Source organism: Aeromonas sp. SER, from assembly GCF_038739615.1.
Taxonomy (GTDB): Bacteria; Pseudomonadota; Gammaproteobacteria; order Enterobacterales; family Aeromonadaceae; genus Aeromonas; species Aeromonas jandaei.
Map to the genome: position 1 here is coordinate 396,823 of NZ_JBCGFC010000001.1, position 57,531 is coordinate 454,353.

Genomic DNA, 57,531 nt, shown 5'->3' on the forward strand with positions numbered 1-57,531 from the left:
GGCGAGCGACAGTTCGCGCAACCTCTCCAGATCCGTCATCCCTTGTTCCTCACTCACATAAAATTGTTAGCCTGCTAACTATTATCATTTATTTAGCAGGCTAAGTAAATAGTGTGATGCAGCTCTCTTTTTCAGCTGATGACAGCAAATCGTGAACGAGTGGGGCTTGATTGGAACTTCTTGGCTGTGGCGTGACCGGAGCCGGGGGAAAAAGGGGAAGAGCGAAAATATGTGACGAAATACCGTAATAATTTCGAGGCTATTTTCAGAAAATATCTGTATCGCTCGCGCAGCGTATTTTTTATCCGCTAATATTGATGAGGTTATAAAACAGGGAGAGACGGGTTGTGGATGGCTATGACAGTGGATGTGTATATCTGGCAATAGAAGCTCTGCTGAGTGATGGAGAATATGGTGCAGAGTCCCATTATGGTGTGAGTCGGGAGGGGCCCAATAAGGGCGCCAGCAAGCATGCCGATATCTGCCATGATTTTGACCCTGCCAATATTCCATTGCTGCTGATGGAATAGATCTGACCACGTGTAGTCCTTGTGAGTTCAAGCCGGTGCCGATGTATGCACTGGCTTGGCTCATCGCTCTATATTGATATTCCCCTTTCCTGATGTTGGCCAAGCCGCCAGTTTTTTGCGATGCCTTGCTCTTGCTGCGTCTCTGTGGCCATAGCCACGGATGGCTGCAGCGCGGCTGGTCGACAGGCACCGACCCCGACCATATGTTTCGCTGCCAGCGTAGATTATTTGCCACAGGGTTTGTCATCCGGTTCTGCTATTTTCACCGACGCCTCTGCTTATCCCGATCCACAAGCCGGGATTGGCTGGAAAATAATTATCCGGTTTGTTCGCTTGAGCTTCATATAACGCCCGCTTGCCATACCGGATGTATGACATTTGTTCGAGGCGTGACGTTTAAGTTTTTAATGTTTTTATATGGCTTTGCAGTCTGGCTAACCGACAGGGGCGAGGGGGATCAATAAAGTAGCGGCCACAATCACACGCAGAGTCCATAACAATGAAAAACCTCTCTACCCTACCAACCACACAAGAAAAGGCCGCTTTTATGGGTGGCCACCAAATTGCCGGTATGCCGCTCTTTATATTTCTCGGGCTGGCGACCTGCGTTCTCTTTTCCGGCTGGAACGGCTCGCTGCCGCTCGGCATGGTCGGTGCACTGGCGCTGATGTTTGTGCTTGGCACCCTGCTGACCGAGTTGGGCGAGCGGATCATGCCGATCCGCGAATATCTGGGTGGCGGCACTATCCTCGCCATCTTCGGCGGTGCTGCCCTGTTTGAATATCAGTTGCTGCCGGTACAGGCGGGACAGGTCATCACCAACTTCATGAAGGAGGGGGGCTTTCTCAACTTCTTCATCGCCAGTCTGGTGACTGGTTCGGTGTTTGGCATGAGCGGCGCTTTGCTGAAAAATGCCGCCATGCGCTACCTGCCGGTCATTCTTGGTGGCGTCGCACTGGCGCTGCTGAGCGTGGGGCTGGTCGGCTCCCTGATGGGATATGGCTTCAAGAATGCGGTGCTGCTGATTGGCCTGCCCATCATGGGCGGTGGCATGGGCGCTGGCGCGGTGCCTCTGGTGGAGATCCTCTCCGGCCCGATGCAGATGTCCAGTGCGGATCTCTTGTCACGCATGGTACCGGCGGTCGTGATCGCCAATACCCTGGCCATTCTGGTGGGCTCCCTGCTGGCGCGCCTTGGTCGCCGTTACCCCTCCCTGACCGGCAACGGCAAGCTGATGGTCAAAGAGAATAGCCAGAGCATTGCTGACGAGCAGGCCGAAGCGCCGACCCTGCAGAGCCTGGGCATGGGCCTTTTCATCAGCTCCAGCATGTTTGTGCTGGGCTCCCTGCTTGGCAACTTTATCCCCATGCACCCCTTCGCCCTGATGATTTTGGCAGTCGCCTTTATCAAGGTGAGTGGTCTGCTGCCGCGCCGTTATGAGCAGGCGGCAGCCGACTGGTATCAGTTTGTGGTGAGTAACCTCACCCCCTCCCTGCTGGTGGGGATCGGCGTTGCCTATACCAGTATTCCGGAGCTCATCAGCGCCTTCTCCATCAGCTACTTCGTGCTGGTCATGGTCACCGTAATTGGCGGGGCTCTCGGTGCGGCGCTGGTCGGCAAGCTGATCGGCTTCTATCCCATCGAGGCGGCCATCACCGGCGGGCTCTGCATGGCCAACATGGGGGGGACCGGCGATGTGGCTGTGCTCTCGGCGGCCCAGCGCATGAAGCTGATGCCCTTTGCCCAGATCTCCTCCCGTCTCGGCGGTGCCGTGATGCTGATTTTGGCGACCGCGCTTATCTCCCTGCTTGCCTGATACCGGATTGAGGAACAAACAAGATGAACGACATCATGATGGGCACCAGCCTGCCCTATGCAGAACGCAAGCGTCAGGGTGTACGCGGCCGCATGCCGCATAAGGAGGAGTCTCTCTCCCAGCAGCGGCGCCGGATCTACCGATTGGTCAGCGCCATGCAGAGTCCGTTTGACCAGCATCTGCTGCTGCGCCAGCTGCAGGAGGACAACCCGGTACTCTTCTACGATCTGGTGCGCCACCACCTGCCGGAGCTGCTGCCAATCATCTACACCCCGGTGGTGGGGGAGGCGTGCCAGCGCCACAGCGATCTCTATCTGCGCAGCCACGGGCTCTACCTCTCCTGGCACGACAGGGACGACCTCGACGACATCCTCGAGTCGGTGGTGCAGGAGGTGGATGTGATAGTCATCTCCGACGGTGAGCGGGTGCTGGGGCTCGGCGATCTCGGTATCGGCGGCATGGGGATCTGTATCGGCAAGCTGGCGCTCTACTCTGCCGCGGGTGGCATCAACCCGGCACGGACCCTGCCGCTCTGCGTTGATGTGGGCACCAACAACCCAGAGCTGCTGGAGGATGACTCCTACCTCGGCTGGCAATCCCCGCGCATTGACGGCGAGAGCTACTACCACTTCATGGACAAGGTGGTGGCCGCCATTCGCAAGCGCTGGCCGCAGGTGGTGCTGCAGTTTGAAGACTTTGCCGGCAAGCACGCCGCCAACCTGCTGGCCCGCTATCGCGACGAGCTCTGCATGTTCAACGACGACATTCAGGGTACGGCGGCAGTGGCTTCCGCCTGCGTGCTGGCCGGGTTGCAGCAGGCGGGCACGGCCCTGTGCGATGCCCCGGTGCTGATCGTCGGGGCGGGCTCGGCCGGTTGTGGCATTGCCGCCATGCTGGCCCAGCTGGCGGGGAGTCACGACGGGGTCTGGCTGTTTGATCAGGATGGGGTGGTTTGCTGCGATCGCCCTGCGTTGACCCGCGCCCAGCAGCCCTTTGCCCGCGCCGTAGAGGAAGGTAACAGCTCGCTGCTGGAGACCATCCGCCAGGTGCGACCGGCGGTCTTGATTGGCGTGAGTGGTCAGGGTGGCCTCTTTACCCGCGAGGTGTTGCAGGCGATGGGGGAGGTGTGCGATCAGCCGGTGATCCTGCCGCTCTCCAACCCGACCCGCAGCGCCGAGGCTATCCCCGAGCAGGTGTGGGCCGCCACAGATGGCCGTGCGCTGCTGGCGACCGGTAGCCCTTTTGCGCCGGTGACGGTGGCGGGCGAGCGGCGGGTGGTCTCCCAGTGCAACAACGTCTATGTATTCCCGGGGATTGGTCTCGGGGCCTGCGCCGTCAAGGCGCGCCGTATCAATGATGGCATGTTGCTGGCCGCGGTACGGGCGGTCGGTGCCTATCCGCTGTTGGCGGGTCGGCTGCTGCCTCCCATCGAACAGGTGGGGGAGGTGGCTCGCGCCGTCGCCAGAGCGGTGGCGCTCTGCGCCCGTGAGGAGGGTTTGGCCGATTTTGCCGGTGATCCGGCACCTTTGATTGACCAGACCTGGTGGCATCCGCACTATTGGGTGGCTTCCTGACGTTGCAAGGTCCGTGCATGAAACTTCGCCACCAGCTGGTTACCCTCTCCCTTGGGCTCTCCCTGCTGCTCATCATCATTCTGGGCAGCCTGCTCGCGCTCTTTATCCGCCACCTGCTGGAGAGCAATCTGGAGGAGAAGGGGGGCGATCTGGCCCGTATCATGGCGGCTGACAGCCGGGTGGTGGCGGCGCTGCATCAGGGGAGCGAGCCTGCGCTGCGCGATTACATGGAGGAGGTGTGCCGCCGTACCGATGCCGCCTATATGGTGGTGACCGACGAGCATGGCCGTCGCCTCAGCCACCCCAACTCTGCTCTGGTGGGGGGACAGTTTCGTGGTGAGGATCTCTGGCCCGCGATCCACGAGCGGCGCAGCTACTGCTCGCGCGACATGGGAACCATGGGGCCGGCGATCCGCTGCTTCTCTCCGGTGGTGGGGGCTGACGGGCGCGCCATGGGGGCCGTGGTGGTGGGCTACCTGATGCAGCAGGTGGAGGGCATCTACATGGAGCGGATCGCCCTGCTCATCAGCGCCATCGGCGCCGTCTTTGGTTGCGGCCTGCTGCTGGCGCTCTGGGTGCAATATCTGCTGCGCAAGACTCTGCTCGATCTGGAGCCGGAGGCGATCGTCCGCCGCTTCACCCTGCAGGATCTGGTGCTCGAGCAGATCGCCGAAGGGGTGATCGCGCTGGATGGCCGCGGCCACATCGCCATGATCAACAGCACCGCCATCTATCAGCTGCGGCTGCCTGCCACCGGTCGCCACGCCCTGCAGGGGCTGGCGCTGGCCGAGCTGGTGCCACCGCTCGCGCCCGTACTCGAGCAGGAGGGCGAGGTTGCCTTCACCATTCAGGGCGAATCGTTCGTCGGTCGCTGGCAGGTGGTGCATGGCAAGGAGCCAGGGCGCCTCCTGATCTTCAGTCGTCCCGAAGTGGCAACCAGTCTGGGGGTGCAGGTCACCCACTTGCGCCAGTACGCCGAGATGCTGCGGATGCAGAGCCACGAGTTTGCCAACAAGCTGAGCAGTCTCTCCGGCCTGTTGCAACTGGGCCATGTGGATCAGGCGGTGGAGCTTATCCAGCAGGAGAACGAGGCGTGCCAGACCCTGCTGCAGGAGCTGCTGGAACTTATCGACAACAAGCCGGTGGCCGGCCTTATCCTCGGCAAGTTCAGTCGGGCCCGCGAACTGGGGGTCACGCTTGAGCTCGATCCCGATTCGGCGCTCGGCGAGTATCCGGCCGCCGTCTCGGCCGATCTCATCACCCTCATCGGCAACCTGCTGGACAATGGTCTGCAGGCGGCCTGGCGCAATCGTCAGCAGTGTCCGCCGCGGGTGTTGCTTTCTCTCTGCGATGTGGGGCGCCGCTTGGTGATCGAGGTAGAGGATAGCGGCGAGGGGGTGGACGAGGATCTGGCCGATCACCTGTTCGATTACGGAGTGAGCCGCCAGAGCGGCGATCATGGCGTAGGACTCTTTCTGGTCAAGGAAACCGTGGGGCGCTACGAGGGTGTGATAGAATGGCGCCGAACTGTCGAGCAGACCACCTTGTTTGGCATCTACCTGAATAAAAACAAATTAATGTGAGCCATGGATCCAATACTCACCCTTGTTATTGAAGATGACGATCGGATTGGTGCCATCTTGTCCGAGCTGGTGGCCTCCACCTCCGGTTTCTCCCTGCTGGGGCGGGCCGGTACGCTGGCCCAGGCCGATGCCATGATGGCCGGTGTGGTGCCGCAGCTGTTGCTGGTGGATATCTCCCTGCCTGACGGCTCCGGCCTTGAGTGGGTGAGCCGCCTGCGCAGCTACAACCGCGAGGCTTATGTGATCATGGTGACCGCCTCGCGTGATGTGGAGACCATCCAGCAGGCGCTCAATCTCGGGGTGCATGACTACATCATCAAGCCGCTACGGCTGTTTCGCATCCAGCAGAGTCTCGACGAAATCCTGCAACTTCATCAGAAGCTCTCCGAGCCGGGACGGCTGGAGCAGGAGGATCTCGATCGCCTGCTCGGCAAGGGCCGTGCCCAACCCAAGGAGGTGCGTACCACTCCCAAGGGGATCGACAGCATTACCCTGCGTCAGGTGCTTGACCTGCTTGCCGCCGAGCCCGAGAGCGTCTTCTCGACCGATACGGTGGCGCAGCGGTTGTCGCTGAGTCGCACCACGGCACGCCGTTATCTGGAGTATCTGGAGTCGGAAGATCGGGTGGATGTGGATCTCAACTACGGCCAGCGCGGACGACCGGAGCGGCGCTACCGCTGGCGCCGGGCGGGGTGAAGCCGGTTGACAGTCGCTCAAACACGATAGAAATGAACAAGGGAGCCAGCGGCTCCCTTGTTGTTTTTGGCATGTTGCCCGTCAGGCCGCATTGCGCTCCGGCAGTGGGACACGCTTTTTCAGCTGGGAGATCATCACGCCCCCCAGAATAAGGCCGCCGCCCAGCAGGTGGTAGCCGTGGATCGGCTCGCCCAGACCGACGACAGCGATAAGCGCCGTACAGAGTGGCATCAGGTTCATAAAGACCGATGTGCGCTCGGCGCCCATGCAGGCGAGGCCGCGCATCCAGCAGTAGGCCGCCAGCAGGGAGGAGGCGAGCCCGGCGAAGAGCACCAGTCCCCACCCTTCGGCCGGCACCGCCATCGAGTCGGCACTGAGAGCGAGCGGCACCAGCAGCAGTACGGCCAGCAGGATCTGCATGTAGAGGTTGAGCCAGGGGCCAAAGGGGGGTTGCCAGCGGCGGATCAGCAGGCCGTAGAGGGCATAGCTGGCGGAGCCGAGCAGCATCATGCCATCCCCCGGGTTGATGCCGTTGTGCAGCAGAGCCAGCGGCTCGCCCTTGCCCAGCAGCCAGAGCACCCCGAACAGGGAGAGGCTCATGCCGAGCAGCGCCTGTTTGCCGGGACGCTGGCCGAAGAAGAGTGCTCCTTGCAGCAGGGTGAGCAGCGGAATGAGAGAGCCGATCACCCCCATGTTGGTGGCGGAGGTGCTGTGAGCGGCGTAGTAGGCCAGACACTGGTAGAGCACCATCCCGAGCGCCGCCAGCACCAGCAGCTTGCCGAGCCAGGGGCGAACCTCGCTGCGTCGCCGCCAGAGGGTGGGCAGGCAGAAGGGGGTCAGCGCCAGGGCGGCGATCACCCAGCGATAGAAGGAGATGGCTGCGGGGTCGAGCACGCTGGCCGCCGCTTTGGAGACCACGGTATTGGTGGCCCAGATCAGCACCGCCATCAGCGGAAACAGGAGGGGGGAGAAGAGTCGCATCAAAGGCTCCTTGGAGTAGATGCGACAAGTTTAACCTTGTCTGTATGTTGTCAAGTAGCGTAAAACTGACAAACTATCCCGCAGAAAAGACAACTCCCCGTTATCTGTTGCAAGGCTACCGCCACCGGTTAGGGTATGGCGCTTGCCTTGTACGGGCCGAGATTGAACATCAGGCGGCTATAGAGGCGGGCATCGAGAGGAGAGTGAAGAGACCATGACCAACCGGCACTACCATCCGGCAGACAGCGAGCTGCCAGCGCCCAATCCCCTCTACTTTCGCTACCAGCAGCTGCAGGCGGAGAACGTCATGGCGATGCACTCCCACCCCTGGGGGCAGCTCAGCATGATCAGTCTGGGGGTGATGGAGATGGGGCTGACCAACCAGCGCTTGCAGGTGCCCGCCGACTACCTGATCTGGGTGCCGGCGGATCTGGAGCACGCCGCCTACAACGAGCAGGCCCTCGACTACACCTCCATCTATGTCAGTCACGAGCTGGCCGCCCGCTTGCCGGCCGAGCCACGCCTGCTGCTGATGACGCCGCTCATCCGCGCCCTGCTCGCCGATTTTTGCGAGCGCAAGGTGGGCCATATGGTGGATGAGTGGGATCAGCGTCAGGCCGAGCTGCTGGTGGCCAAGCTGACCCGTACCCGCTGTCAGGAGAGCTACCTGCCGATGAGTCAGGACAAACTGCTGGCCCCCATGCTGGCCGTACTGCACAACGATCCGGCCGATCCCCGCACCCTGACCCAGTGGGCGCAGCAGCTGCACACCACAGAGCGCACTCTGGCGCGCCGTTGTCTGCGCGAGCTCGGGATGAACTTCGGCCAGTGGCGGGCGCGGCTGCGGCTTATCAAGGCGCTGGCCTGGCTCAAGGGGGAGTTGCCCATTCAGGAGATCAGCTGGCGGCTCGGCTATGGCTCCACCTCCGCGTTCATTGCCATGTTCAACCGGGAACTGGGCTGCTCGCCCCAGCGCTATCGGCAGCAATCGCGAGGCAGTTCGCTGGCGGGAGTGCCGGACAAAGAGTCGCGAACATCTTGATAAGCTACATGTTTATTGTCGTTATCGAGGGTATCATAGTGGCTTGTTTCGAGATTCCACGATGAGGTGCGGGCTATGTTGCCCGGCTTGATCCTGAGGTTTGTGTATCCATCCTGATGCCATGGGGTAAGCATGCTCGCTTCCGGTTCCCGTTTTGCCGAGTCCGTTTTCTGGTATCTGCTGGCATTGACAGGTTGTTCCATTCTGCTGTTCGAATTCGGCCCCGAGCGGGTACTGGATATCAAAAACTGGCCCCACACCGTCGAGGTGACGCGGGCTCCCGGTGCGAGCGAAGCATCGGCCCGCTATGCCCCCTCGCTGGAAGGGGCGCCCGGCGTGAGCTGTATCCGTTCCGGCGAGCACAATACCTATCCCGGCTGCGGTTTGAGTCTGACGCTTTCTGCCCCCGAGCAGGGGCTCAACCTCGGGCGTTTCAAGACGCTCCATGTGCGCCTGAGCGTGACCGGCAATGGTCAGCAGGATTGGCGCTTCTATCTGCGCAACTACAACCAGGCATTCAATATCCCTGGCGATCCCATGTCGCCCAAGTTCAACGAGATCATCTTCCGCCCAGCCGACTACGGCAGAAGCCATGAGGTGCCGCTCGACGTGTTTACCCCGGCCACCTGGTGGATCAAGCGCTACAAGGTGCCCTTGCAATTGCAGGGGCCTGATTTGAGCCGGGTCTACGCCATCGAGATTGCGGCGGGGTCCGACATGTCGGCGGGCGAGCACGGCGTGGTGATCGAAGAGCTGCAGTTTCATGGTGACTGGCTGGATGCCACCCTCTTCTACCGCCTGATCCTGCTGGTCTGGTTTCTCTATGGCTGCGCCACCTTTATGGTCAATCACCTGCATATGAAGCAGCGGCTGCGCCACGCCAATCGCGCCAAAGAGGAGGTGGAGGCGCTCAACCGCAGCCTGAGCGAAGAGAGTCGCCGCTCCCGCGAGCTGGCCTGTTACGATCCGCTCACCGGCGCCCTTAACCGTCTGGGCGGGGAGCGGCTGCTGGCCGATATCGGCGATCTGCCGTTTGCCTTCATCTATGTCGACGTGGATCACTTCAAGCAGATCAACGACACCCACGGTCATCCGGTGGGGGACGAAGTGCTCAAACATCTGGTCAGCGAAATCCAGCTAAACAGCGATGCGCTCTGCCATCTGGTGCGCTGGGGGGGCGAGGAGTTCGTGCTGCTCTGCCTCCATTACGACCTGCTGCGGGCCTGTGCATTGGCCGAGCGGCTTCGTTCCCGGCTGGAAGAGTATCCCCACTGGCCCGCCTCCCTGCAGGTGACCGCCTCGTTCGGGGTGGCCGAACGAGCGGGAGATAGCCCGGAGCGGGTGCTCAAGCGGGCCGATGAGGCGCTCTATCAGGCCAAGAAGCGTGGCCGCAATCGGGTGGAAGCGCAGTGAGAGCGGGCAGTACGCCGTGTAGACCACCATTCGACAACTTCTTATAAAACGGGCAGAACCCTATGACAGGACAAACCATCGGGGCCTTGACCCTGCTGGTGGCCGATTACGACGAGGCCATCGCCTTTTTCACCGAGGGACTGGGGTTTGCGCTGCTGGAAGATACCCGGCTCGACGAGCCGGGCAAACCGGGCAAGCGCTGGGTGCGGGTCGCGCCGGCGGGCAGCACGGGTTCCGCGCTGCTGTTGGCACGTGCCGCCAGCGAAGAGCAGCGTGCCGCCATCGGCAAGCAGGGCGGCGGGCGGGTATTTCTGTTTCTCGAGACCGATGACTTCTGGCGGGATTACCGGCGGATGCAGCAGTATGGTGTCCATTTTTGTGAACAGCCCCGTGACGAGCCTTACGGCACCGTAGTGGTATTTGAAGATATCAGTGGCAACCGCTGGGATCTGCTGCAACGGATATCTGCCAGTGGCATTTGAAAACGTTTATCATCCCGTCTGTCACAAAGTCATAAAAGTGTCACAGAAAATTCTAATAATTGGCGCACCCATCTTCACAGAGGAGAGAGAAGGGAATGGCTAAGCGAATTCTGGTGGTCGAGGACGAAGCACCGATCCGCGAAATGCTCTGTTTCGTGCTGGAACAGAAGGGATATGAGACGATTGAAGCGGAAGATTTTGCCGATGGACTGGCGAAGGTGCGCGAACCCTACCCGGAACTCATCGTGCTCGACTGGATGATGCCCGGTGGCAGCGGCATCCAGTTCATCAAGCAGCTCAAGCAGGATGAAGTGACCCGCCAGATCCCGGTGGTGATGCTGACCGCCCGCGGCGAGGAGGAGGACAAGGTCCGCGGCCTCGAAGCGGGGGCCGATGACTACATCACCAAGCCGTTCTCTCCCAAGGAGCTGACTGCCCGCCTCCATGCGGTGATGCGCCGCGTCTCTCCCACCTCGGTGGACGAGGTGATCGAGGTGCAGGGTCTCAAGCTGGATCCTGTTTCGCACCGGGTCAGCGCCGAAGAGAGGGCCCTCGACATGGGGCCAACCGAATTCAAGCTGCTCCACTTCTTCATGACCCACCCGGAGCGGGTCTACAGCCGCGAGCAGCTGCTCAACAATGTCTGGGGTACCAATGTGTACGTCGAGGACAGAACCGTGGATGTCCATATTCGCCGCCTGCGCAAGGCGATCGAAGAGACAGGGCACGATAGATTGATTCAGACGGTGCGTGGAGCCGGATACCGCTTCTCAACCCGTCTCTAGAGGCTGTTATGTTGCAACCCTACGCCTGGCGGCGACAGTTGTGGCGAATGGCATTTTTTTACGCGCCCTTCGCATTGGTTGGCTGGCTGATTGATCACCTCTCGCTCACTCTGCTGGTCGCTGCGTTGCTCCATCTTGGCTGGCACTACCGCTTCCAGAAGCGGCTGTCGGACTGGCTGTGGCACGATCGCAGCCTGGTTCCTCCCAACGGCAAAGGTAGTTGGGAGCACATCTTCAACGGCATTTACAAGTTGCAGCAGCGCCACCGCGCCCGGCGCCGCGAGCTGGCGGGCCTGATCCGCCGCTTTCGGGAAGGGGCCGAGGCATTGCCTGACGCGGCCGTAGTATTGCGCGATGATGGCAGCATCCTCTGGTGCAACCGGTTGGCCGAGCAGCTGCTCGGTTTTCGCTGGCCGGAAGATGCCGGCCAGCATATCGGCAACCTGATCCGCAATCCGGCTTTTACCGCCTATCTGGCTAAACAGGCTTTTGACGAGCCATTGGAGATGCACTCCCCGGTCAACGAGGAGAAGTTTCTCGAGTTTCGCATCATGCCCTACGCCTCCGATCAGGCGATGCTGGTTGTGCGCGATGTCACCCGCTTGCGCAGTCTGGAGAAGACCCGCAAACACTTTGTCTCCAACGTCTCCCACGAGCTGCGCACGCCACTCACGGTGCTCAAGGGCTATCTGGAGATGACCGAGGAGCCGCCGCCGCCCGCCATGTGGGCCAAGGCGCATCGGGTGATGATGGAGCAGACCATCCGGATGGACAATCTGGTCAATCAGCTGCTCACCCTGTCACGCATCGAGGCGGCTCCGAGCGTGGATCTCTCCCATCTGGTGGACATGCCCGCCATGCTGGGGCTGCTGGAGCAGGAGGCGCGGGCGCTCTCGGGCGAGCGGGCCCATCAGATCGAATTTGTGGTGCAGCCCAATCTCTTGGTGCGCGGCGATCAGGAGCAGCTGCGCAGCGCCGTCTCCAATCTGGTCTACAACGCCATTCACTACACGCCGCCGGGGCGCAAGGTGACGGTGGAGTGGCGCAAGCAGGGAGCTATGGCGCTGTTTGCCGTGAGCGATGAAGGGGAGGGGATCCCGCCCGAGCATCTGGCACGGCTCACCGAGCGTTTTTATCGGGTGGACAAGGCGCGCTCGCGCCACACCGGTGGCTCCGGCCTCGGCCTTGCCATCGTCAAGCATGCCTTGAGTCACCACGACTGCCAGCTCGATATCGAGAGCCGGGTCGGCTTTGGCAGCCGTTTCAGCTTTCTCATCCCCGGCCGGATGGTGGTGATAAAATAGTCTTTTATGACAAGGTGTTAGATATAGGGGAAGGGCTGCGTTGGCAGCCCTTTGCCTTTTGGACAAAAGCGCCGCCATGTCATTAAAGTGTCACATTAAATCCATAAATTTGTCACTGCCAGGTCAGATACTGGCGCCGTTTTAAGAACGGACCTTCTGTAACTTTGGAGAGATTGGATGAAACTCAACAAACTGGCTGGTGTAATCGGATTCACCGCAGCAACCCTTTTTTCTGCCAGCACCCTGGCCTATGGTGTCGATAAAAACCTGCCGGAATACACCCCGACCAGCGGCATCTCGGGCAACCTGTCCTCTGTCGGCTCGGATACCCTGGCCAACATGATGACCCTGTGGGCTGAAGAATTTAAGCGCATGTATCCCAACGTCAACGTGCAGATCCAGGCTGCCGGCTCCTCTACTGCGCCGACCGCCCTGACCGAGGGTGTTGCCCAGTTTGGCCCGATGAGCCGCGCCATGAAGGCCGGTGAAGAGGAAGCATTCGAGAAGCGCTACGGCTACAAGCCGACTGCCATCCGCGTCGCAGTCGATGCCCTGGCCGTGTTCGTCAACAAGGACAACCCCATCAAGGGGCTGACCATGCCGCAGATCGACGCCATCTTCTCCAGCACCCTCAAGTGCGGTGAAGCCAAGGCGGCCACCAAGTGGTCTGATCTGGGTCTGACCGGTAACTGGTCCGGCAAGGATCTGCAACTGTTTGGTCGCAACTCCGTATCCGGTACTTACGGTTACTTCAAGGAGCACGCCCTGTGTAACGGCGACTTCAAGAGCGGTGTGAACGAGCAGCCGGGTTCTGCCTCCGTGGTACAGTCCGTCTCTGCCTCCCTGAACGGCATCGGTTACTCCGGCATCGGCTACGTCACCTCCGGCGTGCGTGCGGTTCCGCTCTCCAAGGATGGCAAGACCTTTATCGAAGCGAACGCTGACAACGCCATCACCGGCAAGTATCCGCTCTCCCGCTTCCTGTACGTTTACGTAAACAAGCACCCGAACAAGCCGCTCTCCCCGATGGAGCAAGAGTTCGTCAAGATGATGCTCTCCAAAGCAGGCCAGAACATCGTTGCCAAAGATGGCTACGTGCCGGTACCGGCCAAGGTTGTACAGGCTGACCTGAAAAAGCTGGGTATTATGTAACTGCCTGCAGTCAGCATGCCTGATAAAACGAGCCCCAAGCGGGCTCGTTTTGTTTTTGGCGGCTGTCAGTTTTGTTAATAGCGCAGGATGGATATTTTTCCGCCAGCCGGGGGCTGGCTCCCTTGCGTAGCAGGGCGGCATTTCCGAGAATAGGGCAACGTTATGGCAAAGGACCCCTTCATGATTGCGTCTCTCTCCAAGTTTGGCCTGGTAGCCCTCTGCAGTTCCCTGTTGGTCGCTTGTGCCCAGTCGCCGACCGGCCGCAGCCAGATGCTGCTCTACTCTCCCCAGCAGATGAACCAGCTGGGTGCCGACTCGTTTGCCCAGATGAAGCAGCAGGAGAAGGTGAGCACGGATGCCAAAATGAACGCCTATGTCTCCTGCGTCGCCAAGGCGGTCGCAGCCCAGGTGCCCGCCAGCTACGGCATCACCAACTGGGAAGTTGTGGTGTTTGACTCCAAGCAGGTCAACGCCTTTGCGCTGCCCGGCGGCAAGATCGGGGTCTACAGCGGCCTGCTCAAGGTGGCCAAGAATCAGGATCAGCTGGCGACCGTTATCGGTCACGAGCTGACCCACGTGCTGGCCCAGCACTCCAACGAGCGCCTCTCCCGCAGCCAGCTGGCCGGTATTGGTATGGCTGCTGCCGATGTTGCCCTCGGCAGCAGCGAGTACCGCGGCGCCACCATGGCGGCGCTTGGCCTTGGCATGCAGGTGGGGGTGATGCTCCCCTATGGCCGTACCCAGGAGAGCGAAGCGGACCGGCTGGGGCTGGAGCTGATGGCGCGTGCCGGTTTCAACCCGGCTGAGGCTATTCCGCTGTGGCAAAACATGAGCGCAGCCTCCGGTGGCAACAATCCGCCCCAGCTGCTCTCCACCCACCCGAGCAACGAGAGTCGGATTGCCGAGTTGCAGGCGCAGCAGGCTGAAGTTGAGCCGCTCTATCAACAGGCTCGCGCGTCGGGTCTGGTGCCCCAATGCAAGGCATAAGCCTGCGCATGGCGCGGCCCGAGGATGCTGCCGCCATGACGGTGATGCAGCGAGCCAGCTGGCTCGCTGCCTATGGTCAGGTGCTGGGCCCGGATCTGCTGGAGCAGCTGGCGGTGACCTCCCATCTGCAGATCTGGCAGCAGCGGCTGGCTGACACTGGGCCAAGGCCCATGCTGCTCTGTCTCGACGACGTCGTTATCGGGTTGCTCTACTGGCAACCGGTGCAGGAGGGGGATGAGACCATCGCCTGGATCCGCGCCTTCTATCTTCACCCCGATCACTGGCGGCAGGGCTATGGCAAGCGGTTGTGGCAGGCGGTGGCGATGCAGATGCGCCGAAGCCGCTGCTCCTGCGTCAAGTTGTGGCTGCTCGATGGCAATCACATCGGCGAGGGCTTCTACCTGCGCCGCGGTTTCATGTTTGATGGTCAGGAGCGCACCCTGATGAGCCTTGGCCACCCCTGTCTGCAGCGGGAAATGTCCCGTTTGCTCTGATCTCTCTCCCGTTTTTCGCCCCCGGTCACTTTATTTTTTTAGCGAATTAATACAATGTCACCCGAAACAGATGGGATGAAAACTCGCTGACAGGGAGTGCGGCATGTATTACGGCTTTGATATCGGTGGTACCAAGATTGCGTTTGCTGTCTACGACGGCGCCCTGAACCTTTGCCATGAAGAGCGCATGAGTACGCCCGGCGATGACTATCAGGGGCTGTTGCAGCTGGTTCGCTCCCGGGTCGAGCAGGCCGATACCCGCTTTGGTGTCAAAGGGGCGGTCGGTATCGGTTTTCCCGGCATTCTAAATCGTCACGACCAGAGCATAGTGGCTGCGAACCTCCCATCCATCAATGGTCGCCATCTGGGGGATGATCTGGCCGAGCTGCTGGCGCGGCCGGTCAAGGTGGACAACGATGCCAACTGCTTCCTCTGGTCGGAAGTGCACAAGGGGGCAGCCGATGGGGCTGGCAGTGCGCTTGGTATGACCATTGGCACCGGCATAGGTGGTGCTATCTATCTGGCAGGTACCCTGATCCAGGGGCGTAACTGGCTGGCTGGCGAAATCGGCCACTATCCGCTGCCGGCCACCATCCTGATGAAGTATCCCGACTTGCCACGCCCGCGCTGCGGCTGTGGCCGTCTGGTCTGTTTTGAGACCTATGGATCCGGTACCGGCCTTGAGCGCCTCTACTACCATTTTCACGGCCACCGGGCCACCGGCCATCAGATTGTGGCGCGCTTCGAGGCTCATGAGCCCCATGCCGTTGCCACCATCGACTGCTGGCTGGAGATCCTGGCGGCCGGACTTGCTACCGCCATTTCGGTGATGGATCCCGAGGTGGTGGTGCTGGGGGGCGGCCTGAGCGGCCTGCCAGCCCTTTACGAACAGTTGCCGCTGCGCCTGCCGGGCCATCTGCTGCCCGGGGTGGCAGTGCCCGAAATCCGCGAAGCCCGTTTTGGCGGTGCTGGTGGAGTGCGGGGCGCAGCCTTGCTCAATCTATGAGATCAGATGCAGGTCTGATCTCCCCGATAAAAGGAGTCCTCATGACCTCACTTGAAATCTGCATCGACAATCTGGAATCCCTCTTCACCGCCCAGGAGGCTGGCGCCGATCGCATCGAGCTCTGCTCTGCGCTGGGGCTTGGGGGGCTGACCCCCTCCTATGGTTTTATGCAGTTGGCCGCTCGTCACGCCACCGTCCCTGTCTATGCCATGATCCGGCCGCGCGCCGGAGATTTTTGTTTCAACGACGGTGAGTTCGAGATGATGCTGCAAGATATCGCGGCGGCCCGCTCTGCCGGTCTGCAAGGGGTCGTGGTCGGTCTGCTGGATGAGGAGGGGCGGGTCCCCGCCGCCAAACTTCAACAGTTGGTTGATGCCGCCGGACCATTGGGAGTCACCTTCCACCGCGCCATCGATCTCTCTTCTGACTGGCGGCTCGATCTGGAGATCATTGTCGCTGCCGGCTGCGAGCGCATTCTCAGCTCCGGTCATGCTCCGACCGCGCTGGCCGGACTGGAAAATCTGCAGGCGATGCAACAGGCGCTGGCGGGGCGAGCCAGCCTGATGCCGGGGGCGGGGGTCAATGCCGATAACGTGCGCACCATCATCGAGTTTACCGGGGTGAGCGAAGTGCATATGTCCGGTATGGGCTGGCGCGGCGGCATGGTGCCTCATGGCGTCAATATGGGCACCTCGGATGATGGCCGGGTCAATATCACAGATGGCACCAAGGTCGCGGCAGTTCGCGCCCTGCTGGAGCGATAACCTTTCGGACAAAACGGACAAAAGAGGGGCGCCACTTGCTGGCGCCCCTCTTTTTGCTTGTGTGAACTCTCTCCCACGCTCGGGGAAATCAGGTGCGAGGTCGGCAGCACCTCGCGAAAAAGTCTGATATCATCCCGTCTCTTTTATCATCTGGACCCGGAGCACATCTCAATGTCCCAATACGACTCTATCGAACAGAAAGCCAGTTATGGCATCGGCCGCAACATGGGTGATCAGCTGGCGCAGCAAGCCTTCGCCGGTCTGGATATCCCGGCTCTGCAGCAAGGTCTGGCAGATGCCCTGAACGGTCTGGAGTTCGCGGTCAGCCGTGACGATATCAACGATGCCTTCCAGGTCATCACCGCTCGCATGCAGGAAGAGCAGGAAGCGGTTGCCAAAGCCGCTGCTGCTGCTGGCGAAGCTTTCCTGGCCGACAACGCCAAGCGTGACGAAGTGACTGTGACCGATTCCGGCCTGCAGTACGAAGTGCTGGTAGAGGGCAATGGCGCCGTGCCGGTAGCGGGTCAGTCCGTACGCGTGCACTACCACGGTACTTTCACCCACGGTGGCGTATTCGACAGCTCCGTTGCGCGCGGTCAGCCGGCCGAGTTCCCGGTGACCGGCGTTATCGCTGGCTGGGTTGAAGCGCTGCAACTGATGCCGGTTGGCTCCAAGTGGAAGCTCTACATCCCGCACGATCTGGCCTACGGTGCCCGTGGTGCCGGTTCCATCCCGCCCTACTCCGCGCTGGTATTTGAAGTCGAGCTGCTGGATATCCTGTAATCCTGCTGGCTTGAAACATACGGCGACCCTCGGGTCGCCGTATGTTTTTGGGGGCCCCTCAATAGACACCGGTTGTCGCGGTCAGATTAAATCGGGGAGTGTGCCAGCCAGCTTTTTCGACTCTTGATTGATTTTTTCACTCTGGCTGCAGGCATACTGCAAACCGTCAGATCAAATCGAGGAACCCCGGATGAACAGATACATGAACAATGCCGTGCTGACCGCCTTGCTGCTGCTCAGCATTCCGGCTAGTGCCGACGCCATGCGCTGCAAGAATGCGCTCATTACCGAAGGGGACAGCACTGCCGAGATGCTGCTCAAGTGCGGCGAGCCGATGTTGCGGGAAGATATTACCCGTAATGAGGAGAATCAGTACGGCAACTTGGTCGAGGTCAAATATGGCGAACGCTGGACCTACAACTTCGGCAAGAACGAGTTCATGCGCTTTGTCACCGTGCGCAACGGCAAGGTAATCGACATCGAAAATGGCCCGCGCGGCGAGTAGCCGGCGGGCGAAAGGCATGGATGCACAACAGACAGAAGGGCAAGTCCCTTGACTCACATGTCCGGCAAGGGGTCGCGGTGACCAAGTTGTCTGACCGCCAGATTGATCTGGCGGGCCAGCCTCAGTCGCTGTCGACAGGTCAGGCCGTGAAGGCTGATCCTGCCGGCGTTGAATTCAAATGTCCCCAATGCCTCGATGGCAAAGTAACCTCGGTGAAAGCTCTTGATGTAGCGAGCGATCTGGCGTGGGGATAACTGCTTGAACACCTTCATCACAACAAACCCTGATTGAACCGAACGGGGGAGATAATGGGACTCGTATATGACATGCTGATGACGGTTTTGTACGCGTTCAATTAATCCGGTCATGGTCACGCGCGACTATGTGGCCATAAAAAAGTTGTGCGGTGCAGCGGCCCAGCCCCGATATACTGCGAGCACTTTGACTGGATGAGCAAAAGGGCCTGCGCGTGGAATGGGTTGATGTAGTGGATGCGGATAACCGGGTGATTGGCGTGGCCGAGCGAGCCAGGGTGCGGCGCGAGAATCTCTGCCACCGGGCCAGTTACATTCTGGTACTCGACGAGGCGAACCGCATCCTGGTGCAGCGGCGCACCCTCAGCAAGGATTTTTGCCCCGGTATGCTGGATGCCTGCGCCGGCGGCGTGGTCACTACCGGGGAGGAGATGGAACCCTCGGCGCGGCGCGAACTGGCCGAGGAGCTGGGGATCCGCGATGTGCCGCTCGAGGCATTCGGTGACTTCTATGCCGAAGGGGAGGGGTATCGGGTTTGGGGCGGTCTCTTCAGCTGCCGTTATCAGGGGCCGCTGCAACTGCAGGCCGAAGAGGTGAGCGAGGTGCAGTGGATGAGCCTGGCCGAGATAGCGGCCCGCGCCGCCGAATTTACCCCCGACTCCCTGCTGGCCATCGCCACCTGGCAGGCGCGGCGTTAAGAGCGCCGCCACAAAAAACGGGCAGCCTTTGGGCTGCCCGTTTTTGTTGTGTGGCTAGACAAGTTTGAGCAGACGGTTGGTGCGCCCGCAACGGCTGGGTCTGGCCAGCCAGTAGCCCTGCCAGTCGGTGGCCAAGCGTAGCAGCGGATACTCCAGATCGAGCCTGGTCACCACCAGTTGTCCCGGATCTTCCCCCGTCACCGGCTTGCCGCTGGCCGGGTCGATGATTTCGACGATGCAGCTCTCGTTGACGATAAAGCCCTGACCGGGACGACTCTCGTAGGCCACCACCCCGACATCCTGCCACACCAGACAGTTGAAGGCGGCAATGCCGTGGATAGCTTCGAGCGGTGCTGTCTCGGGGTGGGTCACCTCGCACAGCAGGGCGTGGCGCAGACACTCGGTGGGGGTCTCGGCCAGCTCGGCGGCCTCCAGCAGATCGAGCAGGGTGACCAGCGGGCCGACGAAACCTGTGGGTTGATAGCGCCGCAGTGCTTCGAGCTGGCGCTGGGTGTCGTCGGGGCCGCAGGGCACCACGGGGCAGCCAAGCTGGCGCGCCCCGTTGTCAAAGATGAAGGCGGTGGGGCCGGCGTGATAGTCGTGGCAGTTGAGCAGCACCTCTCCTGCCTTGAAGCCGGCGGCAAAGAGCGCCCGTGCAGCCCCCCACCAGTCGGCCCCGGCATATTCGGGAATGGCCAGCTGCCCGGGGCAGGAGAAGACCCGCAACGCCTGACTGGCTGGCCGACCGGTGAGTCCGGCAAAGGGGGGATAGGCTTGCTGGGCGGCAAAGAGATCCGTGCTGTCGAGCAGCGGCAGGGAGGCGAGCTGCTCCAGATCGTCGAGACGGCAGTGGCGATAGGCGCTGGAGTAGCCGGAGCAATACTGGCTGACATGGGCGAGTTGATGATTGAGCTGATCCAGCTGCTGTTGTGCGCGCAGGGCTGGGGGACGAATTTCCAGCCCGTCGTAATGGTTATGCATGAAGGCCTCCTGAGTCGGCAGATCCTGCTCAAGGTTAGTTCAAATGGTCCCGGCAGAGAGGGGCCTGTGTCACATGGCAGGTGTGAGGTAGACTGGGGCTCTTTTCATCCACAGATCCCCCCTCAACTAAAGGACGAGCACGATGATCGCGATTGGTCAGACCCTGCCTGCGGGCGAATTCACCTTCATCACCACCGAGGGAAAGCAGCAGCGAGATACCCAAAGCCTGTTTGGCGGCAAGCGGGTGGTGCTGTTTGCGGTGCCCGGCGCCTTTACCCCCACCTGCTCCAACGCCCATCTGCCGGGTTACGTGGTGCTGGCCGACCAGTTCATGGCCAAAGGGGTGGATGCCATCTGTTGTCTGTCGGTCAACGACGCCTTCGTGATGAAGGCGTGGCAGGATGCCCAGAACGCCGGGGCTATCACCATGCTGGCCGATGGCGATGGCAGCTGGACCCGGGCGCTGGGACTTGCAAAAGAGACCGGTGCCTTTGGCGGCGTGCGTGCCCAGCGCTTTGCGTTGATCGCCAACGATGGCGTGGTGGAGCAGCTGTTTGTGGAGGAGCCCGGCAAGTTCGAGGTCTCCGATGCGGCGAGTCTGCTGAGCAGACTGTAGCGATTAATCGTTGTTTGATTTCCCCTTGAATTGACAGGCGGCGCCGTTACACTGGGCGCCACTTTCCAATGGCGCCAGCAGCTTTTGCTGGCGCTCCTGTTTACTGGCGATGGGATAGAGACTGTATGACCCTGGCTTTTGTTGCCCTGATTGCCGGACTGGCGCTGCTGGTCTGGAGTGCTGACAAGTTTGTGGACGGGGCGGCGGCAACCGCCCGTTATGCCGGCATGCCGCCGCTGCTGATCGGCATGGTGATCATCGGTTTCGGCACTTCGGCCCCCGAGATGGTGGTGTCGGCGCTGGCCGCTTCGCAGGGTAATCCCGGGTTGGCCCTTGGCAACGCATATGGCTCCAACATCACCAATATTGCGCTGATCCTAGGTCTGACGGCGCTTATCAGCCCCATCGCGGTCGCCTCTCAGGTGGTGCGCAAGGAGATCCCGATCCTGCTCGGCATTACCCTGCTCTCCGGTGCCCTGCTGCTGGATGGCCATCTTGGCCGGATGGATGCCGCCATTCTGGGTGTCGTCTTTGTTGGCCTGATGGGCTGGTCCATCTGGGCTGGCATGAATGGCAAGGGAGATGCGCTGGATGTAGAGACCGAAGAGGATATCGCCAGTGAGGGGATGTCACTCAAGAGCGCCATCTTCTGGCTGGTGGTTGGGCTGGTGTTGCTGATCGGCGCTTCCCGCCTGCTGGTGTGGGGGGCGGTGACCATCGCTCAGGCGCTTGGTATCAGCGATCTGGTGATTGGCCTCACCATCGTCGCTATCGGTACTTCGCTGCCGGAGCTGGCCTCTTCGCTTATCGCCATTCGCAAGAACGAGCACGATCTGGCCCTTGGCAACGTGCTCGGCTCCAACCTGTTCAACACCCTGGCTGTGGTGGGGATTGCGTCCGGTATTCACCCGCTCGATGTGGCGCCGGAAGTGCTCTCTCGCGACTGGAGCATCATGATGGGGCTGACCCTGCTGCTGCTGGTGATGTGTCTGGGCCGCAAGGGGCAGGGCCGCATCAACCGGCTGGAGGGGGGCGTGCTGCTCATCTGCTTCGTCGCCTACACCGGCTGGTTGCTGGGCAGCCAGTTTGTCTAGCCATATCGGGCAAGATGCAACGAAAGAGGGGAAGCCATGGCTTCCCCTCTTTGCATTCTGTTGGCGGCGTTTAAGCGACAGCCACCAGTTTCTGGCCCTTCTGGCTGCTGTCCAGAATGAGGATGCTCGCCTTGGGGAAGAAGTTGAAGGTGGAGGCGGAGGCCCATGTATAGGCGCCCATCACCTTGCCCACTACCAGCTCGCCAAGCTCGAGGTCCGGCAGCATGATGCCCTCGCGGATCACATCCACGCTGTCGCAGGTGGGGCCGGAGAGTACCGAGTTGTGCAGCTCGCCGCTGGCATAGGGCGTACTCACCGGATAGGTAACGTGGTCGTAGAGCTGGCCGTTGTAGCTGCCATAGAGGCCGTCATCCAGGTAGTACCAGATCTTGTCGCCGCGGTGGGCCTTGCCCATCACGCTGGCGACCGAGGTCATGGCCGGTGCGCTGATAAAGCGGCCCGGTTCGGCAATTTTCTGTACGGTGGCCGGCAGCTTGGCCAGCGCCTCGCGGATCGGGGCGCAGAAGCCGTCGATATCGAACTCGCCACCTTCATAATCGACCGGGAAGCCGCCGCCGATATCCAGCACCCAGGGCTTGAGGCCGAGCGCCCAGGCCTGCTCCATGATCTCGCGGCAGGCGTCGATGGCCTGCACATGGCGACGGGCGTGAGGCACCTGCGAGCCGACGTGGAACGACAGCCCCATCACCTTGATCCCTTTGGCGTGGGCCAGCTGCAGCAGTGGCAGCGCCTGCTCAGGAGTGCAGCCGAACTTCTTGGAGAGATCGACCTTGGTCTCGGGGTTGGGGAAGCTGACTCGCAGCAGCAGTTTCACTTCGTCCTTGTAGGGAATGAACTTCTCCAGCTCCAGCGGGTTGTCATAGACAAACACGGTGCAGCCGAACTCCAGCGCATAACGGATATCGCTGTCGCGCTTGATGGGATGGGTATGAATGCAGCGTCCCGGGCGAACCCCCTGACTGCGCACCAGATCCACTTCGCCATTGGTGGCCAGATCGAAACAGGCCCCCTCTTCCTTCAAGACAGAGACCACCGCCTCATGGGGCAGGGGTTTGAGTGCATAGTGCAATCGTACATCGGGCAGGGCAGCGGCCAGCGCCCGATACTGTTTGCGGACGGCTGCCTTGTCGAGCAGCAGCAGGGGAGAGCCGAATTGTTCAACCAGCTGACGGTAATCTTGTGCTACCAGGGTCTCGTTCATTCTCTTTTGGTCATCCTTAGGGGGCGTGATATGCCCAAGCCATATGCGATTGAACCGGCGACGGCCGGGTCAGGCGAGCGGTCCGGTGGGACCAACCGAACACAGTGCATAAATTGATGGCAAAGTGCTTGGTTATGCGTCGGATTATCTGCTTATTGACTCTGTGTGCAAGCTATTTGATTGGATATGTTGGCAAGTTTTTCTGGCCGAAACGATTGAGAGGATTGCTATCAATTCAGCTACTTTCCTTATCGAACCGTTTCGCTGCTGTTCGGGCTTAACTTATTGATAGTTAACTAACATTTAACATCATGGCGAGGGTTTGAGCGCAGGGCAAAAAAGTGCGACGGCGGGGTTTCAAGTGCGAGACAGCTCACATTTTTTGGATTAACATGCCCTCTTCCTAATCCAAATTAGTTCGGATGAAGGTAGCAGGAGAGCGATGGGCAACCATCCACCGAAGAAGTGAATCTTTCAGGTACCGGGCAACCGGTGTGGACTGCTACTGGACGATACTCTGGAGAGACCCGTTTAATCGGGCGCCGAAGGAGCAAGGCACCATGATTGCATCGCAATCTGGCGCCGGAAACTCTCAGGCAAAAGGACAGAGGGGATGGGATGGTTGTACCTGGGCTTGGCCCGCATCCGATCGCCTTTGGGGATCGCGACACCTATGGGAAGATCATCCTTCTCCTCCTTAATTTTTGTTTCTTAAGGAGGATGCATGTCATCAATTCAATCGGCGTTAACCGCCATCGATAGCTTTATCTGGGGGCCACCCCTGCTGATCCTGCTGGTCGGGACCGGTATCTACCTCACTTTGCGTCTGGGTCTGCTTCAGGTGGTGCGCTTGCCGCTCGCTCTGCGGCTGGTCTTTGGTCGCGATCAGGGCGAAGGCAAGCAGGGGGATGTCTCCAGCTTCGGCGCCCTCTGTACCGCGCTTTCGGCAACGATCGGCACCGGCAACATCGTCGGGGTCGCCACCGCCATCAAGCTCGGCGGCCCCGGTGCCCTGTTCTGGATGTGGATGGCGGCGCTGTTCGGCATGGCCACCAAGTACGCCGAGTGTCTGCTGGCGGTCAAGTATCGCGAGCAGGACGCCAACGGCCAGATGGCGGGCGGCCCCATGTACTATCTGGAGAAGGGGCTCGGCTCCAGGCCGCTCGCCAAGCTGTTTGCCCTGTTCGGCATCGGCGTCGCCTTCTTCGGCATCGGCACCTTCCCGCAGGTTAACGCCATCAGTGATGCCATGAGCCTCTCCTTCTCGGTACCCCGTGAAGCGACTGCCGTGGTGCTGACCCTGATCGTGGCGCTGGTGACCCTGGGGGGCATCCAGTCCATCTCCAGCGTGTCGAGCAAGGTGGTCCCATTCATGGCCATCTTCTACATCGTCGCCTGTCTGGGTGTGCTGGTGAACAATGCCAGTGCCCTGCCGGAGGCGATCGCGCTGGTGATCGGGAGTGCCTTCACCGGCCATGCGGCGACCGGCGGCTTCGTCGGTGCCAGCATCATGCTGGCAATCCAGTCCGGGGTGGCGCGCGGGGTCTTCTCCAACGAGTCGGGACTGGGCTCAGCGCCTATCGCGGCAGCGGCGGCCAAGACCGATTCGTGCGTGGAGCAGGGGCTGGTCTCCATGACCGGCACCTTCATCGACACCATCATCATCTGCACCATGACCGGTCTGACGCTGGTGGTGACCGGGGTGTGGAGTGGCGATGTGAGCGGCGCGGCCATGACCAGTCTGGCCTTTGCCCAGGGGCTGGATGCTCATGTCGGCCAGTATCTGGTGAGCATTGGCCTGCTGTTCTTCGCCTTTACCACCATCCTTGGCTGGAACTACTACGGCGAGCGCTGCACCGAGTACCTGTTCGGGGTGAAGGCGATCAAGCCCTACCGCCTCATCTATCTGGTGCTGGTGGCGAGTGGTGCCTTCCTCCATCTGGATATGATTTGGCTGCTGGCCGACATCGTCAACGGCCTGATGGCAGTGCCCAACCTCATCGGCCTGATCGGTCTGCGCCATGTGGTGATTGCCGAGACCCGCGCCTACTTTAGCCGCGAACAGGATGGCGAAGCAGAGCCGGAACCTCAGACCGCCTGATCCCGCAACAATCCATCCAAACGAAAAAAGCCACGACCCGGGTCGTGGCTTTTTTATTGCGCTCTGTTCGTCGCGGGATCAGAGAGGCTGTTTGCTGCGCTTGGGCAGCAGCAGGTTCATCACGATGGCGGTGATGCCGCCGGTGGCGACGCCGTAGGAGAGCACGCTTCTGGCCAGCTCCGGCAGGTGTTGCAGCACTTCCGGTACCTGCGCGACCCCGAGGCCCATGGCCAGCGACACCGCCAGGATCATCAGAGCGCGGCGATCCAGCTCCTCGCGGGAGATGATGCGTACACCAGCGGCGGCAATGGTGCCGAACATGACGATGGTGGCGCCGCCCAGCACAGGTTCGGGGATCTGCTGTACCAGACTGGCCACCGCCGGGAACAGGCCGAGCAGAGCCAGCATCGCAGCGATAAAGAGGCCGACATGACGGCTGGCGACGCCGGTCAGCTGAATCACGCCGTTGTTCTGGGCGAAGGTGGACATGGGGAAGGTGGAGAAGAGGGCTGCCAGCATGGAGTTGGCACCATCGGCCAGCACACCGCCCTTGATCCGCTCCATATAGACAGGCCCTTCCAGCGGCTCGCCGGAGATGTCCGAGGTGGCGGTCATGTCACCGATCGCCTCGAGCGCCGTCACCACGAAGATGATGGCGAGCGGTACGAACAGCTGCCAGTCAAAGCCGAGGCCGTAGTGGAGCGGAATGGGCACCATCACCAGCGGGCCATCGAAGGTGGGGGCGCTCACTTTGCCCAGCAGCAGTGCTACTGCATAACCTGCCAGCATGGCGATCATGATAGCGGAGAGGCGCAACCAGGGGTTGCGGCTGCGCTGCAGCAACACGATAAGGCCGAGCACCAGCAGGGAGAGGAAGAGGTTGGTGTGGCTGGCGAAGCTGCCGTCTGCCAGCGCGCCGTAGCCGCCGCCCATGCTGATGAGCCCCACCTTGATGAGGGTCAGGCCGATGAGCAGCACGACGATGCCGGTCACCAGCGGGGTGATGATCCTTTTGACCAGATGGAGGAAGCGGCTCATCACCACTATGGTGAGGGCGGCCGCCAGCATGGTGCCGAACAGGGTGCCCAGCAGATCGTCGGTGGGCATGGCCGCCAGCTTGAGGGCGAGACCGGAGGCAATGATGGGGCCGAGAAAGTTGAAGCTGGTGCCCTGTACCGAGAGCAGGCCGGAACCGATGGGGCCGAAACGGCGGGTCTGGATGAAGGAGGCGATGCCGGACATGACCAGCGACATGGAGACGATATAGCGAGTGTCGGCGGCAGGGAGGCCGAGGGCATTGGCGATGATGAGAGGAGGAGTGATGATGGCGACAAACATGGCGAGCATATGCTGTAGGGCGGCGAACAGGGTCTGGGGTAGAGGCGGGACATCCTCTATTCCATAGACCAGTTCGCTATGGGCTCGCCTGGGTGGATGTGCCTCTCGATTGGCGCGTGTGACTGCTGCCTGTTCCATATGTACCTCGACTGTGTGGGGGGAGGGGGAAAAATTGGGCGCTATTGTAGTGATCGAGAGGGGGATGACCAGCGTTAATGAAGAGAAAAAAGGTTTATTTTTCTGTGTATTGAAACGTTTGCGCGGTGTCGTTATCATCTGTCGGTTTGTGTGATCGTCCTCTCCTTTTTATTCCCCTCGCTAATGACATTTTTACCACTTTGTAGGTGTAGAATGAGCCCTCGGTAATTAATCGTGGAGACTCTGGATGCTTAAGTTGTCAGAGTTCTGGAGTGCGAGGGTTCACTCCGAAGACTTTACCCGTACCCGTATGGGTTTTATGACGGTGCGGTTGCGCCTGCTGACCTGTCTGCTGATGGTTGGGTTGCCGGCCTGGGCCGTGGTGGACTGGATTACTCTGCCTGCCCCCCATTTCGAGCAGCTGTTTCAGGCCCGCATCTTCTGCACTCTGGCACTCTCTCCGCTGATCCCCCTCTCTTACCTCATTCACTTTCGTCGCGAGCGGATGAAGCTGGCCCTCGGCTATCTGATGATGGTGATGATGATCTTCTCCCTCTTCTGCCTGCACAGTTTTGGCAGCGAGCAGGAGCTGCAGGCCGGTTATGCCGTCTTCCCCTATCTGCTCATCACCCTGTTTGCCATCTTTCCCATCCCGCTCTCCCTTGGGCTACAGCTGGCTGGCGTGGTGCTGGTGACCATGCTGCTGGGGTACTGGCTGCTGGTGGGGCAGAGCCTCTGGAGCCAGGCCACGCTGAACCAGATCTGGGTGCTCGGCATGTTTACCCTGGCCAGCTGCTGGGTGCAGTGCGGTCAGCTCAATATGCTGCTGCGGCTCTATCGGGAGTCCACCACCGACGAGCTGACCGGCATGATGAACCGCCGCCTGTTGATGAAGCAGCTGGAACAGGCGAGAGTCCGACTGCAGACCAAGAAGAAGCCCTTTGCGGTAATGCTGCTGGATCTCGATCGTTTCAAGCGGATCAACGATATCTACGGTCATCTGGCAGGGGATGCGGTGCTCAAGGAGGTGGCCACCACCCTGGGCGAGCAGCTGGAACCTGATATGGTGCTGGGGCGCTACGGCGGCGAGGAGTTTGCCATCCTGATGCACAACCACGCCGATCCGGTGCAGGCAATCAGAATGGCCGAGCGGCTGCGTATTGCAGTCGAGGCGCGGCTGGTAAAGAGTCCCACCTCGGACGAGTTGCTGGAGGTGACGGTGAGTATCGGGATTGCCATGGCTCGTGCCGACGACACCATCGATATTCTGATCAACCGTGCCGACGAGTGCCTCTATCAGGCCAAGATGGCGGGGCGCAACTGTGTGGTGGTCGAGGGTCAGAACAGTGGAAAAACAGATGCCGCCTGAGGGCGGCATCTTGCTGGCAAGGTGCTGACGAAATCAGCTCAGCTTGTACTTGCCGGAGAGTTGCTGGGCCAGCAGCTTGAACATGTTGAACACTGCCATGGTCTTGCCGGTCGGGGTGCCATCTTCGGCGAGGAAGAACTCCCCCTTGAACACCAGAATATCCCCCTTCTGCTCCACCGAGTCGGCGCGCATGCCGTGGATGAAATCTTCGTGTTCCTTGATGATCTTGTTGGCCATCTCCAGCAGGGCAGTCTCGGTGATCAGCTCTTTCTGTGGTTGCATGCTCGTCTCCTTAAACGACTACTGGGCAGGGGCATTGAGCCATTGCATGTGGCGGCGCCCTGCCTCTGATTGAAGAGGGGGCTAGCATACTGCAAACGGGGATTTTCTGTCATTGATATGACCCCGCTTTGTCGCGTTTTAGCCCATCACCAGATTCTTCAGCCAGCGGCGCTGGCGAATGCGGCGCTGCACCAGCACCATCTTGCTGATCTCCTCCAGCAGCACCACCGCTACCACCCAGGAGAGGGGCCAGCCGAGCAGAGAGACTGCCACCCACGCCAGCGGCAAGCCGATACACCACATGCCGACGATATCGATGAATATGGTGTAGTTGACGTCGCCACCCGAGCGCAGCACCCCGATGATCCCCACCATGTTGAACACCTTAAGCAGCATGCCAAAGCACATGATGCCGAGCACCTGACCCGCCTCGGCCATCAGTTCGGGAGGCAGGTTGCCGACCCACTGCAGCAGGTTGGTCTGCAATAGCCAGACGGCGATCCCCACCAGCAGGGCGCCGATGGGGGCGAGCAGCAGGAAGAGCTGGGAGTGCTGCCAGGCGACCTCGTACTCTTCGGCGCCAAGCCGGTGACCGAGCAGGGTGGAGCAGGCCACCGCCAGCCCGAAGAAGAGGGAGATGAGGATGCTCTCCAGCGTGCCCAGGGTCGTCATGATGGCCAGCGAGTCGGTGCCAAGATGGGCATAGAGAAAGCCGTAGAGCAGCATGCCGAACGCCCAGAGGCCGTCATGAAACAGCAGCGGCAGGGCGATCAGGGTAAAGCGTACCACCTCCTTGCGCCGAAATGCTGCCAGCCAGTCAGCCTTGCGCGGCACGAGGCGAGCCTCATTGCGCTGCACATAGATGAGCAGCAGCACCGTCTGCAGCAGCCGGGAAATGGTGGTGCCCCAAGCTGAGCCGGCTACGCCCATCGCCTCGAAGCCAAAGTGGCCGAAGATGAGGGCGTAGTTGAGGATGACGTTGGCAATGATGGCGATGATGCCGATCCGGGTGGGGGCGGCGGCATTGCCGACCGAGCGCAGCGCCGACTCCAGCGGCACCACCACGGCGGTGCAGAGGATGGTGGCGCCGGTGATCATCAGAAACTGGTCGGCCAGCGCGCGCAGCTCGGGATCCTGGCTGGCAAATCCGAGCACGTCGCCCGGTGCGAGCACATAGACAAGGGCAAACGGCAGCGCCACCAGCAGGGCACCAACCAGTGCCAGCGCCAGTGACCGGCGTACCCCGGCCATCTCGCCGCGGCCGTAATATTGTGCTGCCAACACCGAGACCCCGCCTGCGAGGCCCGCTGTCACCAGCAGATTGAAGAAGAAGACCCGGTTACCCAAGCCGACCGCCGCCACAGCCGTGGTGCCAAGCTGGCTCACCATCATGATGTCGATGAGACCAAGCAGGGAGAACATCATGGATTGCAGCGAAACCGGCAGGGCCAGCCGCCACAATCGGGTCATGAACTCGCGATCGGTGGTTTGTTTTAAAATCGCTTGCCAATAATTCATTAGTGTTAACCGGGTATGAGAAAAGCAAGGTTTGTCATGGGTATGATAGGGGGAGTGGTGAGCGGCTTCACTGTGAGTCTCTCTCGGGTTTATTGTGTGAAACTATCCTGTTGAGGTGTTATGCCCTTTGTCAGCGAGTGTCTGGAGATAGCGCCCTCCTGCGATGAGCGAATGCTGGGGCGCGAAGGGCTGCCGCTGCTCGGCGAGGCCGGTATCTTTCTGACCGGCCTCTCGACCATTCGGGAGCACTACCTCATTCGCCGCAATCGGCCCGAGTTTCACATTCTGATGGCGAGCCACAGTGAGGGGGGGGCGCTGCTTACCGACCGGGGCGAGCAGCCTGTCCCGAATGGTTCGCTCATCTTTTTGCCCGCCGCCGTGCCCGGTGGCCTCAAGCTGGTGGGGGAGCAGTGGCAGATGAGCTGGATTTTGCTCGATGACGTGCCGCGCTGGCAGCATTTTCACCGGCTCGGCCACCGAATCTGGCAGGGGGATGGCGGTGATCAGCTGCATCATCTGCTCAGCCTGATCCAGCTCGAAGGGGTTCGTTCCCCGCTTCAGCCCCAGTTGCTCACTCTGCTGCTGGCTCTGCTGGAGCGCACTCTGCAGGGAGAGGTGCGTGGCACACCGGAGCTGCGCTTGCAGGCGCTGTTTCGCCGGGTGGAGGCACGCCTCGACGAGCCCTGGAGTGTAGCCCAGCTCGCTGACCAGATGGCCTGCTCGGTGCCTCATCTGCACCGCCTCTGTCAGCAGCACTTTGGTATGGGGCCGATGGCAAGGGTGACCGAGCTCAGAATGAACAAGGCGCGTCAGCTGCTGCTTTACACCAACTGGCCGCTCAGCGAGCTGGCCGCCCGGGTCGGTTATAGTGATGGCGCCAACTTTGCCAACTCGTTTCGACGCCTGACTGGTCAGACCCCGGGGGCATTTCGTCGACTCGGTCGCAAACCTTTTGCAACGGATATGCAAACTCTTTGAAATTAATGACACAAGCCCCTAGGATCGGCGGGTTCCTGCGTCTAGCTAACCGTTTAGGTATCAAGATCCATGTTTGAAGATAATAACCAGAAACGTCCTCTCTACATTCCCTACGCCGGCCCCGCCCTGCTGGAGACCCCGCTGCTCAACAAGGGGAGCGCCTTCACCAGCGAAGAGCGCAGCAACTTCAACCTCGAGGGGCTGCTGCCCCAGAATATCGAGACCATCGAAGAGCAGGCCGAGCGTGCCTATCGCCAGTTCATGGCGTTTGGCAACGACATGGACAAGCACATCTATCTGCGCAACATCCAGGATACCAACGAGACACTGTTCTATCGGCTGCTGCACAACCACCTGACCGAGATGCTGCCCATCATCTACACCCCGACGGTGGGCAAGGCGTGCGAGGAGTTCTCCAACATCTATCGCCGCGCCCGTGGCCTCTTTATCTCCTATCCGGATAAAGACAGGATCGATGACATGCTGCAAAACGCCACCAAGCAGAACGTCAAGGTGATCGTGGTGACCGATGGCGAGCGGATCCTGGGTCTGGGTGACCAGGGTATCGGCGGCATGGGCATTCCCATCGGCAAGCTGTCGCTTTACACCGCTTGTGGCGGCATCTCGCCCGCCTACTGCCTGCCGGTGGTGCTGGATGTGGGCACCAACAACCAGCAGTTGCTGAACGACCCCTTCTACATGGGCTGGCGCAATCCGCGCATCTCCGGTGAAGAGTATGCCGAGTTCGTCGATGCCTTCATTCAGGCGGTCAAGCGCCGCTGGCCCGATATCCTGCTGCAGTTCGAGGACTTCGCCCAGAACAACGCCATGCCGCTGCTCAACCGCTACAAGAACGAGCTCTGCTGCTTCAACGACGACATTCAGGGTACCGCGGCGGTAACGCTGGGCAGCCTGATCGCCGCCTGCAAGGCCTCCGGCGCCAAGCTCTCCGAGAAGCGGGTCGCCTTCCTCGGCGCGGGCAGCGCAGGTTGCGGCATCGCCGAGCAGATCGTGGCGCAGATGAAGGCCGAAGGGCTGACCGATGCCCAGGCACGCAGCCGGGTCTTTATGGTGGACAGATTCGGTCTTATCACCGACAAGATCCCCAACCAGCTCGACTTCCAGCGCCGCCTCTCCCAGCCGGTGGAGCGCATCGCCGACTGGCCGGTGGGGGACAATATCTCCCTGCTGGAGGTAATGGAGCACGGTCGCCCGGACATTCTGATCGGGGTATCCGGTCAGCCGGGTCTGTTTACCGAAGAGGTGGTCAAGACCATGCACAAGCACTGTGCCCGTCCCATCATCTTCCCGCTCTCCAACCCCACCTCCCGGGTCGAGGCGACGCCGGCAGATCTCATCCGCTGGACCGATGGTCAGGCGCTGGTGGCCACCGGCAGCCCGTTTGCTCCGGTGGAGTACAAGGGCAAGCGCTACGTCATCGCCCAGTGCAACAACTCCTTCATCTTCCCGGGGATCGGCCTTGGCGTCATCGCCTCCGGCGCCACCCGGGTGACCGATGCGATGCTGATGTCGGCCAGCCGTGCGCTGGCGGAGTGCTCGCCGCTGGTGAAAGGGGAGGAGGGCTCCCTGCTGCCGGATCTGGCGGATATCCATCAGGTCTCCCGCTACATCGCCAAGATGGTGGCCAAGACCGCCATGCTGCAGGGCAAGGCGGTGCAGACCCCGGACGAGGTGATCGCTCAGGCCATCGAAGCGAACTTCTGGCATCCGGAGTATCGCCGCTACCGCCGTACCTCCTTCTGATACGCCTCAGCGCTAAATAGCCATAAAAACAAAGGGATGCCCAGGCATCCCTTTTTGCATCCGGTGAGTTATTGCGATAGTGAGCGCTCGAACTGAATGATTGCTTCCATGACCTCATCTGGTGCTTCATACCAAGGGAAATGGCCTGCGTTGGGGATGGTTACCTGTCGAACGTTATCCCCCTGATAGCGGGGATCCTGCCACTGCTGCTGAGCGACTACTCGATCATCACCACCGGAAATAATAAGCACCGGGATAGTCGCTGGCCACCAGCGGGCTTCGTACGTTTCATCAAAGTGGTCTGCCGACCAGCTCATGGCCGCAAGGTTGAAGGGGAGACTCGCCAGCATGGCCCGCCCCATGGCCAATGTGTGCGTCGAAAAGTTCCAGGGAGCACTTGCCATGACGAGCGCCCTGAGGGTCGCGATATTTGGTTCGCGGGAAAACGCGTGCGCGGCAGTCTCGCTCTCGGGCAAGGGGTGCTGTTCACACATGCTTGCAAAGTCGGCCTGCCAGCGAGCAGAGGGGGCTGAGCTTATCAACACCAGCCCAGCCAGCCGCGTAGCCAGTTCAGATACCGAGAGCAGATACATGCCACCGGTTGAATGACCAATGAAAACGGGGTTGGGAAGTGCATCGGCGGCTTCTATGAGTACATCCGGCCAGCGCTCGTACGCAGTCGTATGATCGATCATGTCGGTATTGCTGCCATCGCCGGGCAGATCAATTAGCCAGACTGTGCCGTTGACCGTCAGCTGCTCTGCCAGAATTTGCAGGCTTTCCGAGCCGAGGCCCGGACCACCTGGAAGCAGCAGCCAGTTGTATTTGCCTGCCGAGCGCGAGACGCATCTCATGCGAATGCGGGAGGGGGTATAACGCACGTCATGCATTGTGTATTTATCTATGACTTGAACCGGTCGGGAGTGCCGACTTTATGCTGGCAAGGCAACGACGGCAAGCTGGTTTGAGCGGTGTGGAAGCGAAGGATAAATAACAAGGGGGGATGCCCAGATATCCCCCCTTGATTCAGGTAATAGAGCGTTCGCTACGCAAACAGAACTTGGTTACTTGGTTACTTGCTGGACGCCGGTGACGCGCACTTCGACGCGGCGATCCGGGGCCAGGCAGGCGATCAGCTTGGCCTTGGCCTTGATGCCGTCGCACTGGGTGCCGGTAACCGGGTTAGCCTCGCCACGACCCTCGATGGAGACCTTGCCAGCCGGCAGACCCTTGCCCACTAGGAAGTCGGCCACGGTGCGGGCACGGGCTTCGGAGAGCTTCAGGTTGTAGGCATCGGAGCCGATGCGGTCGGTATAACCGACCACCACGGCGCTGCCATCTTTCGGCTGCACGTCGACGATCTGTTGATACAGGGTATTGAGCGCTGCGACACCTTCTGGCTTGAGGCTGGATTTGCCAAAGGCAAACAGCACGTCAGAGCTCAGGGCAAAGTTCTTGTCGACGACTACGGGCTCGGGAACGGGCTCGGGGGCCGGAGCGGCAACCGGTGCGACATAAGATGTCCGGTTGGGGTGCAGTACCAGCTCCAGGGTGGCGACGCTCATGTCGCTCTCCCAGGTTTTCTGCTCGTCACCCAGATTCCACAGGTAGCGGTAGCGAGCCTGCACATCGATGAGGTCGGAGAGCTTGGCTGTCAGCCCCAGGCCTGCCAGCGGCGCAGTGCCGTTGGCGTCGTTGCCGTTACCGTTGACGTGGTTGAAGTAGGCGCCACCTTCAGCGAATACGGAGAAGATATCGCCCAGCGGCAGGCGAGCGATACCGGATAAAGTGCCCCCCTGAGTCTTGAAGTCGGTACCGTCTACGCCAGCTTTGCCAGCGTAGAGATAGCCCAGCTCGGCGGCGAAGTTCTGGTTGAAGTTGTAGCCACCGAACAGGTTCAGCGCGGTGGCATCCTTGTCGGCATCTTTGCCGAAATCGTCGAGATTGTGGGCATAGGCCCAGCCTGCGCCCATACCGCCGTACCAGTCATCGGCGGCCTGTGCCGTGGTGGCTGCGGCGGCGAGCGCCAGTGCGATCAGAGTTGGTGCCATGTTGATTTTCATCGAATTATCCTCGTTGCATCAGCCCTTGCGGGCGTTCGAAACAGTCGTTCTTATTAGCTGCGAAAAATTCGCCAGCAAAGTGGATAGCGGATGGCTTCGGGACACTCATGAGTCATTGGCATCATGGACAACAGGCCGGAAGGGAAGCGTTATCTCGCGCTTATCCAATCCCTTACAGGCGCAACTACTGTATGCCTTTGACTCTGAGCAGGCAAGTTCACGGGAAAAGGTGACAGGATTGTCAGAAGCAGAACAGGGAAGTATGAAGCGGGGAAAAATGACAGGGGATAAACAAAAGGGGGAGCCTTGGCTCCCCCTTTCTGCACACAAGAGTCAGATTACTTCTGAACTTCTTGTACGCCAGATACGCGAACTTCTACGCGACGGTCCGGAGCCAGGCAGGAGATCAGCTGAGCTTTAGCTTTCACGCCGTTGCACTTGGTGCCGGTAACCGGGTTGGCTTCGCCACGACCTTCGATGGCAACTTTGCTGGCAGCCATACCTTTGCTGACCAGGAAGTTGGCAACGGTGCGGGCACGAGCTTCAGACAGCTTCTGGTTGTAAGCGTCGGAACCGATACGGTCGGTGTAACCAACAACAACAGCGTTGCCATCTTTCGGCTGGAACTCAACGATCTGCTGGTACAGAGCGTTCAGGGCAGCAACACCTTCCGGCTTCAGGCTGTCTTTGCCGAAGGCGAACAGGACGTCGGAGTTCAGAGCGAAGTTTTTCTCAACGATCTGCGGAGCAACCGGAGCCGGAGCTTCTTCAACAACCGGAGCCGGAGCCGGAGCTACGTAGGAAGAACGGAACGGGTGGTATACGGCTTCCAGGGTAGCAACGCTCTGGTTGGACTTGTAACGTACGTCGTCAGCCGGGTGCAGGTCAGCCACGTCCCACATGTAGCGGTAGCGAGCTTGCAGATCCAGAGCGTCGTTAACCTTGTAGGTCACGCCCAGGCCAGCCAGCGGGGATACTTTGGTGTCGCTAACGGTCAGACCGTCGGTGTGGGCCCAGTAGGCGCCGCCTTCAGCGAACAGGGAGAAGCCGTTGCCAACCGGCAGACGGGCGATACCGGACAGGGTGGCACCCTGGTTCTCGTAACGCTCACCTTCGGTGTTGCCACGACCAGCATACTGGTAGCCGAACTCGGTACCGAAGTTTTCGTTGAAGTTGTAGCCTGCGAATGCGTTTACAGCAGCAGCATCTTCAGTACCTTCGTAACCGCCACCGTTGATCTTGTTCAGACCGTTGAAGTGAGCAGCACCAACACCGGCACCGAAGTAGATGTCGTCAGCGGCGTGAGCAGCGGTGGCACCCAGAGCAGCCATGGTGATGGCAATCAGGGAAGGAGCCATTTTCATCATAAAAAAATCCTCGTTGAGATCGCACGTTATTCACATGCTTCGCACTATTGAATTTATGTAAGCTGCAGGCTCCGCCGTACTGCTGGCGTCGAGTCTGGCAGTGACCCGGTGTCGGGTCGCACACTCTCCTGGTGTGTCAGATGCGCTGGCAGGGCACGCTGAGCGTGAAAAACCGCAGCCAGGCAACGATGTCATTCCGATGACGAGGCGCACTCTATGCCGATTTTGAAACATGATCAAGCTCACAAATGAACCTGATGGCAAATTGTGTCGTGTCGATAACTGGCTGTTTATCCAGATTAATTAGTGATCCAGATAGGCCCTGTGCAGGCGCTTTTCGAGCTTCATATAGGCCTGAACCCAGTCTGGCTGCGGGTTGGCCGGATTCGCCCTGGCGGCAAAGACGGCGAGATAATCCTGCTCGGTCGCGTTTTGCAGCAGCGGAGTGAGGCTGGTCAGAAAATGGCGGGCCAGATAGGGATCCAGTGGCCAGATATTGAGGATGGCACGGGCGACCGGCTGGATGGCAGCCGGGCAGACAAAGTGCTGGTGGCCCGCTTCCAGCCATTTGGCCATGTCAGCCAATTCTGATTCCGGCACTACACCTTTATCTCCCGGCGTGACGGCCAGCATCATCTCCTGACCATTACCGGTGAGCAGCAGACCATTTTGCTGCAACACGCCGTCATGACTGCGCAGTTGAATAGTCGGTTCATCCTGCTCCAGAAAGAGTGAACATTTCTCTGACAGGGTTGTCAGAATGGTGCCGCTCTGATCGCTCAGTGAGGCGGGAAGCCAGAATGCTTCGGCGCGATATTGCGCTCCCTGGTGGAGCTGCAGTTGCAATTCTATGTCGCTGGAAACCGTGTGCAGGCGAGAGATAATGCCGGGAAACGCCATACTTATTCCTCTTAATGGGTAGCCGGCGGATTATACGGTTTATTGGGATGGCAACAATAAAGGTTTCTTTTCGAGACTGTTTACCTGAGGCGGCTGAGCGATTACCATCCCCCCTTGAAGGCAAGGGTTGTCGCCGAAAGGCGCTCATAAAGATAGAGGCTCGACCATAACGAGTCCGAACAAAACTGATACACTTGACTACGAGTCGTCGCGAAAAATAAAAGGCGGATTAAATCCGCCAAACGGAGTATGGAACAATATGAATTCAAATATCGTCACTGTTGGCAAGAAGATCCGTCAGATCCGTGAAGCGGTTGGTTTGAGCCGTCCGAAGTTTGCTGATTTGCTGGGTGTTCCCCCCACAACCCTGAAGAACTACGAACTGGGTTATCGTGAAGTCGGTGGTGCCTTCCTGGTTGCCCTGGCTCATCACCCGGAACTGCACAAGTTCACTCTCTGGCTGCTGGCTGACAAAAAAGTCGCCGAAATCGGCCAGATTGGTCCGGACGATCTCGCCAAGGCGTAATCGTCACTGTGACAGATAGAGAAATGCCGCCCCTGGGCGGCATTTTTTTGTCCCTGAAACAGTGCCCGGCCAGACGTTTCCCGTATCTGTGCACTGCATAGAGCTTTTACGCAAAACATCTTGGCAAACCACACCAAACCTCAGAAAATTCCGACCCTCAAAACCCGGTTCATCTCGCATGATGCGAAAGAAAGTGAGACAAGCATGAGTCAAACCACCCCCAAGGCCAGAGACGGCTTTACCAGCAAATTCGGCGTACTCGCCGCCACCCTAGGTTCTGCCGTCGGTCTTGGCAACATCTGGAAATTTCCCTATCTGACGGGTGAGAACGGCGGTGCCGGCTTTCTGCTTGTCTATGTGATCGCAACCCTGCTGGTCGGCCTGCCGGTGATGATCTCCGAGATCATGCTGGGCCGCAAAAGCAAAACCGATGCGGTGACCACCCTGAGCAAGCTGGCACCCAAAGGGCAACCCTGGTGGCTGATCGCCGTCATGGGCGTGCTGGCCGCCTTCCTTATCATGTCCTTCTACTCGGAAGTGGCAGCCTGGGTTTTCGCCTACATCTTCAAGGCGGTTGATGGCTCTATCCTCTCGACCGATCCCAAGGTCACCGGCGACGCTTTCAACGCGCTGATCAGCAACCCGTTGCAGAGCCTGCTGTGGCAGTGGCTGGTGCTGGCGTTGATGGGGGGCATCCTGCTGATGGGGGTCTCCAAGGGGATCGAAGCGGTCACCAAGAAGCTGATGCCGGTGCTCTTTATTCTGCTGCTGGTGATTGGCGTGCGCAGCCTGACCCTGCCGGGGGCAAGTCAGGGGCTCTCCTTCCTCTTCTCGCCCGATTTTTCCAAGATCACCGGTGCAGTGGTGCTCACCGCCATGGGGCTCGCCTTCTTCAAGCTCTCCATCGGGATGGGCTGCATGATGACTTACGGCAGCTACTTCCGTGATGACCAGAACATCCCGGTCACCGCGTTCCGGGTGATGTGTGCTGACCTGTTCGTCTCCATGCTGGCCGGTATTGCCATCTTCCCGGCGGTGTTCGCCTTCGGTTTCGAACCGACCGCCGGCCCCTCGCTGCTGTTCATCACCATTCCGGCGGTCTTTGCCAGCATCCCGTTTGGCCACCTCTTTATGGTGCTCTTCTTCGTGCTGTCGGCCATTGCTGCCACCGGCGCCATGCTCTCCATTCTGGAGGTGCCGGTATCCGTGCTCTCCGAGCGCTTCAAGATGAGCCGCCCCAAGGCGACCCTGATCAACCTGCTGGTGCTGGGCGCCGTCGGTTCAACTTGCGCGCTCTCCAACAGCGCCATGGCGGATGTCCATATTGCCGGCAAGACCTTCTTCGATCTGTTCGATTACCTCTCCTCCAACATCCTGATGCCGCTGGGCGGTATTTTCCTCTGCCTGTTTGTGGGCTGGGTATGGGGCGAGGAGAAGCTGCGCGATGCCCTGACCAATGGTGGCGAGCTGGAGCTGCCGATCCTCAAGCCGCTCTTCTTCATCATCCGTTACGTATCGCCGCTGCTGATCCTGATCGTGATGCTTAAGGGGTTGGGGCTCTTCTAAGCCAACCGTTCCCGCATAGCAAAAGAGCGCCGCAAGGCGCTCTTTTTGTTTTGGTTGTTTTGGCGATGGGGGCTTCGGGCTAGATCACCCCGAGCCGGCCCAGTTCATCCTTGAGCTGGTCGAGGTTGCGCTCGACGCAGGCCTCCCCCTCCTCGATGGCGTCGCTGGCGCGATGAAAGTCCATGATGGAGAAGCTGCCAAGACGCGGGCAGAGCTGGATTTCCGGGGGATCCCCTGCCATCCGCGCCCGGGTGATCCGCTCCTGCATGATGTTGATGGAGCCGCTCATCACGCTCCACATGCCGGGCGTGGCCGGGGTTGCTTCACCGCGATTGAGCCACTGGCTGAGCAGGCCGCCACCGGATTGATCCGGCTCGTCGGTCCAGGGCTGGTGCATGTCGGTGTTGAGGTTGATGGCGATCACCACCTCGGCTCCCATGGCGCGCGCCAGCGAGATGGGCACCGGATTGACCACGGCACCATCCACCAGCCAGCGGTCGTTGACCCGGGTCGGGGTGAGGATCCCCGGCATGCCGCAGGAGGCGCGCACCGACTGGCGCAGCGGCCCCCGTTGCAGCCAGATCTCGCGGCCGGTATCGAGTTCGGTCGCCACGCAGGCGAAGGGGATGGGCAGACTCTCCAGCTCGGGATCCCCGAGATGGTTGGCGGCAATGCCAAACACCTTTTCGCCGCGAAAGAGGCCGCCGGAGAGGGCTGGGTCGAGCAGGCTCACCACCTGCAGGCGGGTAAAGCCGCGCACCCAGCTCTCCAGTCTGTCCAGTTCACCCGCGGCATAGGCGGCGCCGACAAAACTGCCGATGGAGCAGCCGGCGATGAGATCGGGCTTGATACCGAGTCGTTCAAGAGCGCGGATGACGCCGATATGGGCCCATCCTCTGGCGGCACCGCTCCCCAGAGCGAGCCCTACGCGGGGTTTTCGTGGCACGAAGTGACTCCTGAAAAGTGTGGAGGGCCCAGCTTACTCTGTGAGCTGGGCCTCGTCACCCTGCCATCTTTCCGAGCGGTTGCGGCCATTGCCTTTGGCCTGATAGAGGGCGATATCGGCGCGGCGGATCGCCTCGTGCAGCGGGATGGAGTCTGCGTGGGGGTGGTAACCGAGGCTGATGGTGACGGCCAGCTCGGGCACTATGCTGCGCCAGTCATAATGCTCGACCGCGCTGCGGATCTGCTCGGCCAGCGCGGCGAGACGAGCGTTGTCACAGCGGGCGACCAGCAGCAAAAACTCCTCGCCACCCCAGCGGATCAGGCAATCCGATGGGTTGAGTTGCTGCTGACAGATCTGCACCAGCCGGATCAGTACGATATCACCCACGCCGTGGCCGAAGCGGTCGTTGACCCGCTTGAAGTGATCCGCATCGAACAGGATCACCCCGACAGGCATCTGTTTTGCCAGCTGGCCACTCTGCTCCTGCTGGCTTAGATAGTGCCGATTGAAGGCACCGGTAAGCGCATCGTGGCAGGAGAGGTAGTTAAGCTGCAGGTTGAGACGGCGAGATCTCAGACTGGAGAGGGCCGCCAGCAACATGAAGGCGATGGCGAGCAGGGTCGGTGCCGACTGGCAGATCAGTGCAATGAGCAGCTCAAACAGGGGGATGCGATGCACCAGCCGCAGCGGTGTGTCGTTCAGCGCCTGGGTAAGTTGAAAGCCACCCTGATTCCAGCGGTACTGATCGTCCGGTGCCAGATGCCGCTGGGGATGGGGATCCGAGTTGCTGCAGGCCAGCACCTGATCGTACTGATTGATGAGCAGGTAACCACCGAGCTGTGGGGTGAGCGCCTGCAACTGCTGGTGCAGCCGCGAGAGCAGCACATCCATGCTGATGACCCCCACCAGTGTCGAGCCTTTGTAGAGGGGTTGCGACATGGTGATCATGGTGCCAAGGCCGGCAAAGTCCTCATAGGGGCGCGAGAGAATGGTGGTGCGGCCCGGATTGGGGGTCGCCTGTGCATCCTGCCAGTAGGACTTCTCATAGATGGCATTGGTAAAACGGTACTGGCTGGAGGGGCGCCAGGGGTAGAGATAGACAAAGTTGTCTGCACCGGTGAAGTAGACCCAGGCGATCTCCTTGCCGAGGCGCTGGCTGGCGGTGGAGAGCAGGGGCGAGAGACTCAGGGCCAGATGAATGCGCGCTTCCCGCTCGCTGCCACGGGGGGGTAGGGGCCCCAATCCGGTCAGGTTGCCGACCAGCCCCGCGGGCAGGTCGGCTGGCGGGTGATCGAGTGCCAGTCCCTCCGGCAGCTGTTCGAGATGGCGATAGAGCTGGCGGGTCAGTACCGACTGGGGATCGCTGCGCAGTCGCTCTTCGGCCTGTCCGCGCATCGCCTCGAGAAAGGTCTCGGTCTGCTTGAACTGATCGCGCAGGCGAATGGCGCTGTTGGCCGTATCGCTAAGATAGAGGTCCTCTATCTGTTTCAGACTTTGCCGCAGAGTCAGACCAACCAGCAGGATGACGGAGGCGAACAGCAGCCAGGTCAGGCGTGAGAGGAAACGTCGGTCAGACACATTTGGCATAGGCGATTTATCTATATTGCGAAGAAAACTGTCGCTAGTGTATGCGACTCTGCTGAAAAAGGGATCGAAAAGGCATGATTGCAGTGATCTTGCGCCACTCCTGTTACGTTTTGTCACATTTATACATAGTCACGGCATAGTCTGGGGCTAAAATGGCCCCCAATCAGATTTCCCTCTCTCAACTCTTCATGGATTGCTCGATGAAAATGCGTATCTGGCTGGGCCTCGGCCTGCTCTCTCTGGTGGCTGCCATCTGGTGGGCGGTTGGTCACTTTCAACCGGCAGCCAAGGCCCCGACCCGCGAGATCAATATTCGCACCCAGACCGTCAAGCAGAGTCTGGCTGAGCCGACCCTCAAGCTGGTGGGCAAGCTGGAGGCCAACCGCTCCGTCGTCATCAGTCCCGAGGTGACCGGCCGCATCGTCGATATCGCCGTGAAGTCCGGGCAGGGCGTCACCAAAGGGGAGACCCTTATCACCCTCGACAACGGCAAGCAGCGCGCCGAGCTGGCCGAGCAGAGCGCCAGCCTGCGCGATGAGCACCGCAAGCTTAACGAGATGCGCAAGCTGGTCGCCCGTGGCGCCGTCACCCAGTCGGTGCTGGAGGGGCAGGAGGCCACCGTCGATCAGGTGCAGGCGCGCGTCGATGCCGCCCGCTACGAGCTATCCCTGCGTAACTTGCAGGCACCGTTTGCCGGTACTGTCAGCCTGATTGATCTGAGCGAAGGGGCGCTGGTCAATAGCGGCGATACCCTGCTGCACCTCGACGATATCGACACCCTGCGCCTCGATCTGGCGGTGCCGGAGCGCTACCTCGCCCTGCTGCGCCCCGGCATGGCGGTAACGGCGACCAGCGCTGCCTGGCCGGATCAGCACTTCAACGGCACCCTCACCACCCTCGACAGCCGCATCTCCAACGAGACCCAGAACATCAAGGCGCGGGTCGAGCTGCCCAACCACAACGGCCAGCTGCGCCCGGGCATGCTGCTCAACGTCGAGCTCTCGCTCCCTTCCCGCCAGCTCACCCTTATTCCTGCCCAGTCGGTGGAGTATGCCGGCGAGCAGCGCTTCGTCTATCGCCTCGAGGCCGATGGCCGGGTCAAGCGGGTGCCGGTGGTGCTCGGCGAGACCGAGGGGGAGACCGTCTGGGTCACCGAAGGGCTCAAGGTTGGCGATCGCATCGTGGTCGAGGGGCTGGTCAACCTGCGTGATGGCGCCAAGGTCCGCGATCTGGCGGAGGTAAACGGCTGATGTGGCTCTCCGATATTTCAGTGCGCCGCCCGCTGGTGGCGGTGGTGCTCAGCGCCCTGCTCACCGTGTTCGGTCTGGTCGCCTTCAGCAAGTTGACGGTGCGGGAGATGCCCGATGTGCAGACCCCGTCGGTCACCATCACCACCACCTATGAGGGGGCAGCCCCGGCGGTGATGGAGAGTCAGGTCACCAAACCCATCGAGGATCAGCTCTCCGGCATCAGTGGCATCAAGAACATCAACTCGGTGACCCGCAAGGGGCGCTCGATGATCACGGTGGAGTTCAAGCTCGGCTGGAACATGGTGGAGGGGGTCTCCGATGTGCGCGATGCCCTGACCCGTGCCAAGAGCAAGCTGCCGGAGGATGCCGACGATCCGCTGGTGACCAAGGATAGCGGCAGCGGCGATGTGGCGGTCTGGCTCAACTTCAGCAGCAGCCAGATGGATCGCACCGCCATGACCGACTACGCCAACCGGGTGCTGGTCGACCCCCTGAGTCTGGTGGACGGGGTGAGCGAAGTGGAGCTCTCCGGCGATCTCACCCAGGTGATGTATGTGCGGCTGCGCCCGGCCGATATGGCGGCGCGCGGCGTGACGGTGGCGGATGTGCAGGATGCCCTCAAGCGCGAGAACATCGAGCTGCCGGGCGGTGAGATCCGCAACAACTCCATGACCATGTCGGTGCAGATTGCCCGGCTCTATCACACGGCTGGAGATTTCCAGCAGTTGCAGGTGCGCACCGCCGCTAACGGCCAGAGCGTCTATCTCTCCGATATCGCCGATGTGGAGGTGGGGGCCAAGAACGAAGACAGCGCCTACCAGCGCAATGGCCGCGAGAGTCTGGGTATCGGCATCGTCGCCCAGTCCACCGCCAACCCGCTGGCGGTAGCGCAGGGGGTGGAGAAGAAGCTGGTGGAGATGCAGCGCTTCCTGCCGGAGGGGGCCAAGCTGGAGGTCGATTACGACTCCACCATCTTTATCAAGCAGGCCATCGACGAGGTATATGAAACCCTGGCCATCTGCGCCGTGCTGGTAGTGGCGGTGCTCTATCTGTTCCTCGGCCAGGGGCGAACCACCCTGATCCCGGCCATCACGGTGCCCGTGTCGCTGATTTCCGCCTTTATCGGCGCCTGGTATCTCGGCTTTTCCATCAACCTCATCACCCTGCTGGCGCTTATTCTCGCCATCGGTCTGGTGGTGGATGACGCCATCGTGGTGGTGGAGAACATTCACCACCATCTGCAACGGGGTGAACCGCCCCTGCTGGCGGCCTGGCACGGCACCCGCGAGGTGGGCTTTGCGGTCATCGCCACCACCGCGGTGCTGGTGATGGTCTTTATCCCCATCGCCTTTATGGATGGCATGGTGGGCCGGCTCTTTACCGAGTTTGCCATTCTGCTTTCGCTGGCGGTGCTCTGCTCCTCGCTGGTGGCGCTGACCCTCACGCCGGCCATGGGCTCCTGGCTGATGCGGCCGCTCGACAAGCCGAACCGGCTGACGGCGGCTCTCGATCGCGGCCTTGGCTGGGTGGAGGGGCACTATCGCCGCCTGTTGCAGGGGCTGCTGCGCCGCTCGCGCTGGATGCCGCTGGCGCTGCTGCTTTGTCTGGCCGGTATCGGCGCCCTCTTTACCCAGCTACCGAGCAGCCTCACCCCGACCGAGGATCGCGGGGTGGTCTTCGTCTTCGTCAAGGGGGCGGAGGGGACCAGTATCGAGCGGATGAAGCGCAATATGCAGCAGGTGGAGTCCGCCATCATGCCGATGCTGGGCAAGGGGGTGGTCAAGGCGATGAGCTTCAGCACCCCCGCCTTTGGCCGTGGCGGTGATCAGACCGGCATGGTGATCATCCAGCTCACCGACTGGGCCGAGCGCGACATCACCGCCACCCAGTTCTCCCGCTCGCTGGGGGCCAAGCTCGCAGGCATTCCCGACGTGATGATCCGCACCTTCCAGCCGGGCTTCCGGGGTGGCTCCACCGCCGCGGTGCAGTTCGTGCTGCAGGGCAACGACTATGCCGAGCTCTACCAGCAGGGGCTGGAGCTGCAAAAAGCGGCGCAGGCGAGCGGCCTGATGATAAGCCCGGATCTCGACTACGCCGAGAAGACCCCGGAGCTGCAGGTGACCGTCTCGCGCGACAGCGCCAGCCAGCTCGGCATTCCGGTCTCCACCGTTGCCAGCACTTTGCAGGCGATGCTGGGCGGGGTGAGCAAGACCACCTATGTGGACAGGGGCGAGGAGTATGACGTCTACCTGCGCGCCAACCAGAAGGAGTTCAACGGCATCTCCGATCTTGGCCGCATCTATCTGAAGGCGGCCAATGGCGAGATGGTGAGCCTCTCGACGCTGGCGACGGTGAAGCAGGTGGCGACCGCCAATCGCCTCAACCACTACCAGCGCCAGAAGGCGGTGACCCTGACCGCCGACGTGGCACCGGATCACACTCTGGGCGAGGCCCTCGACTTCCTCGACGGCTGGGCCAACGAGCATCTGCCGAGCGGCATGACGGTCGATTACGCCGGCGACTCCAAGGATTACCGTGACAATCAGGGGGAGATGGCGATGGTCTTTGGCCTCGCCCTGCTGGTGGTCTATCTGGTGCTGGTGGCCCAGTTCGAGAGCACCCTGACCCCGACTGTGGTGATGATGACGGTGCCGCTCGGCATCTTCGGCGGCCTGCTCGGCCTCTGGCTGACGGGGCAGGAGATGAGCATCTACAGCCAGATCGGCATGATCATGCTGATCGGCATGGTGACCAAGAACGGTATCCTCATCGTCGAGTTCATCAACCAGCTGCGCCAGCGCGGGGAAGGGTTCGAGGAGGCGATCATCGCAGGTTCGGTGCGCCGTCTGCGGCCGATCCTGATGACCTCGCTCACCGCCATTATCGGCGCGGTGCCGCTGATGCTCTCCATGGGGGCGGGCTACGAGAGCCGGATGGCGGTGGGTACCGTGGTCTTCTTCGGCCTCTCCTTGGCGACCCTGGTTACCCTGCTGGTGGTGCCCGCCACCTACCACCTGATCGCCCGCCACGCCGGCATGACCGGGCAGCGGGATCAGCAGGTGGACGAGGCGCTGGCTGCCAAATTGACCGCCAAAGGGGAGGGGGACGAACAGACCCCGGCCCACTGACGCGCCGCCGTCAGGGTGAGTGTTGCCAACAAGGGCGCCTGCGGGCGCCCTTGCTTTTGGCCCGTTTGCTAGCCAGTGGTTGCCGAAATGGATGGCCAGCCCTTATCCCGTGCGAACTCTGGGGGCAAAAAGCCATCGCCCCCCTTGGCCGCAACCGGTATAATGCGCGACCCGAATTGTTCCAGGTGGTTAAAATGCAGCCGGTTACCAACCTTTTCTCCTATCCCCGCTATTGGGCCGAGTGCTACGGCACGGCGCCCTTCCTGCCCATGTCCCGCAAAGAGATGGACAAGCTGGGTTGGGACAGCTGCGACGTCATTCTGGTGACGGGGGATGCCTACGTGGATCACCCGAGCTTCGGCATGGCGGTCATCGGCCGCATGCTGGAGGCGCAGGGCTTTCGGGTCGGCATCATCGCCCAGCCGGACTGGTCATCGAAGGATGACTTTATGCGTCTGGGCAAACCGAACCTCTTCTTCGGGGTCACCGCGGGCAACATGGACTCCATGATCAACCGCTACACCTCCGACAAAAAGCTGCGCCACGACGACGCCTACACCCCGGGGGATGTGGGCGGCAAGCGGCCGGATCGCGCCACCCTGGTCTATACCCAGCGCTGTAAAGAAGCCTTCAAGGAGGTCCCCGTCGTTATCGGCGGCATCGAGGCATCCCTGCGACGCATCGCCCACTACGACTACTGGTCCGAGACCATCCGCCGCTCCATCCTGCTCGATGCCAAGGCCGATATCCTCATCTACGGCAACGCCGAGCGGCCGCTGGTGGAAGTGGCTCACCGCATCGCAGCGGGGGAGACCATCGACACCATGCAGGATATTCGCGGCACCGCCGTCATCCGCAAGGAGCCGCTGCCGGGCTGGAAAGGGGTGGATTCGAGCAAGCTCGACCAGATTGGCCGCATCGATCCCATCCCCAACCCCTATATGGAAGGGGCGCCCTGCGCGGATGATGCAACTGAAGCGGCGCCTGCCGCGCAAGAGGCCAAACCCGTGCTGGTGCAGCCGGCCAAGCCCAAGCCGTGGGAGCTGACCTACGTCAAGCTGCCCGCCTATGAGCGGGTCAAAGAGGACAAGGTGCTCTACGCCCACGCCTCGCGCATTCTGCACCACGAGACCAACCCCGGCTGTGCCCGCGCCCTGGCGCAGGCTCACGGCGATCGCATCGTCTGGGTCAACCCGCCCGCCTTGCCGCTCGAAACCGAGGAGATGGACGGCGTCTTCGGCCTGCCCTACCAGCGGGTGCCGCACCCCGCCTATGGCAAGGAGAAGATCCCGGCGTTCGACATGATCAAGACCTCGGTCAACATCATGCGCGGCTGCTTTGGTGGCTGCTCCTTCTGCTCCATCACCGAGCACGAAGGGCGCATCATCCAGAGCCGCTCGGAAGAGTCGATCCTGAAAGAGATCGAAGATATCCGCGACAAGGTGCCGGGCTTTACCGGCGTCATTTCGGATCTCGGCGGCCCCACCGCCAACATGTACAAGCTGCGCTGCAAGAGCCCCAAGGCCGAGCAGACCTGCCGTCGTGCCTCCTGTGTCTGGCCCACCATCTGCCCGCACATGGACACCGACCACAGCCCGACCATCAACCTCTATCGCAAGGCGCGCGACCTCAAGGGGATCAAGAAGATCCTGATCGCTTCCGGCGTGCGTTACGACATCGCGGTCGAAGATCCCCGCTATATCAAGGAGCTGGCCAAGTACCACGTCGGCGGCTACCTCAAGATCGCGCCGGAACACACCGAGGAGGGGCCGCTCTCCAAGATGATGAAGCCGGGCATGGGCAGCTACTACCAGTTCAAGGAGCTGTTCGACAAATACTCCAAAGAGGCGGGCAAGCAGCAGTACCTGATCCCCTACTTCATCTCCGCCCACCCGGGCACTACCGATGAAGACATGGTCAATCTGGCGCTCTGGGTCAAAGAGAACCGTTTCAAGCTCGATCAGGTGCAGAACTTCTACCCGTCGCCGCTCGCCAACGCCACCACCATGTATTACACGGAGAAAAACCCGTTAAACAAGGTGAGCCGCGAAGGGGGCGATGTCTTTGTCGCCAAGGGCGAGCGCCGTCGCCGCCTGCACAAGGCGCTGCTGCGCTACCACGACCCGGCTGGCTGGCCGATGATCCGCGAAGCCCTGCTCGCCATGGGCAAGGGCCACCTGATTGGCAACGGCCCCGGCTGTCTGGTGCCAGCAGAAGGGCGCAACGAGCGCGCCGCCAGCGGCAAGGGGATGAAACCGGCCCTGACTCGCCACAGTAACATTGCCCATCAGCGCGGCAACGGTGCGGGCAACAAGGCTGCGGGCCAGAGCAACGGCCAGCACGCTAACCCCAGCGCCAACAAGAGCGGCAAGGGCAATGGCAAGCCGCTGGGCTCCGAGCTCAAGCTGGGGAACGGCAAGCCCGCCGGACAAGGCGCAGGTCATAGTGCTGGTAAGAGTGCAGGTAAGGGCAAACCGACCGGCAAACCCGCCCATAAGGGCAAGGCGCCGACCCGCGCCGGTTCTGCCAAACCCGCCACTCAAGGCGGCAAGCCTGCGGCCAAAGGAAATGGCGTCAAGCGACCGGCACGGTAAGTTTTCCTGATTGGAAAGTGATCGAAATAAAAAGGCGACCAGATGGTCGCCTTTTTATGCAGTCATACCGAATGGATGTATGGAGATGGTATTCACCTGATGTCTTCCCACAAGCGATAGCGATCATGATTTAGACAATACTTTGATTCAAGTCTGGTGTCAGGTGATGACTAGAACTATTTTAGAGTATAAATCGCTCTCTTTATAGCCTATATTTTGCAAGTCTAGCTATGTCGCATCATTAGGATTGACAGGTGGTGTTTTTATAGAATTAATTCTCTCATTAAAGTCATCTAATACTTCCTGAAATTCAGTTAGACCTTTCTCATTTATGAGGAATTCAATTAATGCAGGGAAATTTGACTCTACATTATTTCTGATAAACTCTAGGTTATATATATTACTTGGTATATTATCAGAAACAAACGTTCGGATAACTGGAAGGAAAGAATCAGGTGCTGGGTATCCATTTGCAATTAGCGATAAACGGTCCATGATATCTTGAGTTGTTATGCACGCCAAGTTCAATATGTTTTTTTCAATGAAATTATCTATTATCGCTTTAACTTCGTCATTCCCTATGCTTTTAATATATAAAAGCAGGTTGTTAGTAATAAACTTCTTCCATTCATCACTACGTGGCTCTACTTCTAAAAGTACTGATTTTAATAGAGCGGTATTTTTATAGGTATAATTATGTTTTTTTGATAAGTTGAAAATATTAATAAAAATACCAGATAAAATTGCGTGCTGATCGTAGCCATTCAATTCTTTCTTATGGATTTTTTCAAGAATTATATCTAAAGCTTTTAACATGTCTGGATGGGATTTTTGATATAAAAATTCGTTCACAGAGAGAAACAGCCGTACATTGTCATAAATTACCAAATTTTGTGTTCTCTGCTCTAATAAGGTAGTTAAATTTATTATTATTGTTTTTAATTGATTTGAACTCCACTGAAAGCACCCTAGTACAATCAATATATTGCTAGCCCAGCGATCTATCGAAGTTGTATATATTGAATTGTTTTTTTTCAAGCCCATCAAGGTGCTAATGTTTTTGAGGGCGATAAGCAAATATTTCTTGTTGTGATAAGATGCTCTATTATTAATTGTTTTGATGGTAGTTATTTTTTTACCCTTAACTAGCGTATCTAAAAATTCTTTGAGTTTTTTTGTGTCACAATACTTAATTAAGATGAATAAATCCATTACATTAACATAGAGTGTATTCTCAGCTAGAGAATGCTCCATGCTTCCAATAATGTTAATCCAAAATAACGTTTTTACCTCTGTGAACTCTTCAATTAAAATATCATTTCCTAAAATAAAATAAACATATGGATACAATTTGTATCGTAATTTAAACTCATCATGAGAGGATGCTATTCCTCCATTCTTTCTAGTCTGTAAGTACCCTAAGTTCTTTCTCGATTCAACATCGAATCGATAGTAAGCTTTGTATATTTCAGTAAATTCAAGAATCTCTACTAGATCTCGTAAATCACTTTGTAAATCTCGAGGGAAATCAATGATTTTACTTTTAAAATCAAATGGATGTCTGTTTTTTGTTATTGCTGTAAAAGCCTCTAGATTAGCATCGTTTTTGGATAAAAACTCCTGCTTTAATATATTGTAAACATTATCAAAATTAGCCATTTGGATGGTGGCTAGAATATAGTTTTTCTCATTGATGTAATATTTAACCTTAGAGGTAAGCATCTCTAAAAGCTTACCGTATTCATGATTAACAAAAAGAATTTCGGCACTATCTTGTGAGTAGGAGAAATACATTTTCCCATACAGCTCAAGCTCTAACCCTGAAGGTAATTTAACTTCCTTATGGTTGTAACCATAACGAACTGCATTTATGAATGCCTTTTCTAAAATTGATAAAAAAGTTTTTTTAAAATCACTATTCGTATTAAATACATTGTCTAGATATATATTATTTATTTTCCTAATGTGTTTGTCATAATCTGAGGTTAAATTTTCCCTGTGCGATATTAACGAAACTCCACTCTGACTATACTCAATTGTACTATTGGTTAATTTTTTAGTGATTTGCTCAGGGAGTAATGTCTTGTATTGCGTTAATGCTTTAATTTTTTTATCTACAAAATTATTGACTCTCTTTGTTAAATGCTCTTGAATTTCATTCTTGAGCTTTTTTTTATTAGAGTCAGACATCATTAGATTGTCATCTATTTTCTTTACTTCTGCCTCGGCAGAAATTAGAATCATTTTTATAAGTTCATCCTGATTTTGAATAGCTTTGAGATCATTGAATAATTCAGAGTAAAGGTCAAAATAACTGATGTTATTATTCATCGGTGTCAACAAAGATATTCCATGATTTCTTAAATAAAGAGCTTGCGCATCATCGTGATTTTTCTGGAGTAAATATTTCCTTGGCGTAGCTTTAGATATGGTTGTCACCCAAGAAACAATCTGTTTTAAATCATAATCATTATAAGAATAACCCAAAAAAACGACCGTGCTTGTGGAGAAAATTCCTTTTATAAAATTTTCAATAAGTGGGAAATTCTGACTGTATTGCAAATAATCATCTTCTTTAAAAACAAAATTATTTTGTCTAAAATCACCATGCATCTTGATGATTTTTTTATCCAGATGACTTTGTGCTAGATCAACATCAGAACTAACTAAGTCATAAGCAAGACCCAAGTCTTGTGCAGTTTTTTCAAGCAGGCCATCCCAGTTAGTTGTAATTATATAGTGAGGATTTAATTCAAATAGCTGTTTATGGAAAAAACTTGGTTCTAAATCTTTAATAGAGGATTTTATTTTTTTTACATAGGAATGCTGTCCATATTTGAGAAAATATAGTTGGGCGATTTTTAGAAAGTCACTTTCATCAGGCAAACCTAAATCGTCTTTTAATTCACTTATTAATTCACTCCAGGTTGGTATTTTAACTAATTCAGTTTCGCTGAATTTTGAAAAACCAGCGCCAATAAAAAGAACCAATTTATTAAACTGGCTTGCAGTCAATATCTCGTTCAAATCATATTCAGAAAAAGAAAGCTGGTTTAGCTTCGTCATTATACAACTCCATTGCATATCTTAAATTCAACAAGGATTTTGAGACATTCACCTTTTGTGCAAGGCGTAACTTCGCCAAATCTCACGCTACCGCCCGTGGATTACAGCTTCCAATATGCTCCCTTGACCCGCGCTGGCAGCAACCCATCGCAGTCCAACAGGTTCTGAGTGGCCATGGTAAGCCAAACGACACTGTCGAGGTGAGCCTTAACCTGATGTAACCATCAGAAACAACGCGTTTTATGACCGCTATCAAACTCTTCATTCTCTGCGACCTAGCCGCCAACCGGACAGTGATCGGGCGCTGGCTGCTGGTCATCCTGCGGCTATGGCCGGGAGCTGGAACCCCTCAAATTGTTTTACTGGTGCAACGCATAAGCGAAGAGCTGTTGCGCAGGTGGAACAATCAAGGGGTGGTGTGGGCAGGGCAACAGGGGCGGGGAGGGAAAAGCAGGGGGCCCGGTAGAGTTAAAACCCCCAGCTGGCGCGCTTTACATCAGGTGGTGCCATTTGGCGCAGGAAGTGGTCGATTTAACGGCAGTGGGTGACTAGACTAGTTTGGTCTTCTTATGAGACCTATTAAGCCTGTTTACTGTTTACTGTTTACTGTTAACCATAACCGGAAGGATCCGACATGAAAGCGATGACTGCAGCTCTTTTGCTCCCCCTGATTCCCCTTGCCGTTCAGGCGGGTGCGCCCGTGTGGATCACGATTGGGGCCGATAGCGGGGTTGAACTCAAGCAGGTCAATGCCAAGCTCTCCCCTCTGTTCAGTGCCAGCGGGGCGCCCGTCCAGCTGGCCCAGATTGAGGCAAGCGAGCTTGGCTCCCTCTCGCACCTGATGCACGAAGGCCATCAGCGCTGCGGTGGCTATGTGGTGCACACGACCCTGGCCGATGCGCTGCAGAGCATGGCCCAGCCCCTTAGCCAAAACCTGTTCAGCGCACCGCCGTTGACCCAGGGGGCCAGTGTCAACCGGCTGCTGCCCCATCTGGATCAAGGCAATATCGCCAGCACCATCAGCAAGCTATCCGGCTGGCGTAACCGCTACTACACCACTACCACCGGCACGCAATCCGCCGACTGGGTGGCCAGCCAGTGGCAGAGCCTCGGCAGCACCCTGCCATGGGCCAGCGTCAGCCGGGTCAAACATAGCGGCTACCCGCAACAATCGGTGGTACTGACCCTCAAGGGAAGCCGCTATCCGGACGAGGTGGTGGTGCTCGGTGGCCATCTCGATTCCACCGCCGGCTCGGCCCCCAACAGCAAGACGCTGGCCCCCGGCGCCGATGATGACGCCTCCGGCATCGCCACCCTGACCGAGGTGCTGCGGGTCATCGCCGAACAGGGCCGCCAGCCGGAGCGCACCCTGCAATTTATCGGCTATGCGGCAGAGGAGGTGGGCTTGCGGGGCTCCAAGGATATCGCCAGCCGCTACAAGGCGGCCAACACCAGGGTATTGGCCGCGCTCCAGCTGGACATGACCAACTACAAGGGCTCGGCGAACGACATCGTCTTTATGACCGACTACACCGACAAGGGGCTGACCGGCTACCTCACCCAGCTGATCGATGCCTACCTGCCACAAGTCAGCTATGGCTATGACAGCTGTGGCTATGGCTGCTCGGATCACGCCTCCTGGCACAATCAGGGCTACCCTGCCGCCATGCCGTTCGAGTCACGCTTTAGCGAATACAACCCCAGGATCCACACGGCGCAGGATACGTTGCAAAACTCGGATCCCTCGGCTGGCCACGCTCTCAAGTTTGCCCAGCTGGCGACCAGCTTTGCCGTCGAAATGGGCAAGATCAACTGAGTCACAGGCCGCTGTGCAAGCCAAAAGGAAGGAAGTCTCGACTTCCTTCCTTTTTTTCTATCTCCATAAACCTGTGAGCTGTGGTGGCTGCCGGTGCCGGGATCAGCGGTTGCGCCGCTGCGGCTCGCTGCGATGCAAAAAGGTGGTCAGGGTATCGCGCGGCGGCGTGATGCCGCACTGCACCAGAATCCGCCCGATGGCGCCCCTGTGATAGCCGCCATGAGTTACCAGATGGAGCAGCATTTCGTCGCAGCTCATCTGCCCCTTGTCACCATCGACAAAGCGAAACGAGAGCGGGGTTGCTCCCTCTTGCGGGCTCAGCGCCCCAACGTAATCCACCAGCCAGTTATCCAGCTCGGTGACTGCGCTGCGCAGGGCGGTGAGGGTTGGCGTCTCCGGGGTATTGGTGGCGGTAAAGCCGTGGTTTTCCCCCAGCAGATTGGCCTTGAAGATGGCATCGACCACATGGATATGGTTGAAGATCCTGAGGCAGGTGTGGTGGGCCTCGCCATATTGCTGCGCATCGAGCGTGGCGATGGCATCCAGCAGCTCGCCATCGGCCCAGCGTTTGTAGTGAAAGAGGGATTGCAGTGTCTCGTTGCTCATCGCGTCCTTGCCCTTATCGCTTCGTGAAGTGCGGCATGGTAGCCAAAATGGGTTCAATACGAAACCCGTTCTATTGCTGTTCTGCCCCCCGCCATACAAAAAGCCCCGAGAGCTGGCGCTTTCGGGGAAGAGGAAAAACATCGACAAGGAGTTACAAAGGCATTGGGTTCACACCTGAACCGAATCAGGCATCGACATAGAGCACCTGACCGCTAATAAAACCATCGACGGAGCGCTCAAACGCCTTGCCGACCAGAGCGCCCGGCACCGGCTGGAAGCCCGGCATCATCTCGCCATATACGTCCCACGCCTCTTCCAGTACGGTCGGGTTGACCACATTGATGCGGATACCGCGGGGTAGCTCGTGGGCCACGCACTGGACAAAGGTATCGATGGCGCCGCTGGTGGTGGCATCGGCAATGGACAGCGGGATCGGCTTGATATTGAGGATGCCGGAGATCAGGGTGAAGGAGCCCCCCTGATTGATGTAGTTGAGGCCGATATTGACCAGATTGATCTGCCCCATCAGCTTGCTCTGGATGGTGGTTTGCCACTGCTCGTCGCTCATCTCGCCAAAGGGGGCGTATTCACAATAGCCGGCGGTATTGACCACTGCATCGAAGGAGCCCACGTTTTGGTAGAGCCGCTCGATGGACTCTCGGCTGGTGATATCCACCTGAAAATCACACCCCTCGCCGGAGCGGCTGGCGGTGATCACTTTGTGCTTGCCCAGACCACTGAGGGCGGCTTGCCCCATTTTCCCCTGAGCACCAATCAGAATGACAGTTTTCATCGTTAACCTCGCTTTGCTGGAAGAGCTGCAAGGTTAGAGAGCCACTGATACAATGTAAATCATGGGTTATTTGTATGTGATACAACTGAAATTGGTGAGGCAAGGGTGGAGAGGATCGATATCAGGCAGATGCGGGTGCTGGTGCTGCTGGTGAGATACAAGAGTGTGTCGCGGGTGGCCGAGCTGCTGGAGATCTCCCAGCAGGGGGTGAGCAGCTATCTGAAAAAGCTGCGCGATCTCTTTCCCGCCGAGCTCTTTATCCGCCAGAGCGCCGGGTTGCAGCCGACCGATTACGCCTGCGAGCTGGCCGCCAGGTTCGAGCAGATCCTGGCCGATATCGATGGGGTCTTTGTGGCTGCCCCCTTCGATCCCGCCAGCAGCGAGCGCACCTTCAGGGTGATGGCCAACGAATATGCCCAGCTCGCCATTATCCCAAGGCTGGCGAGCGCCCTGCGCACTCAGGCGCCCTCCATCCGGCTCGATGTGGTGGACTTTCAGGCCGAACTGCATCTGGAGGCGCTGGCCAGCGGCGAGGTCGATCTGGTGATTGGTTTTGATGCCTATCTCGACCCGGGGTTGCTGCGCGCCACCCTGCGCCGGGATCACTACTGCTGCGTGCTGCGTCGCGACTCCCGATATCTTCCGGACAATGACCCGCAGGAGCTGGCGGCCATCCCCTTTGTGCAGTTCGCCAACAGCGTCGGCAATTTCGAAGGGCAGATGAGCCCGCAGCAGGTTGCCAGCGCGGCGGTAGCGACGCTCCCCTGTTACACCTCGCTGCAAGCCTTTATGTCGGTCAATGACGTGGCGGCCTGCATTCCGTCGGCCATCGCCGCCCTCGGCGATTTTCGCGTGCTGGAGCTGGCCGGGGCGCCGCAGCAGTTCGAGGTGGTGGTCGGCAGACATCGCAAAAGCCAGGGCAATCTCGCCATCGAGTGGCTGGCCGAGGTGATCAAGGCTGCCACCCCGCTCGCTTCCGCCTGATCGCACCACATGCGTTCGGGCCGGTGAGGCCGGTTGAGGACAAGCCCTTGTCCGGCCATCACCTGCCATCCTGTTCCGCCCCGTCCCACCATTTCTCCAGTTCGGCCAATCCCTTGTGATCCAGTCGGGCGATCGCTGCTCGTCCCTGCCTGCCAACCGCTGCTGCCAGCCCAATCCTGATTTTTGCGCAGGTGAAACATAAATCCCTTAAAGCGTTACATAGGTGAAACGATTGGTTCTTGGCATGGGCGAACCCAAGGGGGAGGGGCGAGGTAAATCATCCCCCCGATCACCGGATAACAGCGGGCAACAGAGGCAAGGGGCGTCGGCCCCAAGGCCAGCAAGGGTGGGGCCTGCCTCCGATCGGCTGGTTGGCTGAAAAGGGCGGCAAAGCGCGTCCGGCGCGGGCTGGATAACCCCATGAAATATCTGGTTACACTCTTCCCGCCCTGTTGATTGAATAGTGATTGAATATCGACGGGCGGGGTGTGAAGATGCGCGCCACTCGCCTTGGCGAGACCCTATATAACAAGCGACGGCGGTGAGGCTGGCGGCAGATGCTTCGGCCCCCACCGCGGCGAAAACCCGGGCCGGGATGGCCTCATTTTGTGAGTTCAGGTTCCATGAAAAAACTGTTTCTGTTATTGCCCGCTCTGCTGCTGACTGCTTGTGCAGGCAGCATGACCTCTGTCGACAAGACCAGTCCGGAAGGGCGCAAAGTGGTTATTGGTCAGTTCCCGCCCAAGCCGGAGAACAACTGCACCCTCAAGCACAACGAAGAGATGCCGATGAACCTGCTGGAGCGCTACAGCACCGCCGGCATGCTCAACTCCTACATGAACAATAGTCAGGAGAGTCTCAAGGTCGCCGATGCCAAGCAGGCCAACTATGTCCACATCTATCTGCCGGCCCAGAAGATGCTGTTCGGGGTGATCGATCTTAACTACAACGACAAGCCGCGCATCACCTACTACGACTGCCAGTCCCTCAAGGGGCTGTCACGGGGCTGATGCCCGCAGGCCGCCATTGGCTGGCCGGGGACAAGGGATGAATCGACAGGGGCGACCAGCGGGTCGCCCCCGTTGTTTTTGGTGCCGCCGATGGAGGCGGCGAGAGGGGAGTGTTACCCTGTCGGCCAGTTTGCATTGCCGGGTTGCCGCAAGAGTCGTTGCCGTAGCCCCTCACACGCTTGCCAGATAAAACAAGGAGTTGTCATGCGCATTGCCATGATTGGTCTGGGGGATATCGCCCAAAAAGCCTATCTGCCGCTGCTTGCTAGCGATGAGCGGGTCACCCCGCTGCTCTGCACCCGTAATCCAGCGGTGCTGGAGACGCTCGCCCGCCAGTATCGGGTCGCCGAGTGCTTTACCGATGTGGCGGCCATGTTGGCCAGCCGCCCCGAGGCCGTGATGATCCACGCCGCCACCGCCGTTCACCGCGAGCTGGCCGAGCAGTGCCTGCGCGCAGGGATCCCCACCTTTGTCGACAAGCCCCTGTGCGACAATCTGGCCGAGGCCGAGGCGCTGGCCAACCTCGCCATCGCGCAAGATTGCCCCCTCTTTACCGGCTTTAACCGCCGCTATCTGCCCGCCATGGCCGAGGCGCGGGCCCAGCCGCTCACCGAGCTTAACTGGCAGAAACACCGCTTCGCCCTGCCGGGCAAGGCGCGGGATTTTATGTTCGACGACTTTATCCATGTGCTCGACAGCCTCTGCTTCTATGGCGGCGTGCCGGACGGTGACTTTCATGCTGTATTGCGCCCTGATGCGCAGGACAAGAGTTTGCTGGCCGGGGTAAGCATCAGCTGGCAGAGTGGCAATCGCGCCATCAGCGGCAGCATGAACCGTAGCGCCGGGATCACCGAGGAGCGCATCGATGCCTATGGCGACAACCTCTCCCTGCACCTTGAGAACTGCACCCGCGGCATCATCGCCCGCGACAAGCAGGCGCAGATGCTTGGCCCCAGCGACTGGCAGCCGGTGCTGGCCCAGCGCGGCTTTGCCGCCATGCTGGAGCACTGGTATCAGCAGATTGAAATCGGCAAGGCGGATAGCGAGCTGATCACCTCCTACCTGCACGGTCACCGGTT

General features: G+C 59.2%; 50 protein-coding genes and 1 riboswitch (2 of these 51 cut by a window edge). Of the genes, 33 read left to right on the forward strand and 17 right to left on the reverse strand.

The features are described from left to right. Nucleotides 1–39 carry the start of a transcriptional regulator SlyA gene (slyA, locus tag AAHA41_RS01915; RefSeq protein WP_041208161.1) on the reverse strand. Its footprint begins 468 nt before the window's first position, so 39 of the gene's 507 nt are visible here — the first part of the coding sequence; the start codon lies at nt 37–39; its stop codon lies off the left edge, out of view. Between the two features lie 308 nt (nt 40–347). Here slyA and AAHA41_RS01920 point away from each other — a divergent pair, with 308 nt between their 5' ends. The 5 genes from AAHA41_RS01920 (at nt 348) to AAHA41_RS01940 (ending at nt 6,199) form a co-directional block, all read left to right on the forward strand. Then, nucleotides 348–530 carry a hypothetical protein gene (locus tag AAHA41_RS01920; RefSeq protein ID WP_225628274.1) on the forward strand — a complete coding sequence of 61 codons (183 nt, stop codon included), beginning with the start codon at nt 348–350 and terminating at the stop codon, nt 528–530. 499 nt (nt 531–1,029) lie between these two features. Beyond that, nucleotides 1,030–2,346, forward strand: a complete 1,317-nt coding sequence (locus tag AAHA41_RS01925) for a 2-hydroxycarboxylate transporter family protein (RefSeq protein WP_071912144.1) — start codon at nt 1,030–1,032, stop codon at nt 2,344–2,346. A 23-nt stretch (nt 2,347–2,369) separates the two neighbouring features. Then, nucleotides 2,370–3,920 (forward strand): NAD-dependent malic enzyme, encoded by a 1,551-nt coding sequence (locus tag AAHA41_RS01930; RefSeq protein WP_323069650.1) that lies wholly within the window; start codon nt 2,370–2,372, stop codon nt 3,918–3,920. A gap of 17 nt (nt 3,921–3,937) precedes the next feature. Then, entirely contained in the window at nt 3,938–5,503 is a 1,566-nt protein-coding gene (locus tag AAHA41_RS01935) for an ATP-binding protein (RefSeq protein ID WP_201911833.1), read from the forward strand. A gap of 3 nt (nt 5,504–5,506) precedes the next feature. Next, nucleotides 5,507–6,199 (forward strand): response regulator, encoded by a 693-nt coding sequence (locus tag AAHA41_RS01940; RefSeq protein WP_323069653.1) that lies wholly within the window; start codon nt 5,507–5,509, stop codon nt 6,197–6,199. A gap of 81 nt (nt 6,200–6,280) precedes the next feature. Here the strand turns inward: AAHA41_RS01940 and AAHA41_RS01945 are convergent, their stop codons facing one another. Beyond that, nucleotides 6,281–7,180, reverse strand: a complete 900-nt coding sequence (locus tag AAHA41_RS01945) for a DMT family transporter (RefSeq protein WP_033115760.1) — start codon at nt 7,178–7,180, stop codon at nt 6,281–6,283. Nucleotides 7,181–7,394: 214 nt separating this feature from the next. Here AAHA41_RS01945 and AAHA41_RS01950 point away from each other — a divergent pair, with 214 nt between their 5' ends. From AAHA41_RS01950 to AAHA41_RS02005, 12 genes are all read left to right on the forward strand, one after another. Next, nucleotides 7,395–8,222, forward strand: a complete 828-nt coding sequence (locus AAHA41_RS01950) for a helix-turn-helix transcriptional regulator (protein ID WP_323069655.1) — start codon at nt 7,395–7,397, stop codon at nt 8,220–8,222. A gap of 132 nt (nt 8,223–8,354) precedes the next feature. Next, nucleotides 8,355–9,635 (forward strand): GGDEF domain-containing protein, encoded by a 1,281-nt coding sequence (locus AAHA41_RS01955; RefSeq protein WP_156852300.1) that lies wholly within the window; start codon nt 8,355–8,357, stop codon nt 9,633–9,635. Nucleotides 9,636–9,697: 62 nt separating this feature from the next. After that, nucleotides 9,698–10,117, forward strand: coding sequence for a VOC family protein (locus AAHA41_RS01960; RefSeq protein WP_043849385.1), 420 nt, complete (start codon nt 9,698–9,700; stop codon nt 10,115–10,117). Nucleotides 10,118–10,212: 95 nt separating this feature from the next. Beyond that, a complete protein-coding gene (phoB, locus tag AAHA41_RS01965; RefSeq protein WP_033115756.1) occupies nt 10,213–10,902 on the forward strand; it encodes a phosphate regulon transcriptional regulator PhoB in 690 nt (229 codons plus the stop codon). A gap of 8 nt (nt 10,903–10,910) precedes the next feature. Continuing rightward, nucleotides 10,911–12,206, forward strand: a complete 1,296-nt coding sequence (gene phoR / locus AAHA41_RS01970; protein ID WP_041208174.1) for a phosphate regulon sensor histidine kinase PhoR — start codon at nt 10,911–10,913, stop codon at nt 12,204–12,206. 177 nt (nt 12,207–12,383) lie between these two features. Continuing rightward, nucleotides 12,384–13,358 carry a phosphate ABC transporter substrate-binding protein PstS family protein gene (locus tag AAHA41_RS01975; RefSeq protein WP_043849386.1) on the forward strand — a complete coding sequence of 325 codons (975 nt, stop codon included), beginning with the start codon at nt 12,384–12,386 and terminating at the stop codon, nt 13,356–13,358. A gap of 180 nt (nt 13,359–13,538) precedes the next feature. Further along, nucleotides 13,539–14,345, forward strand: a complete 807-nt coding sequence (locus AAHA41_RS01980) for a M48 family metallopeptidase (protein ID WP_042032971.1) — start codon at nt 13,539–13,541, stop codon at nt 14,343–14,345. Continuing rightward, nucleotides 14,333–14,839 (forward strand): GNAT family N-acetyltransferase, encoded by a 507-nt coding sequence (locus AAHA41_RS01985; RefSeq protein WP_156852297.1) that lies wholly within the window; start codon nt 14,333–14,335, stop codon nt 14,837–14,839. Before AAHA41_RS01980 ends, AAHA41_RS01985 begins: the two co-directional genes overlap by 13 nt. A gap of 103 nt (nt 14,840–14,942) precedes the next feature. Continuing rightward, nucleotides 14,943–15,845, forward strand: a complete 903-nt coding sequence (locus AAHA41_RS01990; protein WP_323069658.1) for an ROK family protein — start codon at nt 14,943–14,945, stop codon at nt 15,843–15,845. Between the two features lie 41 nt (nt 15,846–15,886). Next, nucleotides 15,887–16,609 carry a copper homeostasis protein CutC gene (locus AAHA41_RS01995; RefSeq protein WP_323069660.1) on the forward strand — a complete coding sequence of 241 codons (723 nt, stop codon included), beginning with the start codon at nt 15,887–15,889 and terminating at the stop codon, nt 16,607–16,609. 171 nt (nt 16,610–16,780) lie between these two features. Further along, entirely contained in the window at nt 16,781–17,392 is a 612-nt protein-coding gene (locus AAHA41_RS02000) for an FKBP-type peptidyl-prolyl cis-trans isomerase (RefSeq protein WP_033115749.1), read from the forward strand. 190 nt (nt 17,393–17,582) lie between these two features. Then, entirely contained in the window at nt 17,583–17,897 is a 315-nt protein-coding gene (locus AAHA41_RS02005) for a DUF2845 domain-containing protein (RefSeq protein ID WP_323069661.1), read from the forward strand. Between the two features lie 53 nt (nt 17,898–17,950). Here AAHA41_RS02005 and AAHA41_RS02010 read toward each other — a convergent pair whose 3' ends face one another. Then, nucleotides 17,951–18,169 (reverse strand): DUF1107 family protein, encoded by a 219-nt coding sequence (locus tag AAHA41_RS02010; RefSeq protein ID WP_033115747.1) that lies wholly within the window; start codon nt 18,167–18,169, stop codon nt 17,951–17,953. Nucleotides 18,170–18,366: 197 nt separating this feature from the next. On the opposite strand from AAHA41_RS02010, the gene yfcD reads away from it, so the two are divergent. After that, nucleotides 18,367–18,849 carry an NUDIX hydrolase YfcD gene (gene yfcD, locus AAHA41_RS02015; RefSeq protein WP_236764988.1) on the forward strand — a complete coding sequence of 161 codons (483 nt, stop codon included), beginning with the start codon at nt 18,367–18,369 and terminating at the stop codon, nt 18,847–18,849. A 54-nt stretch (nt 18,850–18,903) separates the two neighbouring features. Here the strand turns inward: yfcD and AAHA41_RS02020 are convergent, their stop codons facing one another. Beyond that, complete coding sequence (locus AAHA41_RS02020; RefSeq protein ID WP_201911843.1) at nt 18,904–19,830, reverse strand: phenylacetate--CoA ligase; 927 nt, start codon at nt 19,828–19,830, stop codon at nt 18,904–18,906. 142 nt (nt 19,831–19,972) lie between these two features. Here AAHA41_RS02020 and AAHA41_RS02025 point away from each other — a divergent pair, with 142 nt between their 5' ends. Together AAHA41_RS02025 and AAHA41_RS02030 are read left to right on the forward strand one after the other, a co-directional pair. Further along, entirely contained in the window at nt 19,973–20,446 is a 474-nt protein-coding gene (locus tag AAHA41_RS02025; protein ID WP_323069662.1) for a redoxin family protein, read from the forward strand. 125 nt (nt 20,447–20,571) lie between these two features. Continuing rightward, nucleotides 20,572–21,540, forward strand: coding sequence for a calcium/sodium antiporter (locus tag AAHA41_RS02030; RefSeq protein ID WP_182927461.1), 969 nt, complete (start codon nt 20,572–20,574; stop codon nt 21,538–21,540). Between the two features lie 70 nt (nt 21,541–21,610). Here the strand turns inward: AAHA41_RS02030 and AAHA41_RS02035 are convergent, their stop codons facing one another. After that, the gene (locus tag AAHA41_RS02035) at nt 21,611–22,762 is read right to left on the reverse strand and encodes a type III PLP-dependent enzyme (protein WP_185227522.1); all 1,152 of its coding nucleotides are present in this window, start codon (nt 22,760–22,762) and stop codon (nt 21,611–21,613) included. Nucleotides 22,763–23,269: 507 nt separating this feature from the next. Further along, nucleotides 23,270–23,380: riboswitch (glycine riboswitch) on the forward strand. 106 nt (nt 23,381–23,486) lie between these two features. Between AAHA41_RS02035 and AAHA41_RS02040 the strand changes: the two genes are divergently transcribed. Next, complete coding sequence (locus tag AAHA41_RS02040) at nt 23,487–24,863, forward strand: sodium:alanine symporter family protein (RefSeq protein ID WP_323069663.1); 1,377 nt, start codon at nt 23,487–23,489, stop codon at nt 24,861–24,863. 78 nt (nt 24,864–24,941) lie between these two features. On the opposite strand, the gene AAHA41_RS02045 is transcribed toward AAHA41_RS02040, so the two are convergent. Further along, on the reverse strand, nt 24,942–26,339 hold the full coding sequence (locus AAHA41_RS02045; protein WP_323069664.1) for a nucleobase:cation symporter-2 family protein: 1,398 nt from the start codon (nt 26,337–26,339) through the stop codon (nt 24,942–24,944). A 247-nt stretch (nt 26,340–26,586) separates the two neighbouring features. On the opposite strand from AAHA41_RS02045, the gene AAHA41_RS02050 reads away from it, so the two are divergent. Then, nucleotides 26,587–27,708 (forward strand): GGDEF domain-containing protein, encoded by a 1,122-nt coding sequence (locus tag AAHA41_RS02050; RefSeq protein WP_041208190.1) that lies wholly within the window; start codon nt 26,587–26,589, stop codon nt 27,706–27,708. 33 nt (nt 27,709–27,741) lie between these two features. Here AAHA41_RS02050 and AAHA41_RS02055 read toward each other — a convergent pair whose 3' ends face one another. Further along, a complete protein-coding gene (locus AAHA41_RS02055; protein ID WP_033115738.1) occupies nt 27,742–27,990 on the reverse strand; it encodes a YciN family protein in 249 nt (82 codons plus the stop codon). A gap of 138 nt (nt 27,991–28,128) precedes the next feature. Further along, nucleotides 28,129–29,508, reverse strand: a complete 1,380-nt coding sequence (locus tag AAHA41_RS02060) for an MATE family efflux transporter (protein ID WP_104015403.1) — start codon at nt 29,506–29,508, stop codon at nt 28,129–28,131. A gap of 120 nt (nt 29,509–29,628) precedes the next feature. Here AAHA41_RS02060 and AAHA41_RS02065 point away from each other — a divergent pair, with 120 nt between their 5' ends. Beyond that, nucleotides 29,629–30,486 carry a helix-turn-helix transcriptional regulator gene (locus AAHA41_RS02065; protein ID WP_323069665.1) on the forward strand — a complete coding sequence of 286 codons (858 nt, stop codon included), beginning with the start codon at nt 29,629–29,631 and terminating at the stop codon, nt 30,484–30,486. 69 nt (nt 30,487–30,555) lie between these two features. Next, nucleotides 30,556–32,250: an NAD-dependent malic enzyme gene (locus AAHA41_RS02070; RefSeq protein WP_323069666.1), complete on the forward strand. Its 1,695-nt coding sequence runs from the start codon at nt 30,556–30,558 to the stop codon at nt 32,248–32,250. 68 nt (nt 32,251–32,318) lie between these two features. Here the strand turns inward: AAHA41_RS02070 and AAHA41_RS02075 are convergent, their stop codons facing one another. The 4 genes from AAHA41_RS02075 to AAHA41_RS02090 form a co-directional block, all read right to left on the reverse strand. Next, entirely contained in the window at nt 32,319–33,140 is an 822-nt protein-coding gene (locus tag AAHA41_RS02075) for an alpha/beta hydrolase (protein WP_323069668.1), read from the reverse strand. A 174-nt stretch (nt 33,141–33,314) separates the two neighbouring features. Then, nucleotides 33,315–34,313, reverse strand: a complete 999-nt coding sequence (locus AAHA41_RS02080) for a porin OmpA (RefSeq protein ID WP_043849401.1) — start codon at nt 34,311–34,313, stop codon at nt 33,315–33,317. A gap of 338 nt (nt 34,314–34,651) precedes the next feature. Beyond that, nucleotides 34,652–35,680, reverse strand: a complete 1,029-nt coding sequence (locus tag AAHA41_RS02085) for an OmpA family protein (protein ID WP_156852288.1) — start codon at nt 35,678–35,680, stop codon at nt 34,652–34,654. Nucleotides 35,681–35,983: 303 nt separating this feature from the next. After that, nucleotides 35,984–36,580 carry a hypothetical protein gene (locus AAHA41_RS02090; protein WP_323069669.1) on the reverse strand — a complete coding sequence of 199 codons (597 nt, stop codon included), beginning with the start codon at nt 36,578–36,580 and terminating at the stop codon, nt 35,984–35,986. A 259-nt stretch (nt 36,581–36,839) separates the two neighbouring features. On the opposite strand from AAHA41_RS02090, the gene AAHA41_RS02095 reads away from it, so the two are divergent. Together AAHA41_RS02095 and AAHA41_RS02100 are read left to right on the forward strand one after the other, a co-directional pair. After that, on the forward strand, nt 36,840–37,106 hold the full coding sequence (locus AAHA41_RS02095; protein ID WP_026456659.1) for a helix-turn-helix transcriptional regulator: 267 nt from the start codon (nt 36,840–36,842) through the stop codon (nt 37,104–37,106). 204 nt (nt 37,107–37,310) lie between these two features. Continuing rightward, a complete protein-coding gene (locus AAHA41_RS02100; RefSeq protein ID WP_041208201.1) occupies nt 37,311–38,672 on the forward strand; it encodes a sodium-dependent transporter in 1,362 nt (453 codons plus the stop codon). 79 nt (nt 38,673–38,751) lie between these two features. Here the strand turns inward: AAHA41_RS02100 and AAHA41_RS02105 are convergent, their stop codons facing one another. Beyond that, nucleotides 38,752–39,618, reverse strand: a complete 867-nt coding sequence (locus AAHA41_RS02105; RefSeq protein ID WP_033115730.1) for a patatin-like phospholipase family protein — start codon at nt 39,616–39,618, stop codon at nt 38,752–38,754. A gap of 33 nt (nt 39,619–39,651) precedes the next feature. Beyond that, on the reverse strand, nt 39,652–41,205 hold the full coding sequence (locus AAHA41_RS02110; RefSeq protein WP_323069670.1) for a diguanylate cyclase: 1,554 nt from the start codon (nt 41,203–41,205) through the stop codon (nt 39,652–39,654). A 200-nt stretch (nt 41,206–41,405) separates the two neighbouring features. On the opposite strand from AAHA41_RS02110, the gene AAHA41_RS02115 reads away from it, so the two are divergent. From AAHA41_RS02115 to AAHA41_RS02125, 3 genes are all read left to right on the forward strand, one after another. Next, entirely contained in the window at nt 41,406–42,455 is a 1,050-nt protein-coding gene (locus tag AAHA41_RS02115; protein ID WP_323069671.1) for an efflux RND transporter periplasmic adaptor subunit, read from the forward strand. After that, nucleotides 42,455–45,583, forward strand: a complete 3,129-nt coding sequence (locus AAHA41_RS02120) for an efflux RND transporter permease subunit (RefSeq protein WP_323069672.1) — start codon at nt 42,455–42,457, stop codon at nt 45,581–45,583. Before AAHA41_RS02115 ends, AAHA41_RS02120 begins: the two co-directional genes overlap by 1 nt. Nucleotides 45,584–45,777: 194 nt before the next feature. After that, the gene (locus AAHA41_RS02125) at nt 45,778–48,177 is read left to right on the forward strand and encodes a YgiQ family radical SAM protein (protein WP_323069673.1); all 2,400 of its coding nucleotides are present in this window, start codon (nt 45,778–45,780) and stop codon (nt 48,175–48,177) included. Nucleotides 48,178–48,405: 228 nt separating this feature from the next. On the opposite strand, the gene AAHA41_RS02130 is transcribed toward AAHA41_RS02125, so the two are convergent. Next, nucleotides 48,406–51,243 carry an SIR2 family protein gene (locus tag AAHA41_RS02130; RefSeq protein WP_342697300.1) on the reverse strand — a complete coding sequence of 946 codons (2,838 nt, stop codon included), beginning with the start codon at nt 51,241–51,243 and terminating at the stop codon, nt 48,406–48,408. Nucleotides 51,244–51,877: 634 nt separating this feature from the next. On the opposite strand from AAHA41_RS02130, the gene AAHA41_RS02135 reads away from it, so the two are divergent. Then, nucleotides 51,878–53,059 (forward strand): M28 family metallopeptidase, encoded by a 1,182-nt coding sequence (locus tag AAHA41_RS02135; RefSeq protein WP_201967238.1) that lies wholly within the window; start codon nt 51,878–51,880, stop codon nt 53,057–53,059. 102 nt (nt 53,060–53,161) lie between these two features. Here AAHA41_RS02135 and AAHA41_RS02140 read toward each other — a convergent pair whose 3' ends face one another. Next, a complete protein-coding gene (locus AAHA41_RS02140) occupies nt 53,162–53,665 on the reverse strand; it encodes a DinB family protein (protein ID WP_323071300.1) in 504 nt (167 codons plus the stop codon). 184 nt (nt 53,666–53,849) lie between these two features. After that, nucleotides 53,850–54,458 carry a short chain dehydrogenase gene (locus tag AAHA41_RS02145; protein WP_323071301.1) on the reverse strand — a complete coding sequence of 203 codons (609 nt, stop codon included), beginning with the start codon at nt 54,456–54,458 and terminating at the stop codon, nt 53,850–53,852. A gap of 105 nt (nt 54,459–54,563) precedes the next feature. Here AAHA41_RS02145 and AAHA41_RS02150 point away from each other — a divergent pair, with 105 nt between their 5' ends. From AAHA41_RS02150 to AAHA41_RS02160, 3 genes are all read left to right on the forward strand, one after another. Then, nucleotides 54,564–55,442: a LysR family transcriptional regulator gene (locus AAHA41_RS02150; RefSeq protein WP_323071303.1), complete on the forward strand. Its 879-nt coding sequence runs from the start codon at nt 54,564–54,566 to the stop codon at nt 55,440–55,442. Between the two features lie 623 nt (nt 55,443–56,065). Further along, nucleotides 56,066–56,452: a hypothetical protein gene (locus tag AAHA41_RS02155; protein WP_043849411.1), complete on the forward strand. Its 387-nt coding sequence runs from the start codon at nt 56,066–56,068 to the stop codon at nt 56,450–56,452. Between the two features lie 204 nt (nt 56,453–56,656). Next, a protein-coding gene (locus AAHA41_RS02160) for a Gfo/Idh/MocA family oxidoreductase (RefSeq protein WP_323071304.1) crosses the window boundary here: on the forward strand, nt 56,657–57,531 show its 5' portion. Its footprint extends 40 nt past the window's final position; the window shows 875 of its 915 coding nt (coding positions 1–875); the start codon lies at nt 56,657–56,659; its stop codon lies off the right edge, out of view.

Coding starts and splice junctions, on each gene's coding strand:
- AAHA41_RS01925 (WP_071912144.1), top strand. CDS start 1,030: ATGAAAAACCTCTCTACCCTACCAACCACACAAGAAAAGGCCGCTTTT.
- AAHA41_RS01930 (WP_323069650.1), top strand. CDS start 2,370: ATGAACGACATCATGATGGGCACCAGCCTGCCCTATGCAGAACGCAAG.
- AAHA41_RS01935 (WP_201911833.1), top strand. CDS start 3,938: ATGAAACTTCGCCACCAGCTGGTTACCCTCTCCCTTGGGCTCTCCCTG.
- AAHA41_RS01940 (WP_323069653.1), top strand. CDS start 5,507: ATGGATCCAATACTCACCCTTGTTATTGAAGATGACGATCGGATTGGT.
- AAHA41_RS01945 (WP_033115760.1), bottom strand. CDS start 7,180: ATGCGACTCTTCTCCCCCCTCCTGTTTCCGCTGATGGCGGTGCTGATC.
- AAHA41_RS01950 (WP_323069655.1), top strand. CDS start 7,395: ATGACCAACCGGCACTACCATCCGGCAGACAGCGAGCTGCCAGCGCCC.
- AAHA41_RS01955 (WP_156852300.1), top strand. CDS start 8,355: ATGCTCGCTTCCGGTTCCCGTTTTGCCGAGTCCGTTTTCTGGTATCTG.
- AAHA41_RS01960 (WP_043849385.1), top strand. CDS start 9,698: ATGACAGGACAAACCATCGGGGCCTTGACCCTGCTGGTGGCCGATTAC.
- phoB (WP_033115756.1), top strand. CDS start 10,213: ATGGCTAAGCGAATTCTGGTGGTCGAGGACGAAGCACCGATCCGCGAA.
- phoR (WP_041208174.1), top strand. CDS start 10,911: ATGTTGCAACCCTACGCCTGGCGGCGACAGTTGTGGCGAATGGCATTT.
- AAHA41_RS01975 (WP_043849386.1), top strand. CDS start 12,384: ATGAAACTCAACAAACTGGCTGGTGTAATCGGATTCACCGCAGCAACC.
- AAHA41_RS01980 (WP_042032971.1), top strand. CDS start 13,539: ATGATTGCGTCTCTCTCCAAGTTTGGCCTGGTAGCCCTCTGCAGTTCC.
- AAHA41_RS01985 (WP_156852297.1), top strand. CDS start 14,333: ATGCAAGGCATAAGCCTGCGCATGGCGCGGCCCGAGGATGCTGCCGCC.
- AAHA41_RS01990 (WP_323069658.1), top strand. CDS start 14,943: ATGTATTACGGCTTTGATATCGGTGGTACCAAGATTGCGTTTGCTGTC.
- AAHA41_RS01995 (WP_323069660.1), top strand. CDS start 15,887: ATGACCTCACTTGAAATCTGCATCGACAATCTGGAATCCCTCTTCACC.
- AAHA41_RS02000 (WP_033115749.1), top strand. CDS start 16,781: ATGTCCCAATACGACTCTATCGAACAGAAAGCCAGTTATGGCATCGGC.
- AAHA41_RS02005 (WP_323069661.1), top strand. CDS start 17,583: ATGAACAGATACATGAACAATGCCGTGCTGACCGCCTTGCTGCTGCTC.
- AAHA41_RS02010 (WP_033115747.1), bottom strand. CDS start 18,169: ATGAAGGTGTTCAAGCAGTTATCCCCACGCCAGATCGCTCGCTACATC.
- AAHA41_RS02020 (WP_201911843.1), bottom strand. CDS start 19,830: ATGCATAACCATTACGACGGGCTGGAAATTCGTCCCCCAGCCCTGCGC.
- AAHA41_RS02025 (WP_323069662.1), top strand. CDS start 19,973: ATGATCGCGATTGGTCAGACCCTGCCTGCGGGCGAATTCACCTTCATC.
- AAHA41_RS02030 (WP_182927461.1), top strand. CDS start 20,572: ATGACCCTGGCTTTTGTTGCCCTGATTGCCGGACTGGCGCTGCTGGTC.
- AAHA41_RS02035 (WP_185227522.1), bottom strand. CDS start 22,762: ATGAACGAGACCCTGGTAGCACAAGATTACCGTCAGCTGGTTGAACAA.
- AAHA41_RS02040 (WP_323069663.1), top strand. CDS start 23,487: ATGTCATCAATTCAATCGGCGTTAACCGCCATCGATAGCTTTATCTGG.
- AAHA41_RS02045 (WP_323069664.1), bottom strand. CDS start 26,339: ATGGAACAGGCAGCAGTCACACGCGCCAATCGAGAGGCACATCCACCC.
- AAHA41_RS02050 (WP_041208190.1), top strand. CDS start 26,587: ATGCTTAAGTTGTCAGAGTTCTGGAGTGCGAGGGTTCACTCCGAAGAC.
- AAHA41_RS02055 (WP_033115738.1), bottom strand. CDS start 27,990: ATGCAACCACAGAAAGAGCTGATCACCGAGACTGCCCTGCTGGAGATG.
- AAHA41_RS02060 (WP_104015403.1), bottom strand. CDS start 29,508: ATGAATTATTGGCAAGCGATTTTAAAACAAACCACCGATCGCGAGTTC.
- AAHA41_RS02065 (WP_323069665.1), top strand. CDS start 29,629: ATGCCCTTTGTCAGCGAGTGTCTGGAGATAGCGCCCTCCTGCGATGAG.
- AAHA41_RS02070 (WP_323069666.1), top strand. CDS start 30,556: ATGTTTGAAGATAATAACCAGAAACGTCCTCTCTACATTCCCTACGCC.
- AAHA41_RS02075 (WP_323069668.1), bottom strand. CDS start 33,140: ATGCATGACGTGCGTTATACCCCCTCCCGCATTCGCATGAGATGCGTC.
- AAHA41_RS02080 (WP_043849401.1), bottom strand. CDS start 34,313: ATGAAAATCAACATGGCACCAACTCTGATCGCACTGGCGCTCGCCGCC.
- AAHA41_RS02085 (WP_156852288.1), bottom strand. CDS start 35,680: ATGATGAAAATGGCTCCTTCCCTGATTGCCATCACCATGGCTGCTCTG.
- AAHA41_RS02090 (WP_323069669.1), bottom strand. CDS start 36,580: ATGGCGTTTCCCGGCATTATCTCTCGCCTGCACACGGTTTCCAGCGAC.
- AAHA41_RS02095 (WP_026456659.1), top strand. CDS start 36,840: ATGAATTCAAATATCGTCACTGTTGGCAAGAAGATCCGTCAGATCCGT.
- AAHA41_RS02100 (WP_041208201.1), top strand. CDS start 37,311: ATGAGTCAAACCACCCCCAAGGCCAGAGACGGCTTTACCAGCAAATTC.
- AAHA41_RS02110 (WP_323069670.1), bottom strand. CDS start 41,205: ATGCCAAATGTGTCTGACCGACGTTTCCTCTCACGCCTGACCTGGCTG.
- AAHA41_RS02115 (WP_323069671.1), top strand. CDS start 41,406: ATGAAAATGCGTATCTGGCTGGGCCTCGGCCTGCTCTCTCTGGTGGCT.
- AAHA41_RS02120 (WP_323069672.1), top strand. CDS start 42,455: ATGTGGCTCTCCGATATTTCAGTGCGCCGCCCGCTGGTGGCGGTGGTG.
- AAHA41_RS02125 (WP_323069673.1), top strand. CDS start 45,778: ATGCAGCCGGTTACCAACCTTTTCTCCTATCCCCGCTATTGGGCCGAG.
- AAHA41_RS02130 (WP_342697300.1), bottom strand. CDS start 51,243: ATGACGAAGCTAAACCAGCTTTCTTTTTCTGAATATGATTTGAACGAG.
- AAHA41_RS02135 (WP_201967238.1), top strand. CDS start 51,878: ATGAAAGCGATGACTGCAGCTCTTTTGCTCCCCCTGATTCCCCTTGCC.
- AAHA41_RS02140 (WP_323071300.1), bottom strand. CDS start 53,665: ATGAGCAACGAGACACTGCAATCCCTCTTTCACTACAAACGCTGGGCC.
- AAHA41_RS02145 (WP_323071301.1), bottom strand. CDS start 54,458: ATGAAAACTGTCATTCTGATTGGTGCTCAGGGGAAAATGGGGCAAGCC.
- AAHA41_RS02155 (WP_043849411.1), top strand. CDS start 56,066: ATGAAAAAACTGTTTCTGTTATTGCCCGCTCTGCTGCTGACTGCTTGT.